The following is a 57671-nucleotide window of genomic DNA, read 5'->3' on the forward strand; positions in this document are numbered from 1 at the left end:
GTGTTGAGCATTTAATTTTTCTAATTGGGTGGCTAAAGTTGTTTTGGCTTCTTCAGAAGCTTGTAGGATTTTATCTTGTAAGCTTTGTACTTCAGCTTTATGGCTAGCAGTAAGCGATTCAGCTTCTTCGTTGAGATGGGCAAGATTGGCCTGTGCCTTGGTTAATTCATCTTGAATTTGGCGCTGTTTTTCTTCACTGGCTTCAGCACGTGCGGTTTGGGCTTGAAGTTCATTTGTGGCTTTTGTAAGTTTTCTCTTCTCCTCGGCTAACTGATCCTCAAGGTCTCTGATTTTAGTAGTAAATTCTAGCGTAGCAGCTTTAACGGCAGCGCCGATATTGCTGTTTTGAGTAAGTGCCTCAATTAAATCGCTTAGATCGCCGCGAGATTGTTTCGTCACCTCGCCTAAAATGCTGGATAACCCCAAATTGACTTTGCGCTCTTCGGTTTCGGTGACTTTTGGCGTTACTTCATCCAAACGATCATTAAAATAGCGTTCTGCAACGGAATCTTTTGGTGATTTCTCTTTAAGTTGTTTAAAGAGAAGTTGTTTATAGGGCAGCGATAATGAATTATTTTGTAAAAGCGCTCGCAAGGCTTCTGGATTTGTTTCAGCTTGTTCAAATAACCAATCTTTATTCACTAATAGGGCAATAATTCTCGCTTCTTGCTCTTTTTTGCTTGCTTTGGTGTAATCGTTACTAATCGCATCCAATATTTCTGAAACAATTCGATATTGGCTTTCAGTCACTTTTTCAGTTGCTAAGAAATTTTGTAAAGGATTTAACGGATTGGGATTGCTCAGTAAGGTAATTAAAACGTCTGAGCTCTTTTCTTTACAGCGTAACTTGATAGCGTTAAGTATTAGGGTTAATTCTTCGTATCGTCCTTGTTCTAAAGTATGGTTTAGAATGTTTTTTCCGTTGGCATCGGTTTGTAAAAAGAAGGCTTGCCATCCTTCTTCTGTGAGGGCCACTGCATCGCCTAAAGTTAAAAGCCTTTCCAGTCCAATATAATTGCCAGCCTGAGTGGTAATTAATAAAGGAAATGCCTGGGTGTTTTCTGGAGCTTGAAGTAAAAAAGTTTTAGCTAATTCTTGTTTGCTTGTTAAGGCTTCCCAATCAATGGCATCGAGTGTTGCTTCATCGCGTAAGAATAAATGATAGGGAGAGCTGTCATCAGGCGGATAGGCGATTGATACTATTTTTTCTACCGTAATTTCATGTTCAGGATTACGTTCATTATGGCGCAAAAGTATGGCTTGATAAAAATCAGGGTGCGATAAGAGTGCCGCTTGATGAAGCGATTCGGTAATAATCGACTCATATCCTTCAGGTAATCGGTCAAGAATTAAGCTCAGTTGTTCTTTATTGTGATTGCGAATGGCAATGTGAAGCGTGTTACTGGACCACTGAATATGGTGTTGATCAGGTAGTTGGTCCTCTCCTGGCCCGTATTCGAGGGCCATTAAGTAAAAAACTCCAGGATCAGTTTGGCCTGCTCTCTCTAAGGCTTCGATCATTTTTTGAGCCACATCGGTTTGGCCTTGCTGAAACGCAAAATGAAGAAGCCCTTGATCATGTACTTGCTGGATAAAAGATGGGTTGTCTGTATTTACTTTCGCTAATAAACCCATTGTTAGGAGCGTTTGATTCTTAGCCATGCATGTTTTTAGGAGATGTGAATAGGGAGCCTCTTCATCGAAACATAGTTGGGTTAAATCAGCAGGGGTTAGTGCTTTATCTAGGATTGCTAAGGCTTTTTCTTGTTGAGAAGCGGTTTTAGGGTAGGTGCTTAAAATTTCTAATTCACTTATTCCTGAAGAAGTTTTTTGTAAGAGATCATTCGCTGTTAGGTCTTGCTTATCTCTATATTTAGCAAGAATTGAATTCAACAACGCTTCTTCATCTAGTGAGGCAAGAAAATCCTTATCGTTTAATTGCTGAAATTGTTCAATACAAGCTTTTGCTTTAGTAAATTGTCTTTGCAAATCTTCTTTGCTTAAACCTTGCCCACTAGAAACGGCATCATGAACAGTGCCTAGGATATCATCAATGTTTTGAATAATGGCTTCTTCTGCTTCCGATGGTTGTTCTTTTTTAGAGCACTGTGCGCGTAATGCTTCAAGGTGGCGATATAGGTGTAGAGGTTCTCCCTCTCTGGGATTTCCTGGGATATACATCACGCCAGTATTTTGAGTATAGACTCGACCCGTTGTTAAATCCTTGGCTGTGATTTTATCGACCGCAAAGAATTGATTGAATTTTGCATGGTTAACAATTTTTAATCCTTTCGGAGTCTCGTTATCGACATCTAAAATCTCAGGTACGACATAATCTGAAACGACACGACCGCGTACCAAAGAAAAATAGGCTTGGGTGTTACAAACCCCAAAGGTCATAGCCGTTAAAGCCCAGTTATCCATGGTCGAATCATGCGTTAAAAGCTCTGTATTTAAGCTCGGATCACGAACACCCGCCGGTAAACAAGATTTATTTCGATTTTCACCCATCACTGTTGGGCTGATATAAGGAAGCGTGCCATTTCTCGCACCGTGGAGAATTTCAAGGGATGGATTGACTCCATAGGAATAGCGATTCGTTTCTGGATCATAAGATACAAATCGTCCTTGGAGGTCGAAACAACGGTTGTCTTTTATCGAATAAGGTAAGTCCTCTCCAAATAATGTTTTAAAAAGCGTTTCTATTTTTTTCTCTCCGGCAACTTCCCCCGGCAGGACTCTGGGATCTATAGATCGTTTAAATCCACCTGTGGCCCAGTCAATGTATTGAACGGAGAAATGACCATTTGCATCGCGCTTATATAAAAAGTTTTCTGGCTTAATATCGTTATGTGCAAACCCTAGTTCGTGAAATCGTTCCGCTTCTTGTACTAAGGCTTCAGATAAGGCGAGTTGGGTCTTCAGCGTTGTTAGATTATCATACTGAGGTCTTTTAAGCGGATTATGATAAGCCAAATCGGTTTTACTGTAGCGATTTAGTGAATGGCTAGCCGTATCAGCATACGTATCCCCTTTCGCCCTGGACGTTAAGATTTGGTATTGTTTTACTGTTTTTGTTCTTTTTTCTTTATCTTTTAGCCAATATTGCGTTTCTTGTGATAAAGAATCATGGCTTTCCTGCGTTGCTGAAGAAAACGCTTGTAAAATATCACTTTCGATACGATAGAGCGGATCTTCTCGTGAAGTGATAGGACGGCTTAGTAAGTTTTCACGTAATTGATCTTCAAAGATTGGTTTATTATCATGTGTAGGAGCGTAACCTTCTTTAATGACGCGGTTTAAGCCAGTTAATAATCCTTCGACTTCTTTGACCGTACCATATTGGCCTACACCGAGAAGCCTTGAATGAGTAAATAGACGTTTACGATTTTTAGGGCTGCCAAGCGCTTCAGAAAGTCCTGCAAAAGGTGCAATAATTCCGCGACTTCCCCCATAAGAAAAAATAAACTCGCTTTCACCCGGGGGTTTGATTAATGAATAAGGCAGTTTGATACGGCCTAAATCAATCTGGAGTTGCTTTGTATCACCTGTGAGAGTGGTCAGTTTAACCATTTGACGACCGGTGGAAGAATGAAGAAGCTTAAACTGATAATCTGCTAATGAATTGGGTTTAACTTGTTCTGCTAATTGACGAATGACTGAAAAATAAGCTTCTTCTTCTGCTTTAGATAAAACAGGCTGTCCTTTTTTGGTTCGCTCATATAATAAGAGAAATTCATCAACCATGGAGTCGATGTCTTCATCCATTTGCCGTATTTCTTCTTGGGTTAATTTTAACCTATCCGACATAGCATGATATTCATCTTGAAACAAAGCCTTGAGCATAGATTTTGTGGTTCTCTCGGATTTAAATGCCTGATTAAAGGTCTCTATTTTGCGTGCACGTTCGGCATTGGACATAACCATGGTTTTGGCTTTGCGAACAACAGGTCTTATATCAGATGAAACCGTTTCCTCGCTTAGCTCAGCTAGAGCAGTGAAATGCTGGTTCACGGTTTGTTCTAGGTTGGGAATTTTCAAAGCTTCGATTGCTGATTGCTCTAATTTTGCGAAAGCTTCCTTTAATTCCTCTGGAATAGGTGGTTTATGGGAATAAAATAAGTGTAATTCTAAGAGTTTTCTTAATACGAGCTCTTCGCTTAACCTAAGTTGTAAGTCACTGATCGAAAGAGTAGATGTGGATTGCTTAACATTAGCCAATGCTTCAGAGAAAGAATGCTTTAGAGTTTCATCCTCAAGTGCTTGAATTTGTGATTCAATTTCGTCGAGGGTTTTTCCTTTGAAAGCATGAGTGACAATCGAACTTTGAATGCCTTCCAAAGCAAACGCAGAATCTGAGATAGAATCAGGTGTTCTACCAAACCCTCCACCAGCAGTAATGGCATCTAAAATCGTTTGACTTGCCGCACCAATATAAATGAATTCCGCTTTTATTTGACCATGTTCATCGATGGTGATCACAGGTTTACTCATTTGAGAGTTAAACGCTTCTTCAATTAATGCTAGTGCGTCGCTTGTATAATCTTTTTCACCTTGAACTAATGGGTCTCTCGTATTACCTAAAGGTAGATTTTTATCTTTTCTTTGTTTAAAGACTTCACGAAAGGCCATTTCTAATTTCTTTTTCGGAAATGTTCGAGTTTTTACACCCTGTGCAATTTTAAATTGCGTATCTTCTCTTAAACTTCTTAATTCTTCTAACCTCTGAAACTCAAGCTCTGATTCCTTACTTTGGGTAAATAATTCAGTATCTTGAATGGTTCGTGCCCAAAATAAATCGCGTTGCATATTTGCTTTACGCTTAGCGAGGTATTCGCGGCGGTCGCCTTGACCAAAACGAAGCTTATGAAATAAAGCACGACTTTCTTTGGCAGATTCTATTTGCTTATCATCATCCCAAGCAGGATTTTGTGTCTTTAATCGTTCGCGAACGTTATACAGTAACTGAGCAATCGATTGGCCATCAGAACTTTGATAGTCACTTAAATAATCAATGACGTCGGATTCACCAACGTCTGGTAGCATGTGATGTAGTTTTCGAGTAAAGGCAAGATAGGTTGAATAATCTCGTTGTGCGGACTCTTGAACTTTAAGTGATTCACGTCTAATTAGCTCAAATAGACCCATATGAACTAATTGTTGGCTTTGCGCTTTTAATTCTAAATCACTTGAGGTGTTATAGGTTAACAGAGCTTGGTTCACCATATCTTGGATATTTCCAGTCGACAGGCTGGCAAGCTGTTGTTCTTGTTCATTTTGGTCGAGTTTGAAAAAAATGACGCTGTATAATTTAGTTTGTAAGGTTTTAATTTCAGGCGGCGCGTCGGATAAGGTGTTTGCTAGGTGGGGGATGTTACGAAAATTTTCTGCAAATGCTTTAATAAATGAGTCATCTAATTCAATGTCTTCATGAAGTTTTAAGCCTGATGCTTCGGCTTCATTTTGGATTAAGGCAATTCGTGAATGGATCGATTCAATTTGGCTACTTAGTTGTTGTTTTAATAACTTCAACGGTTTTTCTGCGATTGGATTATGTTCAATGACGTCGGGAAGTTTGCTTAGCAAGGTTCGTTGTGATTGCTCTTCGGCTTTTAATTCTTTGATGGCCAAAGTCAGCAAAATCTGACGTAATCGCTTGGCAGATTCTGTCGCGAAATTAATTTGTTCAATGCCGGTTAGAAAATGTTTACAAGCTGTCATCTAGCACCCACAATGGGAGTTTTTAATAATTAAGTTACTTAAAGTTTAGTAGAAAATTCTTAAAGTTATATTAATTAAGCAACCTGACAGATCTCATTTCAGCGATTTAAACGATTTGAATAGATAACCTCTTCATTAGAGTAAAACGTGAGGACTTAATTTACAGGGCCAGTTGACTAAAAATGATTAAAAAATTTTTATTTTCTTTTTGTGATGGGTTGTTTCCTATTGCCTTATTTTTAAGCGCCAGTTTGCTTTTTGTCATTCAGCCTATTGCGGCAAAAGTTTTATTGCCGGTATATGGTGGTTCACCTGCGGTATGGACCGTATGCATGTTGTTTTTTCAAGGATTATTATTAATTTCTTATGCTTATGCATGGGGATTAAGTCGTTTGAAAGGATTGCATTCCTGGAAAATTATTCATGGGATCATTGGTGGACTTAGTCTTTTTTACTTGCCAATAAAAATAATTCCAGGATTAGAATCCAGCATCCCAGAGTTACAAATACTTCAAACATTGGTTAGAGAATTAGGATTGCCCTTGCTCATTATTGGGGCTTCAGCACCTTTATTGCAGTATGCCTATAGCCTTACCGAAGGTAAAAGAGCTGCTGATCCTTATTATTTATATGTGGCGAGCAATTTCGGAAGTTTACTTGCCTTATTAAGTTATCCTTGGCTCATTGAGCGCTATTTTAATATTCCAAAGCAATTTAACGGTTGGACGTTTTTCTATCTTGGTTACTTTGGATTATTGTTGTTATTGCTCTTTGGTATACGATACAAAAATCCACCCTCAATAATAAAAACAACCTCCTCAGCAACATGGCGTCAAAAATTCACCTGGGTTGCTCTTAGTTTTATCCCTTGTAGTTTGATGCTTGGTGTAACTTTTTTTATAACGACGGATTTAGCTGCAACACCATTACTGTGGATTATCCCTTTAGCGTTGTATTTGCTTTCTTTTATTATCACGTTTGCTCGTCGCCCAATCATTTCGCACAGTTGGGTAAGTCGTAATGTCTTATTTGTCCTTATTTTTCCTATTCTCGGGTTCATTGGTGGATCAGCGCTCTTACCGGTTATATTGCTGATGGCGTTTCATCTAGCAGGTTTTTTCATGCTTGCTCTATTGTGCCATGGCGAATTATTTCACCGTCGTCCCCAAGCATCACTCCTCACCACCTTTTATTTTTGTTTAGCACTTGGTGGGGTATTAGCCGGATTATTTAATGCGTTACTGGCACCCATTCTTTTTTCTTATCCTTATGAGTATCCTTTAGTGATGTTGCTGGGTGTGTTCTGGCTCCCTATTAAACACGAAAAACCAGAATGGATAACGCCTACATTGGTGTTCATATTGGTCAGTATTCATGTGTTGTTACCAATGGAGGGATGGCTGGCTTGGCTCAAACGATACGACGTTTTCGAGCTGATAGCTTTAAGTATTCTTGTAATTTGGCCTAGAAGTACACGGGCATTGTTTATCAGTTTACTTATTCTTTTCTTTTTTATTTTTATGCCTTGGTTTAAATCCCATGAGATATTGGTTCAAAAACGTAATTTCTACGGTATCAAACAAGTATCTGCTCATCAAGGGATCCATTCTTTAATTAGCCAAAATACGGTTCATGGTTTTCAGGTAATGGGTAAAGATGAATTAAATGGCTCTGTTGCTTATTACGGTGCTGTTTTGCCCGTTATGAGGGCAATTCAAAGTCAACAACCAACTATCCGCGCTATGGTATTAGGATTAGGAAGTGGAATTATGGCATGTCAGTTGCGAAAGGAAGATGAGTTAGTTATGGTTGAAATTGATCAACAAGTCATTGAAATTGCTAAAAATCCAGCATTATTTACTTATTTAACCCAATGTAAGCCCAAGGCAAAAATAATTCAAGCCGATGGACGACTTGCAGCAGAACAAGCTCGTGATGGATATTTTGATGTGATTGCCATTGATGTCTTTAATTCAGATGCTATTCCAATCCATTTATTGACTCAGGAAGCCCTCGACACGTATGTGAAGAAAATTAAACCCGGAGGAGTTATTTTATTTAATATTAGTAACCGGCATTTGAATTTATTGCCCGTTTTGACCGCTGCTGGACGCACTAAAGATTTAATTGTACTGCATAAATTTCAACCCGCTCTAAATCGATTAGGCCAACTGTCTTCAGAGTGGGTGATGTTGACAATGAACGAAGCGATCGCGTTTCAATTAATGAACAAGGAAGGGTGGCGTTTTGTAACGGATGATAACATGGTGCATTGGACGGATGATTACAGTAATATTATTCCTTTATTGAAATATTGATTGCTGCCTTTAAAACCGCTTATGTTAATCAATCCTTAATCTTTTTGTATTATAATTAACACATTAATTTAAATTCATATAGCTAGTGAATGATTGATAACGACCCAACACTTCTCTCAACCTTAAATGAGCTCGCAAAATACCTTGAAAATACTCCTAAGGCAAAGAGGCCTAATACGATTTATAAAATGAACCTTGCCAAGCTGCAAAGAGATTTTCGTGAAACAAATATCAATGAGACCCAGGAATTGCAAGATAAGGTTATTCGAGTTTTAATCGCTGCAAACATTCAACGCCAATATTGGGGGCGTTTTGTAAATGCTCCAATAACTGGGTATGAATTTTTAAATGAACTTCTCGAACTGACTAATGATAAAGAAAAAAAGCAGCGACTTAATCACTTCCTTTACGAAATCGAACAGATTGAAAAAACTAGAACTCGACGCTTTATAGCCTCTCTCATAATCGTTCTTGCAGGAGTTGTCGAGTTTTCGCCCTTTTTAGTTGCAGAAACGCCTGCAATTTTAAATGCGGTATTCTCCATCGGTGTAATCATTCCTATTGTAGGCATTGTCTATACGTTTGCGATAGCTGCATATAGTTTTTATCAAACTCTGAAAGATAAGCGCCTATCCTTCGCAGATAAATTTATTGATAATTTCTTTTTGCTAAGCAGCTCTGCGATTAATGTGGCAGCTTACGCAGTTCTTATAGCGGCTGCCGCAACATTTAATCCCATAGCGGGACTTCTGTTTGTTGTTGCTTCATTTATGAATGTCACTCACCAACTCACAAAACTGAATTACGTGAATGGGAAACTTAAAGAATTAGGTCCAATAAAAGAAAGTGATACGCTCGTTCAAAAACAAACAAAAATTCGCTTGCAATCTGAATATTCGCGGATACGAAGAGATTTAATAATCAATTTTACCGCCGCGACTATGATGGTCGGGATTATCGCTCTGTGGAGCTTCACCCCTCCTGGCTTAATCATTAGTATAATCGCTGTAGCCGCTATTACCGCGGTTATGGCGCTGAAATCATTGGTATGCCGAATCAATGCAAAATTGACTAAAAAAGCATTGGCCCATGAATTCGAAGTCATCGAAGGGGCAGAACTGGAAAAAGGACTTTCCAGCCAAAATGACGTAGAACTTGTAGAATCGCTAGATAGTACAAACAAAATGACACAAGAGCTTGGGCAGGGTGATGACAAGGAAAGTGACTATATCGAACAAGCAAGACAAACTTATCCGCCCGTGTTAACCCCAGCCTCAGCGAATAATTTGGCCCAAACAAAGAAAAAAAACGCAACAGAAATCCCAGAAATAAGCAGTAAAAACCCATAAGATTATGGGTATCCTGATCTCTCAGCCCTTAACTTAAAGCGTTGTAGCCAAATTTCCTTTGCTTTCTAACCAAGCTTTACGATCACTTGCCCTTTTTTTGGCCAGCATCATATCCATTAAGGCCATGGTGGCAGTTTCATCATCGAGCTCTAATTGAACCAGACGACGAGTATTGGGATCCATGGTCGTTTCTCTTAATTGCATGGGATTCATTTCACCAAGCCCTTTAAACCGTTGAACATTAATTTTCGCTTTACTGGTTTCCGACAAACGCGACACAATATTTTCTTTTTCTTCATCATCTAACGCGTATTCAACCACTTTCCCCGCATCAATACGATAAAGAGGTGGCATAGCCACATAAACATGACCGGCTTTAACCAAAGGTTTAAAATGGCGAAGAAATAGCGCGCAAATTAATGTCGCAATGTGTGCTCCATCCGAATCGGCATCCGCTAGAATGCAGATTTTTCCATAGCGTAGCCCGGTTAAGTCGTCGCTGCCGGGATCAACGCCAATCGCAACGGAAATATCATGAATTTCTTGAGAAGCGAGTACTTGTGCTGAATCAACTTCCCAAGCATTTAATATTTTGCCTCGTAAAGGCAAAATGGCTTGATAATCCTTATTTCGTGCTTGTTTTGCAGAGCCACCGGCTGAGTCTCCTTCTACCAAAAACAATTCAGCCTGACTTAAATCCTGCTGTAAGCAGTCAGCAAGCTTGCCGGGTAGAGCAGGGCCTTGATGGACACGTTTCCGGGTCACTTGTTTGGATTGACGAAGTCTTTTTTGCGCACGTTCAATCGTCATGCTGGCGATTAATTCGCCCTGAGTTCGGTGCTGGTTAAGCCATAAAGAAAACGCATCTTTTACCACGTTACTTACAAACGCTGCAGTTTGTCTTGAGCTTAGCCGTTCTTTGGTTTGACCTGCAAATTGTGGTTCTTTCATTTTGACCGAAAGCACATATTGGCAGGGCTCCCAGAGATCTTCAGCGGTGATTTTTACGCCGCGGGGAATTAAGTTTCGTAACTCACAAAAAGAAGAAAGGGCGTCGTATAAGCCAGACCGTAATCCGTTGACGTGGGTTCCGCCTTGAATTGTTGGGATTAAATTAACGTAACTTTCACTGATGGTTAGGTTTGAACCGGTAGCCCAAACCACAGCCCAATCGACGGCCGCATCATCACTTTTAAATTCACCGCTAAACGCTTCTTGCGGCATAAATTCACTCGATTCAAGGCATTGATATAAATAATCCGTTAAGCCGGACTCATAGCACCAGTGTTGATGTTCATTGGTGAGTTTATTGACGAAAGTCATGGATAAACCAGGACATAACACAGCTTTGGCTCGTAAGGCATGAATTAATTGCTTAATCGATAAGCGATTTGTATCAAAGTATTTTGCGTTGGGCCAGAATCGAATAATTGTGCCAGTGTCTCGTTTTTTGGTGACGCCTATTTCGTTTAATTCAATTTGTTTATCACCATTGTTAAAAGCCATCTGGTAGATGATGCCATTTCGTTTAATCGTGACTTCGAGGCGCTCGGATAATGCATTAACCACAGAAACACCAACGCCATGCAATCCACCCGAAAAATTATAATTTTTGTCTGAAAATTTACCCCCAGCATGAAGTCGAGTCATAATGACTTCAACCCCACTTAATCCGAGTTGGGGATGTAAGTCGATTGGCATGCCGCGGCCATTATCCTCTACCTCAATAGAGTGATCTTCATGGAGTGTAACGATAATGGTTGAAGCAAAGCCAGCAAGTACTTCATCGACGCTATTATCAATGACTTCTTGGGCTAGATGATTTGGTCTTGCTGTATCGGTATACATGCCTGGGCGTCGCTGCACAGGCTCAAGACCACTCAATACCTCTATCGCTTCTGCAGTGTAATTATCAGACATAATGCCAGCACCTGATGGTTAAATGAGTAGTTTAGCATACATCGCGCACGAAGTTGTAGATTGGTCTTAGCCAAACCTTAAAGGATATGCCTACTCCACTTTAATGGGTGGAAACTTGCTTGCGTAATTCAGGGGTCTTTTAGCCAGCTCAAGGGTTGCACTGAGTGCCGTTTTCAAAAAAGAATTGGCCAAAGAAGTATTATTTGTTGAAGTAGGGACCCCTCGTTCGCAATCTTCACCAATCTCAGGGTTTAACGGTAATTGCCCCAGTAAATGAGTGTTATATTCACGGGCAATCTTTTGTGCGCCACCTGCTCCAAACAATGCTTCTTCATGACTGCATTTACTGCATTGATGAAACGACATGTTTTCTACGATTCCAAGCACATTAATATTCGTTTTAAGAAACATTTTAATGGCTTTTTCTGCATCTAACGTAGCAACGTTCTGAGGTGTGGTAATGATTATCGCACCTGCTAAAGGAATTTTTTGAACGAGACTTAATTGAATATCGCCTGTTCCTGGCGGTAAATCGATGAATAAATAATCTAAGTCCTCCCAAGCGGTGATGTCTAACATTTGAATCATCGATTTGGCAAGCATCGGCCCCCGCCAGATTAAAGCAGGATCATTTTGGGTTAAATAACCAATGGACATGGCTTGGATGCCGTGGGCTTTAACCGGAATATATTTATCATTTCGAACCTCCACAGGCTCAAATTGACCAAGCATTAAAGGAACGCTTGGGCCATAAATATCTGCATCTAAAAGACCAACTCGGGCACCGGAACGGGAAAGAGCTGCTGCAAGATTAACTGCAACAGTCGATTTGCCTACCCCTCCTTTGCCTGATGCAATGGCAATCACATTTTTAACCCCGCGCAATGCCATGCCTGGAAGTTGAGTTGTATGGGCTTTAATGGCGCTTTCTATGGTTACCGATACAGTAAAATCTGGTAGTGTTTGCTTTAATGTTTGAGCTAAATCGTTAGATAGAGTTTCTCTAATCAAATCAATTGGAAACCCAGCAATTAATTTTAAGGTTAATTGTTTATCCTCTAATTCAATAATGGGCTTAAGTGGTAAGTCGCTTAGTGCAATTTTAAGCAAAGGGATGGTCGATTGGTTTAAAACTTGATTAATAGCATGTTCAAGGTTCATGTTTTGCTACAGACATTTTAAAAAAAGACATGATACTCTTTCAGAGAGGAGTTTGTCAGCAATTCCTATTCATAAACTTCAACATGAGCGATGTTCTACCTCTTGGTTTAGTACAACTCTAGATAGGAGGAACCAAGAATTTACTTATGATAGGGGTGATTATTTAATATGGACCATGCCCGATAAATTGCCTCTAAAAAGACAATGCGAGCGAGCGTGTGGGGGAGCGTGAGTCGAGATAATGACCAAAGCTCCGTACTTTTTTCAATCAACTCTTTAGGCAATCCTTCAGGCCCTCCAATTAAAAAGCATAGATGACTTGAAATGAGTTGGAGCCGTTCAAGCTTTTTTGCAAGTTGCTCACTGGTAAACTGTTCACCTTGAATGTCTAAAGCGATCAATCGAGCATTGCTCGGTATAGCCGCTTCGATTGCAAGTTTTTCCTTTTCAAGTATTCGAGATATATCGGCTGATTTCCCTCGTTTTTGCAAAGGAATTTCGATTAAAGAAAGTGTGATGCCATCTTGCAAGCGTTTTGAGAATTCTTTGACAGCATCATCGACCCAGCTAGGCATCTTACTGCCAATGGTGATGAGCGTTATTTTAAGCATTCGCAGTGTTTTGCCAAAGTCCTTCTAAATTATAAAACGCTCGGCTATCAGGTTGCATTACATGTAAAATAAAGTCGCCAAAATCAATTAAAGCCCATTCTCCTAGTTCAAGACCAGTGCTGCTGATAGGAGAAATCCCTTCAGATTTCATTTTCTCAATGGTTTGTTCAGCAATCGATTTTACATGGCGTGATGAACGGCCAGTGCATATGACCATAAAATCGGTGATTGTGGTTTGTTTATGAACATCAAGCACGGTAATATCAGAAGCTTGCATGTCTTCAAGAGCTAAGATGAGTTTATCTAGAAATACATTATTATTGGACATAGAATGATTCAGTGATCCCATGGTTAAATTATAGACCGGCGCGGAGTATAGCAGTATTTGAAGAGATAGACAAAAACTCATCATAGCGTCAGGCTAAATCGTTTACCCGAGCTTGGCAGCTGATTAGAACTTAGGGTTGCTTGGTCTTTTGGGACATCAAATATCGAATGATAAAGTTCAAAAGAATGCTGATGAATGTTGCTCCTAATAAAAGATAAAGCATGTGAGTAAATGAAATGGCATATTCTGTTTTTAATTCAGCAATGGTTAATAAGTCGAGTTTCTCTTTTGGAATGGCTGCAATGGTTGCAATTCGTCCTGATAGAAATCCGCCAATACCTAATGAGACAAAGAAAATCCCCATCATGGTACTTACCTTTTTATGACTAGAAAGTAAGGTCATGGCCGCGAGCCCAATGGGAGAAAGCAGCAACTCGGCTAGGGAAATCATTAAATAAGAGGGAATAAAATACAGAGGGGTAAGGAGTCCAAATCCCTTATCTAAGTTACAGGCAATAATGAGTAATAGATAAGCAATAGTCATACATACCATGGCTAGGACAAACTTGTTTCCAGCCTGAATGGTTCGTTTATAAATATTGGTTTTTTTTGGATTTCTGCCAAGAAACAACCCAAGGATGATCATCCCAATGCTTTGAACTGCAACATAATAAGGGGGGGGGAAAGGAAATCCAAATAAGGATGGTTGAGTAACGCGTTTTAAAAACACCATAATTGATGAAAACATTTGAAAATAAAATGACCAAAACATCATGGAGATCAAGCACAATAATCCAATAACCATGGTTTGACGCGCCTGTTGCGCTTTTTCTTGCAAGATGGTTAGAAACAAATAAACAAAGGAAAAAACAGCAATACAAGTAAACAAGATTTCAGCTAAGGCAGAATGACGTAATATGTAAAAGGATCCAAAATATAGGGCCGTTAAAAGAGCACAAGCGAATGTTATTTTTTTAAAACTATGTGTATATGACGAATAGTCTTTTACGGCATAGTGCTTGATTCCAAACGAAAAGATTAAGATAGCAAAGACCATTCCGATTGCGGCACTAAAGAATGCTGCAGGCCAACCTTTAACCGATTGGATATAACTCGGGAGTGTGGTTCCTAAGATAATCCCTGTGGTGATCCCTAAATAAAAAATGGTAAAACCACGCTCTCGTCTAGGAGAGTCATCATGATATTCATTTCCTAGTAAGGAAGAAATATTAGGTTTAAGTAAGCCAGTTCCTACGGCAATTCCAGAAAGGGAATAAAATAATCCAATTTCATTGGTCCAATATGACATGGCAAGATAACTGAAAAAAAGCACACTGGCTCCGAGAAGTATGCTTAATTTTTGCCCTAGAAGTCGATCAGCGATCCAGCCTCCAACAACAGGGGAAAGATACGTTAAGGCAGTAAAGGCACCGATTAAAGGATAAGTACGATGATCTCCCCATTCAAAGTGCATAACCAGATATAACACCAACAGCGTTTGTACTACATAAAAACCATAGCGTTCCCACATTTCGGTGGCGAAAAAGATTTTTAATGAGGGAGGATGATTGGAGAATCCGTTTGGCACAATTGTACTTCTATGTTTTAAAAACGGTCAGTTTATCATAGCTGTTATATTTTTCACAACGTAGCATCATTTTTCCTCACAAACTGGATTTACTCTCGGTGCAACGCTCATATTCGCAAAAAATGGAACGAAAATCCTTTCTCTCGTTGGGGATCTTTAATCGTGCATTTTTTATCATGACAGAGCCATTTACTCCTAAGTTGTAGAATTTACAATGGCCTCTGGTGTATAGTCCCATGCATAACAATTCATGGAGTAGGATGAATGACTCAGACCATACGAGCACAACGTGGGAGTGAACTGCAGGCAAAAAGTTGGTTAACCGAAGCGCCTCTTCGAATGCTTTGTAATAATCTTGATCCTGATGTGGCTGAACATCCTTCCTCACTGATTGTGTATGGGGGCCTAGGAAAGGCGGCACGTTCTTGGGCGTGTTTTGAAAAAATTGTGGAAACGTTAAAAAAACTTGAAACGGATCAAACCCTTTTAATTCAGTCGGGTAAGCCTGTTGGTGTATTTCAGACGCATGAAGATGCCCCCCGTGTCTTAATTGCTAACTCAAATATTGTTCCCCATTGGGCAACCTGGGAACACTTCAATGAACTCGATAAAAAAGGATTGATGATGTATGGGCAAATGACGGCCGGAAGTTGGATTTATATCGGTTCGCAAGGAATCGTACAAGGAACCTACGAGACTTTTATTGCTGCGGCTAAAACACATTATCAAGGTGATTTATCTGGACGATGGATATTAACCGCAGGCCTTGGTGGTATGGGGGGAGCCCAACCTTTAGCAGCTACGATGGCTGGAGCCAGCATGCTTGCAGTTGAGTGCGATCCTGAACGCATCGAAAAGCGCCTAAAGACTCGTTATCTTGATTGTTATACCGAGAGTCTTGACGAGGCTCTAGAATGGATTGCTAAAGCTTGTGCCGATAAAAAAACCATTTCTGTAGGATTATTAGGAAATGCTGCTGAAATCTATCCTGAATTATTAAAACGAAATGCTAACCCTGCCTTAGTAACAGACCAAACCAGTGCTCATGATCCTTTAAATGGGTACTTACCTGGTGGCTGGACATTACAGGAGGCTGAGGAAGCCAGGATTCATAACCCCAAAAAAGTAATTGAAGCTGCAAAAAACTCCATGGCTATCCAAGTTAAAGCCATGCTTGACTTTTTACGAAAGGGCATTCCTGTTTTTGATTATGGAAATAATATTCGTCAGATGGCTTATGATGTGGGCGTAAAAGATGCCTTTGCGTTTCCTGGCTTTGTTCCCGCTTATATCCGTCCTTTATTTTGCGAAGGAATTGGTCCATTTCGTTGGGTCGCTTTATCTGGTGATCCTGAAGATATTTATGCCACCGATCAAAAAGTAAAAGAACTAATGCCTGATCATTATCATTTACACCGATGGTTGGATATGGCCCGGGAAAAGATTACCTTTCAAGGTTTGCCTGCGCGAATTTGTTGGGTTGGTTTGAAAGATAGGGCTCGTTTAGGACTTGCGTTTAATGAAATGGTTAAATCGGGTGAACTCAAAGCACCTATTGTCATTGGTCGTGACCATTTAGATTCCGGATCCGTTGCGAGCCCTAACCGTGAAACGGAGTCGATGTTAGATGGTAGTGATGCTGTTTCTGATTGGCCGTTATTAAACGCACTCTTAAATTGTGCAAGCGGTGCGACTTGGGTCAGCATACATCATGGTGGTGGGGTTGGCATGGGATATTCACAACATGCAGGCCTTGTTATTGTTGCTGATGGCACCGATAAAGCCGCTCAAAGGCTCAAACGGGTGCTGACAAATGATCCAGCGACTGGCGTCATGCGCCATGCAGATGCAGGGTATGAATTAGCCAGAGAAAGCGCACAGGAAAATCATTTATGCTTGCCTATGGAAGGTATTGGGATTTAAAGATTGGGTACTAAAATGATCGAGATTTATACAGATGGTGCATGTAAAGGAAATCCTGGACCTGGAGGTTGGGGGGTATTATTACGGTATAAAGGCACTGAAAAAACACTTTTGGGTGCTGAACCTCAAACCACCAACAACAGAATGGAGCTAACCGCCGCGATTAAAGGTCTGGAAGCTCTAAAAAGAGCGTGTCAGGTTGATTTGTATACCGACTCCCAATACTTGCGTTTAGGCATGTCGACTTGGATTGTCCAATGGAAGAAGAATAACTGGCGTAATTCAAAAAAAGAACCGGTAAAAAATGCAGACTTATGGCAGAAGCTCGATGAATTAGCAGAAAAGCATACCATTCACTGGCATTGGATTAAAGGGCATTCTGGCCATCCAGAAAATGAATTAGTGGATGAATTAGCGAATAAAGCAATTGAAGAATTATTAGGGAATGTTTCCTAATGAGGTTCTTTTTTATTTCTCAATTAACTAAATTTTAATAAGAAATTACGTTATGCGTCAGATTGTGTTAGATACAGAAACCACGGGAATTGGTCCCGAACAAGGTCATCGAATCATTGAAATTGGTTGCGTGGAACTAATTGATCGTGTGCTCACTGGCAAACATTTCCATGTTTATTTAAACCCAGAACGTGAAGTCGATGAAGGCGCATTTCGTGTTCATGGTATCAGCACCGAGTTTTTACAGGATAAACCAAGATTTAGTGAAATTCTTCAGGAGTTTATCCAGTTTGTTGACGGTGCGGAATTGATTATCCATAATGCGCCCTTTGATGTTGGTTTTATAAATTCAGAATTAAAGCTAGCGAGCTGGAACAATTCTATTGAAGTCCATTGTCGCATTTTAGATACGTTGGTCATGGCTCGCGATAAGCACCCAGGTCAACGAAACAGCTTAGATGCGTTATGTAAGCGCTATGAGGTAGATAATTCTAACCGTGAGCTTCATGGCGCGCTATTAGATGCCGAAATTTTAGCTTGGGTGTATCTCGCAATGACAGGCGGCCAAGTCAGCTTATTTGCTGAGTCTGCCAAAAACGAGATAGACGTGCCCCAAAGCATCCATCAAACAGAAAAATCTCTGTCCAATCAATCACCTGTAATTAGGGCTGATGAAGTTGAGCTAACTCAACATCAAGAATTTATTGAATTTATAACCAATAAATCAGGGATTAATTTATGGGACGATGCTTAGGGTCGAATGTCCCTAGTTTTTTAAAAACGATTTCTATATGAGTGTTTATCATCACTTAGCAAAGTTAAATTATTGTACTATATTTAGACAGTAAGATGATAAAAAAATGGATTACTCATGGAAGAAAGCAACCTCATAAAGATACGGAATGTTATTTTCAGTTTGGCAGTTACGCCCTTCTTGTATGTTTCAACTGCTAACGCGTCCAGTCCATCGCAAGAACCCAGTCAAATCTTGTCTGGTATTCAGTTAGCAACAAATACATTTATTTATAATCCAAGAACATTAACCTGGAAAGCAGTTAAAAATGGAAAAGTGATTCGAACTGGGCGAGGTTCTGGTGGAAGTAAATATTGTAAAGATGTCAAAAGAGCCTGTAGAACACCATCTGGATCCTATCGTATTATTAGTAAACGAGGGGCCAACTGCCGCTCCAGCAAGTATCCTTTAGGAAAAGGTGGAGCTCCCATGCCGTATTGTATGTTTTTTAGTAAATATTATGCAATCCATGGATCACCGGATGTGCCTAATTATAACGCGAGTCACGGTTGCATACGGGTGAAACCTTCTGCGGCTAAATGGCTTTATCATAATTTCTTGAAAATTGGTTCAAAAGTAATCGTTAAATCTTATTAAATCAATTTCGAGATGGTGCAATGATATTCTAGGGTTTAATCCTAATTTTGCGTTTATTCATTTTCAATACTAAACGAAGAACCACAGCCGCAGGTGGTTTTGGCATTGGGATTTCTAATAACAAACTGTTCTCCCTGAATGCCTTGTACATAATCGATTTCCGCTTCTTTTAGATATTGATAACTCATAGAATCGACCAGAAGCTTTACGGATTTTTCTGCATCGGTACATACTTGTTCGATGATGACATCGTCTTCTTGTATGGTTTCGTCAAAAGTAAATCCATATTGGAACCCTGAGCAGCCCCCGCCTGTAATATAGACTCTTAAATTTAAGTTTGGGTTTTTCTCTTCTGCAATCAAAGAAGCTACTTTATCTGCAGCACTAACCGTGAATGCAATGTTTGGGGCTATAGCAGATTCATTAACTGTACTCATGGGATGTCCTCAAAAAAATTATATTAACTCAAAAAATTAGGTAGATCTTGTCCAGAATATACGTTCAGAGCGGAAATGACTTTTCTAATAATAAGTATACTAGATCATCGAATAATTTGTTCAATCGTAGCTCCACCGAGACATTGGTTTTTATGATAAAAAACAACATACTGTCCTGGGGTGACGGCGCGTTGGGGTTCTGCAAACATAATGTAATGGTGGTTGTCTTGTTTTGGCGAAACAACACACGCTTGTTCAGCCTGACGATAACGAGTCTTTGCAAAACAGGTCAGAGGTAACTCTGGTTCACTCTCTGTTAACCAATGGATTGGCCCGCATTTAAGCCCTTGTGAATAAAGCATGGGATGTTGGCTGCCTTGAGCGACAATCAAGGTATTGGTTGCAGTTTCCTTATCCACTACATACCAAGGTTCATCGCTGCCACTCTGTGTGCCTCCTATACCAAGACCTTGTCGTTGGCCAAGCGTATAAAACATTAATCCATCATGGCGCCCAATGACGTGACCTAAGGGTGTTTTGATCTCGCCTGGTTTAGCTAGCATATACTCATTTAAAAAGGATTTAAAACGTTTTTCGCCAATAAAACAAATGCCGGTTGAGTCTTTTTTTGAATGCGTAATGAGATTTTGTTCTTTAGCAATCGCGCGAATTTTAGGCTTTAAATAATCCCCTATAGGAAATAGAGTTTTGGCTAAGGCTTTTGGAGCGACCGCATGAAGAAAATAGGTTTGATCTTTCTCGCGATCTTTGGCCTTAAAAAGCATGCCTAAATGCGCTGTATGTTTAACCCTCGCATAATGGCCAGTGGCAATATAATCGGCTCCCAAAGTAAGTGCATGATTTAAAAATGCACTAAACTTAATTTCCTTATTACAAAGCACGTCAGGATTAGGGGTACGGCCTTGGTCGTATTCATTTAAGAAGTGGTTAAACACCCGTTGGAGATATTCTTCAGAAAAATTTACCGTATGTAGCGGTATGTCTAATTGCTCACAGACGGCTTCTGCATCAGCTAAATCGGTTGCTGCTGCACAATAACCATTGCGATCGTCTTGTTCCCAATTTTTCATGAACAAGCCTTCAACGTCGTATCCTTGTTCTTTTAACAACCAGGCTGCAACCGATGAATCCACACCGCCGGATAAACCGACAATGACTTTACCTTTCATAATCAAGTTCAATGTGTATAAAATTTGCCTATTTTAAGCTATACTTCGTATCAATACAATTTTAAAGCACTATTTAACACAAAAATAATTCCCACCCGCGCTGATAGGGATATTCCCTTTGTTAAGATGATATTGGAGATGATATAGTTCATGAAAATTTTTTTACCTAAGTTCGCAAAGGAAAAAGGACTTCACCAAATTGAAATACAATTAAATGATCGTTTACCCGCTCATGTGGTAGGCCCATGTCTGATGAGATGTGATTTAAGTGCTCAATTTTACGAAGAAGATTATTACATTTTATCGCTTAAAACCAATGCGAACATTATCTTATCATGTCAGCGATGCTTACAGGCGTTTTCTTATGAATACAAGAATCAAGTTGAACTCGCTGTGTGTGATGAAGAGCAAACGGCTGAAAAACTAATGTCGCATTATGAATGTATGGTCATTAACAACTATCATCTTGATATGATTGAAGTTTTAACCGATGATTTGCATTTGAATCTTCCTGAAAAGCATGTGGACTTTCAAGAATGTGATAGGGAGATGGTTGCTTTGATGAACGATATTTCCTAATCAGGCATCGGTAAAGAATGGGTATATTTTTTTCATTAAGCTCTCTTCGTGTTCTTTTTGAAAGATAATTTATGAATTAAATTCAAGCTTAAAGCCTAATAAAGTGGCAAAAAATAGCAAAAATTCAAGGCCCTTATGAATTCTGCTACCCAGATGGCTTTTTTTTCAGGTATAATATGTGCCAACAATACTTGGATTACCATCAAAAAGCCGGTAATATTCCGGCCCTTAGAAAACAATTTGTTTAGGAGTAATACAATGGCTGTGCAACAAAATAAAAAATCACGTTCAAAACGCGATATGCGTCGTTCGCATGATGCATTAACTAAGCCAACGCTTTCTGTTGATCCAACTACAGGTGAAACACATCGTCGACACCATATTACGGAAGACGGCTATTATCGCGGTCGTAAAGTGTTAGAAACAGAGACCGTTTACGAAGCTGAGTAATGTCCTTGAATACCATAACCATTGCGATTGACGCGATGGGCGGGGATCATGGATTATCTGTAGTGATCCCGGCTTGCATTCGTGCGATTAAAAAAAACCCGGATCTAAAGCTGATCTTAGTCGGGGATCGAGGCAAAATCACTCGTCAATTAAAAAAACACGGTGAAGCTTCCAATGATCAATTGACTATTGTTCATGCCTCCGAAGTGGTGACTATGGATGAGTTGCCTTCACATGCATTGAGGAATAAAAAAGATTCTTCAATGCGAGTGGCTATCAACCAAGTTAAAGAAAAAAAAGCACAAGCTTGTGTCAGCGCCGGTAATACTGGAGCCTTGATGGCTACGGCTCGATTTGTGTTAAAAACTTTGCCAGGTATTGATAGACCAGCGATCATTGCTGAATTGCCTACCATGAAAGGTCGAACTCGTGTTATCGACCTTGGAGCCAATGTCGACTCTTGCGCTGAGCATTTGTTTCAATTTGCCATTATGGGTTCTGCGCTCATTCAAGCCGAAGATAAGAAATCTAAACCTAAAATTGGGTTACTCAATATTGGCGTTGAAGAAATCAAAGGAAACGATCAAGTCAAGCGCACCGCACACATGCTAGCCGAATGTAAAATTATGAATTATGTTGGTTATGTCGAAGGCGATCAGTTTTATTCTGGTGAAGTGGATCTTGTGGTTTGCGATGGTTTTGTTGGTAATGCAACACTTAAAGCCAGTGAAGGACTTGCAAAGTTGATGTTATCCGTTCTTAAGGAGTCCTTTAGTCGAAACTGGCTTGCGAAGTTAGCGGGTGTTTTTGCTTATCCTGCCTTATCCCACTTGAAAAAACGTATGGATCCTGCTCGCTATAATGGTGCGAGCATGCTCGGTTTAAATGGCATTGTTGTTAAAAGTCATGGTGGCGCGAATGAAGTGGCTTTCCAGAATGCGATCGAAGAGGCGGTCTTGCAAGTTAAAAATAACGTGATTGATTTAGTAAGAAATCAAATTACAGACTTCATCAACGAAGGGTTGCTATTATGAACAATGCGATCATCCGTGGAAGCGGCAGTTATCTTCCGAAGAGAGAGCTGACTAATAAAGAACTGGAAGCAACTCTTGATACCTCAGACGAATGGATTTATTCCCGCACAGGCATTAAAAGTAGACGCGTTGCCTCCGTGGAAGAGACAACTTCTTATATGGCTTGTGAGGCTGCGAAGCAAGCCTTGGACGCGGCTTCTATTCATGCGGATGAAATTGATTTAATTATTGTGGCAACTTGCACGCCCGATCATTTTTTCCCTAGTATGGCTTGTCATGTACAAAAGGCCTTAAATTGTTCAAGAACCATCCCTGCATTTGATATTAGCGCTGCTTGTAGTGGATTTGTATACGCTATGGATATTGCTAACCAATACATTAAGTCAGGAGCTGCTAAACATGTAATGGTGGTAGGCAGTGAAAGTATGTCTAGAGCCGTAGATTGGACCGATCGCTCAACCTGTGTTTTGTTTGGGGATGGTGCAGGAGCAGTTGTCTTAAGTGCTAGTCAAGAGGATGGTATTTTAGGCAGTGTCCTACATTCTTCTTTTGACGAAGGCAAATTGTTAAGCTATGCCACCCAAGGCGAGAATGGTCAAAAATCGCAAATTGGTATGCGTGGTAACGAAGTATTTAAAGTCGCCGTCAATATTATGGGTGATATTGTCGATGAAGTACTTGAAGTCAGTCAGTTACAAAAATCCGATATCAATTGGTTGATTCCTCATCAGGCTAATATAAGAATTATTCAAGGAATTGCCAAAAAATTATCTCTTCCTATGTCGCAAGTAGTGGTCACCATTGAAAATCAGGGCAATACTTCTGCGGCTTCTATTCCGTTGGCACTTGATCACTCTATCCGTGAAGGCCGTATCCAGCGGGGAGATTTCTTATTACTAGAGTCTTTCGGTGGTGGTATGACCTGGGGTGCCATGGTTATTCGTTACTGATCCAAGATTTCGAGGATAGATTTCAATATGAAAACAATTGGTTTTGTCTTTCCGGGCCAAGGCTCGCAATCCGTAGGGATGTTAAATGATCTTGCAAAATCCTATCCACTTATACTTGAATTATTTTTACAGGTATCTGAACGGGTGGGTTATGACGTTTGGGATTTGGTTCAAAATGGGCCGGAAGAAAAACTGAATCAGACGGAACGCACGCAAGTTGCCATGTTAACTGCTGACGTGGCTATATATAAAACACTTCAGCAACAACAAGCTATTCCTGCATCCATGATGGCAGGACATAGCCTTGGGGAATATGCAGCTTTGGTCTGTGCAAATGCGATAAGCCTCCCCGATGCGGCGGAATTGGTTGCAAAGCGCGGTCAGTTAATGCAAGAAACCGTACCCCTAGGTGAAGGAGCTATGGCCGCGATAATTGGCCTAGAGGACGAAGACGTCCGTTATGTTTGCTTAAATGCGAGCAGCACTGAATATTTAGTCACACCAGCTAATTACAATGCTATAGGACAAGTCGTCATTGCCGGCCACACTTCGGCCGTTGAAAAAGCGGTCTCCTTAGCGCTTGAAAAAGGCGCAAAAATGGCGAAAATTATTCCAGTCAGCGTGCCTTGTCATTGTCAGCTTCTAACAAATGCATCCGCATTATTTTCAGAAAGTTTGGAGCGTGCAACGTTTAAGACTCCTGAAGTTCCGGTGATAAGCAATGTTGATTTAAGCGTTTACGAATCTCCCGAGCAGATAAGGACACTTTTGAAAGCCCAGCTTTACAAGCCTGTCAGATGGGTTGAAACCATTCAATTCATGAGCAAAAAGGGTGTGGAGCTCTTCATTGAATGCGGACCTGGAAAAGTATTAGGGGGCTTAATAAAACGCATTGATCGCTCTTTAAAAACGCTAAGCGTGCATGATGAATCGAGTTTATCGGATGCTCTTCATGAACTAAATCAATAGAGGAATTCGTTTGTATGACCAATTTACAAGGCAAAACTGCACTCGTTACAGGTGCTAGCCGTGGCATTGGCCAGGCTGTGGCACTAACCTTGGCTCGTAAGGGTGCTTATGTGGTAGGAACTGCCACCAGTGAAAAAGGTGCTACTGCCATTAGTGAGTATTTTTCAAAAGAAAATCTTGCAGGCCAGGGTGTTATGCTGGATGTAACCAAAAAAGAAAATGTAGAAGATTTAATGTCTCAGTTATCTGACGAAGATAAGTTGCCTGATATTTTGGTTAATAATGCAGGGATTACTTGTGATAATTTGCTGTTACGCATGGATGATGAAGAATGGTATCGCGTTATAGAGACCAATCTCAATTCTGTGTACCGCTTGAGCAAAGCATGCCTTAAATCAATGTTTAGAGCGCGTTGGGGGCGAATTATTAGCATAGGTTCTGTCGTTGGCTCTAGTGGTAATTCTGGCCAAACGAATTATACCGCAGCTAAAGCTGGGTTAGTGGGCTTTTCTAAATCTCTCGCCCAGGAAATTGGCAGCCGAGGCATTACAGTCAATGTGGTTGCTCCAGGATTTATTGATACGGATATGACCGCTTCTTTACCAGATATGGTGAAGGAAGAATTATTAAAGAGAATTCCGTTAAAGCGGTTAGGAAAAGTCGAAGACATCGCTGAAGTTGTAGCATTTTTGGCGTCAGACTATGGTAACTACATTACGGGTGAAACCATTCAAGTGAATGGTGGCATGTATATGGATTAATACAAAATTTTTTCTGAACGTTCCGTACAAGCAAGGTCTATGGGAATTGCTAGGATTTACGGTAGGGTAAGATAATTCCATTTTGTCTATAAGTGTTTGAAATGGTTGTTCAGATTATGTCGATCCCGCCTGCGCGGTAACGATACAAATAATAAATTATTGAGGCAAAGTATATTTTTGCTCTGGAACTTAAGGGATGAAATTGATCTTAGTCACATACATTGTGATATAATGTTTCTTTTTATCCGAAAAATGACCAAATGATGCAAATGCGTTAATAGACTTGCGTTATTTAGGGAATAGAATAAACTACCGGACATTATTTTAAGACCCTTTCAAGCTTTACTTACATAATTGTTTGAAAGATTATTACTTTTTATAACTGAAAGAGGAAAAAGTTATGAGCACAGTAGAAGAACGAGTTCGCAAAATTGTTGTTGAGCAATTAGGCGTTAAAGAAGATGAGTTAAAAAACGACGCTTCTTTTGTAGATGATTTAGGTGCGGACTCGCTTGATACCGTTGAGCTAGTAATGGCTTTGGAAGAAGAGTTTGAAACTGAAATTCCAGATGAAAAAGCTGAAAAAATTACTACCATTCAAGAAGCAATTGATTATATTGAAGCAAATTTAAATAAAGAAGATGCGTAATTCTCTTTTATCTTGTGAGTAGCCAGAAACACTCAATGCGAGAAGAATTCAGGACAAAATCAAACTTGAATTAACTCATCCCATACGCGTTATTTCTGTGTGATGATGACAGCGTAATTGTGATTTTGTCCTGTGGATCACTTAAAAGGCGTTTCTTGCATTTACGTAAGGCCCACCCAAGATATTTCTCTGAGTCATTGCGTTTCATAGTGATACTGAGGAGTCATCATTGAAAAATAGACGACGTATAGTGGTAACTGGCATGGGTATGGTTTCCCCTGTTGGGCTAACTGTAGAAGAATCTTGGCAAAATATCTTAGCAGGTAAAAGTGGTGTTGGTCGGGTTGAGTCCTTTGATGCCACAGATTACCCCACAAAGATTTGGGCAAAAGTTAAGAATTTTAACGTTGAAGACTATCTGGCTTCAAAAGATGCACGTAAAATGGATGTTTTTACTCAGTATGGCATGGTTGCTGCAGCAGAAGCTATTGCCGATTCAGGAATTAATATCGATGATGCGCTTTCAAAACGCGCAGGGGTTGCCGTAGGTGCAGGCATTGGTGGTATTGAAACCATTACCAATAACCAAGAAAAACTATTAAACGGCGGTCCAAGAAAGGTTTCACCCTTTTTTATACCAGCGGGCATTATCAATATGGTAGCCGGACAAATTTCAATTCAACACCAATTAAAAGGTCCTAATATCTCGGTAGTAACTGCTTGTACTACAGGAACCCATAACATTGGATTGGCTGCGCGGATGATTGCTTATGGCGATGCCGATGTCATGGTATGTGGCGGGGCAGAGATGACGACAACCCCTCTATGCTTAGCGGGTTTTTCTGCGGTGCGTTCTCTTTCAAAACGCAATGATGAGCCTGAAAAAGCCTCACGTCCCTTCGATAAAGATCGGGATGGATTCGTGATGGGCGAAGGTGCTGGAATTTTAGTATTAGAAGAATATGAGCACGCAAAAGCCCGAGGCGCTAAAATTTATGCTGAAGTTGTAGGTTTTGGTATGTCAGGTGATGCTTATCATATTACAGCTCCGGATGCAGATGCCGATGGCGCATCACGAGCGATGGAAATTACGATACAAGATGCAGATATTCAACCGTCTCAGGTTGATTATATTAATGCGCATGGCACTTCAACCTACTTAAATGATCTTAACGAAACAAAAGCGATTAAGCGAGTGTTTGGCGCTCACGCTTATGATTTGGCTGTAAGCTCAACCAAATCCATGACTGGACATTTACTTGGTGCAGCAGGGGCAGTTGAAGCAATTTTTAGTGTATTGGCAATTCGTGATCAAGTGGCTCCACCGACGACGAATCTAGATAATCCAGATGAGGGATGTGATTTAAATTATGTGCCTAACAAAGCACAACCACGAGAAATTACCTATGCGCTTAGTAATTCACTAGGTTTTGGTGGTACTAACGGCAGCTTGCTGTTTAAAAAAGTTTAATTTAAGCGGTGAGACGATTGATTGTATCTCAACCGCTCACTTAGCTTCTGGATGGATTTCCGACGGTGCGGAAATTACAAAGTTGTTCGGGGTGGTAATGCTTTATGGGGGTAATATCCCATCGTGCATCTTTTATAATCCACCTAGTGTGCTCTTGCTATGGCTTAAGAGGTACTATGATTCATCAACCAATGAAATTATTGTTTACTCTTATAGCGGCATTATCTCTCGCTTTGATAATCGGGCTTGGATTCGTATCGTATCGCGCAGCTTCACAACACTTATTATCAAAATCGCAAGAACCTAAAATTTTTCAAGTAAAAAAAAATGCGACCGCAGCGGCGTTAATTGAATCCCTAAAGCACCAAACCAACCTTCACTCTGATCAAATACTGCTCCTTTTAATTCGTATCTTTGGGCTGACTCACCAGTTAAAAGCAGGTATTTATGAAATTCAGCCTCAAGAATCAGCTTGGGATTTTATTCATCGTGTAGCTCAAGGGGATGTTTTAAAAATTTCTTTTACCATTGTGGAAGGGACAACGCAAAAACAAGTGGTTGAGAATTTAAAAACCGCACCTTATCTATCTTATAAACAATCAGATTGGGATGTGATTAAAAGTGACCATCCCAGTGATGAAGGATTGCTTCTTGCCGATACCTATATGTATGAAGCTGGCACAAACGCTGCTCGATTAATTGCGCATGCGCATACCGATTTACTTCAATATCTAAATGAACGTTGGGAGAAAAGAAAGACAGGGCTTCCCTACCAATCTCCTTACGAGATGTTGATTGTTGCTTCCATATTGGAAAAAGAAACCGCTGTTTTAGAAGAAAAATACATTATTTCTGGTGTAATCGTTAATCGAATACGAAAGCATATGCCGCTGCAAGTTGATCCCACCGTAATTTATGCCTTAGGTGAGCAATACGATGGCAAGTTGACTCATAAGGATATGCAGTTTGACTCACCCTTTAACACGTATAAATATCGGGGATTGCCACCCACACCAATCGCTATGGTAGGTCGAGATGCTATCGATGCAGCAGCCAATCCTGCTCAAACTAATTATTTGTATTTTGTTGCTAAAGGGGATGGCACCCATCATTTTTCAGCAAGCTATAAAGAACAAAAAGAAGCCATTGACCGTTATTTAAAAAGCAAAAAATAAGTGTTTTTATAAAGATTTAGAGCTAATTTAAGCGGCTCAATTCTATTATTCAGGCAAGATATTAAAGCAGTTTAAGGGAAAAAAAATGAGTTTAGAACAAGGGCGCTATATTGTCGTTGAAGGTTTAGAAGGGGCGGGCAAATCAACGGCTTTAAAAACCATTAAGTCTTATTTATCATCTCATGTAAAAGACTTGGTTCTCACTCGCGAACCAGGTGGGACGCGTGTAGGAGAGGTGGCTCGTGAGCTCATTAAAGAAATTAATCCTGAACAACCTTTAGATCCACGTACAGAACTTCTTTTATTATATGCTGCTCGGATCCAGTTAATGGAACTTGTTATTAAACCCTCTCTTTCAAAAGGAGCCTGGGTGTTAGCGGATCGATACGAGCTTTCCACCTTTGCTTATCAAGGTGGTGGTAGAAAAATGGATGAAACGTTTATCTCACAGCTTTCTTCTTTTAGCATGCAAGGGTTTAAGCCAGATTTAGTGATTTTCCTTGACGTATCGCCAAAGAGGGGCTTAAAACGAGCTCAATCACGCGGAACCACAGACCGAATTGAGCAGGAAGCTTTGTCTTTTTTTCAAGATGTGTATCATCGTTATCACGAGCATTTAAAAACAATGGATAACGTGGTTATGATTGATGCGGGAAAACCATTAAAAACTGTACAAAATTTAATTAGAAATGCGTTAGATAATTATATGACTCATCATGCGGACATCATCCGTGGTTGAATATCTCCCAGCTCATGATCAAATGTGGCAAACATTTCAGCCCATTTTGGCAAGCCGACGATTTCGACAATCTATTTTATTTGTCGGATCACGACATGTGAAGAGCTCGGTGTTTGCGATGAACCTTGTGGGCTACTTATTTTGTGAGCAGTTAAGTGCGTGTGGGCAGTGTCATCAATGTCAGCGATTGCTCGAAAACGTTCATCCTGATTTGCATTATATTGCTCAAGATGCATTGGATAAAGCAATTAAAATCGACCAGATCCGAGCGATCCAACAGGATATTTACCAAACCCCACAGCGAGCAAAATACCGAATCGTTATCATTGATTCTGCCGAAAGAATGAATATAGCAGCAGCGAATGCCTTATTAAAAGTATTGGAGGAGCCCCCTGTTCATACTCTATTTATTTTATTGGCTGAGCAAATGAGTAGTATTCCTCCAACGATTTTAAGTCGCTGCCAAAAATATTTTTTTTCTGACGGAATGCATGATGAGATTGATTATTTAAATTTAGGTAAGTTGTATCCCAACGAGGACCCACGTGCCGTTATTTTTCAAGACCGTGACCAATTGATTCAATCTCTTATTGATCTTTGTGAAAGTAAAGTTTCTCCTCCAGAGATAGCGACACGTTGGAGTCACTACAATTTTGATGATTTGTTGTGGTGGTTGTATTTAGTAAATTCACAAATGATACGTTTTCATTTTTATAAGTCGGAGGCAAATTCGAGAGCAAATAACCGTTCTCTCTATAGACTCTCACAACAAATCCCGGTGACGAGTTTCTTTGACTATAATAGAAAAATAAGCGTATTAAGAAAAAAACTAAGCCAAAACATAACCATTAATCAAACCCTAGCGCTTGAGGATTTGCTGTTAGACTATGTTAGGAACATTCAATGAATGATATGGTAGACTTGATTGAATGCAACTTTAGCGATGAGCATGCACTGTACCTTGCGTACATGCCTTTTATCAAAGGCGGCGGTTTATTTATTCGAACAAAAAAAGCTTATGAGCTAGGCGGTGAGATAACCTTATCTGTTCAACTTCCCGAAGAATCAGAGACGTATTTAGTGGAAGGCAAAATTGCTTGGTTGACGCCTAAAGAGGCTCAAGGAAACAAACCTGTCGGGATTGGAGTGCAATTAAGTGGAAAAAATGGCCTTAATTTATGTACAAAAATTGAAACTATTTTGGCCGGTAAGTTAAAATCCACTGAAGGAACTGATACCATTTAAAACTTTCGTTATCAAAACAATATGAATACTTCTAATCTGAATTTTATTGATTCTCATTGTCATTTGCACAGCATCGATTTAAGTGAGTTTGACGATAAGCTCGAAAATTTAATGCAAGAAGCCTACAATGCTGGCGTTAAAGAAATGTTATGCGTTTGCATTGAACTAGAGGATATGCCTCTCCTCTATAAACTGGCAGATCATTATTCAAATGTATACATATCAGCAGGCTTACATCCAAACGCTACCATAGCCGAAGAACCGAATGCAGATTCATTATTATTGCTTGCTTCTCATCCGGCTTGCATCGCAATTGGAGAAACAGGGTTAGATTATTTTCGAACAGAGGGTGAAGAGGCGATTGAAATACAAAGACAGAGGTTTCGTCAACATATTCGAGCCGCGCGAACTTCTGGCAAACCATTAATTATTCATACCCGTGATGCAGTGGACGATACCATACAGGTCATGATTGAGGAAAATGCTTCGGATATCGGAGGGGTGCTTCATTGTTTTACTGAATCTTGGGATATGGCAAGAAAAGCATTAGATCTTGGTTTTTATATCTCATTTTCTGGCATTGTAACGTTTAAAAACGCTACTCAATTGCAAGAAGTAGCAAAAAAGGTACCTCTAGAACGTCTCTTAATTGAAACCGATTCGCCTTATTTAGCGCCTGTTCCATTCCGAGGAAAGCAAAATCATCCTGCGTTAGTTAAGCATGTGGCTTTTGCAATCAGTGAACTTAAGGGGATTAACTTAGAAGCGTTAGCCTCGCAAACAACGGATAATTTCTATCGTTGTTTTAAATTGCGTTAGAGATTGTTTTGGGTGATCACTTGGAATTCTTCCCACTATTTTTTTTGAAGTTTTTTGAGTACAGTATAAGGTAATTTCGAACAATAAGGATCTTCTAATGAATGTTCTAGCACCTATGCTGTTCATCGCTTCTTTTATTTACGCCTATTTAGTATCCCCTTTGTATCCCACCTATTTAGCCGCTTTATTATCGTGTTTGCTGTTATTTTCCGTAGGGATTTTAAATATTATTGAATGGTTTTATTATTGTTATAAAACCAGGAAAACCGCGCGTGAAATAGGCTGGAAACCTTCTCCTTTCCAACATGAAGCCGGTTATGCTGATTTAGGGTTTGGGGTAGCAGGCGTGCTTTCTTATTTTTACGCCATTTTTGCTCCCGGGGTGGTTGTGGCGTTTTCAATTTTTTCTTTTGGTGTGGCTTGGGGACATATTCGTGAGATGATAAAAATGGGGAATTATAAGGCTGGCAATGTCGGACCTGTTTTATTTACGGATATACTGATCCCTATTATGCTACTGGCATCATTTTGGCATACCTGGCAAACTTATCTCTTTAAAATTAATTATATTATACCTTATTAGGCTCGGCTGAACGAAACCGATATTAAGGAAATTCAATGAGTAGTTTTTTTAGAAAACAAAAAAAACCGAGTAATCAAAAAAATACGTTTGAAAATTATTATGATCATGTAAATTGTCTCATTGAGGATTTAACAGAAACCATCAATGAAATTGATGGTGAGTTTTATAAAGGAAATATCAATGTAGCATTCTCGAAAGTTAATCGGGAATTTCTAAAAAGACTCAATCTTTTTGAGCCACTGTACGATCGTTATGATTATCTTGATGAGATCGGTGGTGCTATTGTAGTGCCAATATTAGGCATTTCCATCGCCTTAGCCTCCTTGAGCTTCGCTCTTTGGGAAGGCATTCAGCTTTTAGCAATAAAAACAAGAATCAAACAAGACGATGGAGAAAAACATAATGACAAAGCCATCCAATGTTTGTTATTTTCAGGCGCAAACTTTTTGATCAGCGTTTATTACTCCATTAAATCGGTAATAAGTCTAATCACTAGACCGCTCATGACGCTTATTACAGGTTGGAAAAAGGAAGATGAGCCAAGATTTATTCGTGAAGATTCCTTTGAAGCATGGGTTGGAGCTTCATTTCAATCTTAAAGTTCTAACTCATACAAATATTCCGAGGCTCAATCCATGAATTTGTATATTGGTTTAATGTCTGGGACCAGCATGGATGGAATTGATGCTGCAGTAGTTGATCTAGATACGAATCAGCTTATCGCTGGTATTACCATTTCTTATCGAAATAAAACATTAAAGCAATTAAACGATGTTTTAAAACAAAAAAATCTTCCACTTGCTTTGATCCCACAGTTAAACACGCTAATTGGACAAGATTTTGCAGAAGCAGTACAAAAACTGTTAGCGAGTGCACAAATCCCCCCGCATGCTATTCAAGCTATTGGAAGCCATGGTCAAACGATCGCGCATGATGTGACCGTAAATATCCCCTATACCTTCCAATTGGGATGTGCGCACACCATAGCCGTGAGGACAGGCATTACGGTCATTGCAGATTTTAGAACACGCGATTTAGTACTAGGTGGGATAGGTGCGCCTTTTGCGCCCATTTTTCATCAGACTTTATTCGGATTAAGATTTCAAGATCCTATTGCGATTGTAAATATTGGTGGGATAGCCAATGTAACTTTTTTACATCAACATCAAGTGAGTCAGGGGTTCGATACGGGGCCTGGTAATTGTTTGCTGGACTATTGGATTCAAAAGCATCTTAATCGCTCGTTTGATGCGAATGGAGAGTGGGCTTCGTCCGGTACCTTAGCCCAACCTTTACTGGATAGCTTGCTTAGTGATTCTTATTTTCAGAAGCTTCCCCCTAAAAGCGTTGGCAAGGAATACTTTTCTCCTGACTGGTTAACAAAAAATCTCACTGAAGCACTGAAACCTGAAGATGTGCAAGCGACGCTTCTTTCGTTAACTGCTTTAACCATCTGCAATGCCATTAAGGACAGTCCCCAAAAACCTAAGAACGTATTCGTTTGTGGTGGTGGTGCGCATAACACTAAGTTGTTACAAGAAATGGCAAGAAATCTTACCACGGTGAACGTCAGCAGCACAGAAACAATGGGGGTTGACCCTGATTTTATTGAAGCTATGATGTTTGCCTGGTTAGCTGAGAAGACTCTGACCAAAACGCCAGTTGATCTCAGACCCATTACGGGAGCGTCAAAGCCCGCGATTTTGGGCGCAATTTATTATCCATAAACACATTGCTTCGTTGCTCAATGATTTAGAAAAATGATACTCAAAGTCGAGCCCATTAGAATGTCAATTGCTGAATAAAAAAAGAGCGCCTTGACAAGAGAATTTCGCTTAGGGTCTAATGTGCTTTTTTAAACACTGGTATTGCCTTACATATGTATTCTTCAACACCTTCTGAGCATAGTCTCTTTAAAGCCTATTTTATATTCTTTCTAGCGGCTTCTTTTTATATGTATGAATTCATTTTACAAGTGGCCCCCAGTGTTATGGCTGATCCTATGATGAAAACCTTTCAGGTTAGCGCAGAAGGATTCGGTATTATCTCTGCTTTTTATTTTTATGCATACGCACCTATGCAATTACCTGCGGGTGTTTTATTTGATCGATATGGGCCGCGCAAATTGATGACGTTTGCTTTGATTCTTTGTGCGGTAGGATCATTCTTTTTTGCTTCAACCGACAGTATTTTAACTGCATCCATTGGACGGTTTTTAATTGGAATTGGTTCTGCTTTTTCATTTATTGGTGTGTTGGTTTTGCTATCTCGTTGGTTTCCACCACAGCATTTTGCAATCTTAGCAGGTATTGCGCAAGCGATGAGTTCCGTGGGAGCCATGTTTGGAGAAATGCCGCTGGCTGCTATGACAGAAGCATTAGGTTGGCGTCAAGCGAGTTTCATTTTAGCTATCATGGGATTTATTCTCGCGATTTTTCTATGGTCATTTATCAGAGATTACCCAAACCAACCTACCCAAGATAAGCCTTCCCAGCGATTTCGTGATGAGTGGCAGCGTTTAGTGGCTGTGTGTAAGCACACCTATACTTGGATAACCGGAGCGTATGCCTTTACCATCTGGACTCCCATTGCGGTGTTTGCTGCGCTGTGGGGAGTGCCGTACTTAGAAGAAAAATATCAAATTGGGGTTGTCGAAGCTTCAGGCATGTGTAGCATGATTTGGCTTGGCATAGGAATAGGTAGTCCATTGTTAGGTTGGATAAGTGATCGATTAACTAGTCGGCGTCTCGCGTTAGGTCTTAGCGCTTTTTTTGGTTTTTTGTCGACTTGTATTCTTCTGTATGTTCCCGGTGTGGAAATGAGTTGGATGTATCTTGTTCTCTTTGCTTTAGGATTGGGAGCAGGAGGGCAAACAGTTAGTTTTGCCGTGGTAAAAGATAATAATCCAAATCATTTGGTTGGAACCGCTTCAGGGTTTAATAATCTTTCGGTACTCATTGGCGGGGCTATTTTTCAGCCCCTAGTTGGCGTATTTTTACATCGATTTGGACGTTATGAGATCATTAACGGAATCACAACTTATTCCGTTAACAGTTATCAAAAAGCATTGCTGGTCATGCCATGCTGTTATTTTTTAAGTCTAATACTGGTGCTATTTTTTATTAAAGAATCTCATCCTGGTCGACGGAACTAACATTCGGTTAAATTAACAGCTAAGCCTCCGGTTGATGTTTCTTTGTATATGCTTTGCATATCCATACCCGTTTGCTTCATGGTTTTGATGACTTTATCCAATGAGATTTGATGTTGTCCATCACCAATTAAAGCCATCCTGGAAGCATTGACTGCTTTTACAGCGCCCATGGCATTGCGTTCAATGCAGGGAATTTGAACCAGTCCCAAGACGGGATCGCAAGTCATTCCTAAATGATGTTCCATGGCAATTTCAGCTGCATTTTCAATTTGATCAATACTGCCCCCTAAGACCGCAGTCAGTCCTGCAGCGGCCATAGACGAGGCAACGCCTACTTCACCTTGGCAACCCACTTCCGCACCAGAAATCGACGCCCCTTTTTTATATAAAATGCCAACGGCCGCAGCAGTTAAGAAATAGGTATAAATATCTTCCTTATCGAGCTTTCCATGGGCTTCCTGGCAATATTTAAACACAGCAGGAATAATGCCTGCTGCTCCATTAGTCGGGGCTGTTACAATTCGGCCACCCGCAGCATTTTCTTCATTCACAGCCATAGCATATAAGTTAAGACGGTTCATAATGTCCGAACGCTCATAAGCGCTGGGTACGCCATTTTGAGAATTTAATTTGTTAAATAAATCAGGTGCTCGTCGTTTAAGCTTAAGTCCACCAGGAAGCTCGCCTGGATGTTGGCAGCCATTGTCAATGCAGTCACACATGACTTTGGCAATGGCTAAAATGCCTGAATAAATTGCATCTTCACTACGCCAGCTTCGCTCATTAGCAAGCATTAATTCTGCAATGGTCAACTGATTCGATTTGCACTGGTCAAGGAGTTGTCTCGCTGTGTCAAAGGGATAGGGCAGTTGGATGTCATCTTGCTCCAACTGATCAAATGCTTCATCTGTTGTAATAAATCCACCGCCAATCGAATAATAGATTTGGCTTAATAAATAATGATTGTTTTCATCAAACGCAGTAAATTTCATGCCATTACTATGTTTTGGAAGCACTTCCTTTTGATATAAAATAAAATCTTGGGCTTCTTCAAAGTCGATGGTTTTTTTGCCTGCCAGGGAGAGTTTCTTATTGGTAAGAATTTCATTCATTCTTGGAACCATGAGTTCAGGATCAACCGTTTCAGGATCTTTACCTTCAAGTCCATTTAATATGGCTTTGTCTGTCCCATGACCTTTACCGGTTAGGGCGAGTGATCCATAGAGTTCAACTTTAATTCGTTCAGTCTGATTAAACAGTTTTCTATCAGTCAGGAGTTTAATGAACTCGTTTGCAGCATACATTGGCCCGACAGTATGTGAGCTAGATGGGCCAATACCAATAGAAAACAAATCAAAAAGGCTGATGTTCATTTAATTAAAACTCAATTCAGAGGGTTCATAAAAAAGTATAGAATATTATCATAGGTGGAGGTTAAGTAGTGAGAAATTTTTGCACGGCTCTTTACGTTTAAGTTCTTAACTTTCTGTGTCGTATGATTCAGGGCAAAATCATACTTTGACTGATTCAAGCAGTTTCTAGACAAACTGGCATAATCTTATCTTGTCATAGGATTAACTAAATTTGTCATTTCTATAAAATTTATCGATAATGCAGAAATTTATTTTTTGAGAAAAGCATGAACATTTCTGTATATGGGGCGGGGTATGTTGGTCTAGTTTCAGGTGTTTGCTTTGCCCATCTTGGTCATAATGTACTTTGTGTTGATATAGATGAACAAAAAATTAGCCGCTTGAAGCAAGGCAATTGCACAATTTTTGAAAATCAATTGCCGGAGTTATTGAAGCAGCAATTAGAGTCGGGACGACTATCTTTTTCATCAGACACTTCGAAAGCGATTGAGTACGCACAAGTGCATATCATTGCAACAGGAACGCCAAGCTTGCCCAGCGGGGAGGCAGATTTATCTCAAGTACTGGGGATTGCAGAACAAATTTCTCTCGAAACTCAAAAAGACACACTGATCGTGACCAAATCAACCGTCCCTGTAGGAACTGGAGACAAGCTCAGTATGGTTATCGCCGATATTCAACGTAAGCGAAACAGTCATTTTCAAATTCAAGTGGCTTCAAATCCCGAGTTTTTGCGTGAGGGCAGAGCTGTGTCTGATTTTTTAAATCCCGATCGCATCATTCTAGGGGGTGACAAACAGGCTCTAGAACCCCTTGAGGCCATTTATAAGCCGTTGGTTAGTAAAGGGGTTTCGTTAGTATGCATGAGTCGAAAATCGGCGGAGTTAACGAAATACTCAGCCAATGCAATGCTCGCTTGCAAGATAAGTTTTATGAATCAAATCAGTTTGATTGCAGAGGAAGTTGGTGCGGATATTGAAGATGTACGCCAAGGAATGAGTCTGGATCACCGAATTGGTCCTCATTTTATTCAAGCAGGGATTGGCTATGGTGGGTCATGCTTTCCAAAAGATATTCGAGCTTTAAAACATACTGCTTTTCAAAAGGGAATAAACGCTTCTCTATTAGACTCGATTGATGCCATTAATAACCTACAAAAAAATTGGGTATTTAATAAGCTTGCTCATCATTTTAATCATGATTTAAAGGACCGCACTATTGCGATTTGGGGGCTTTCATTTAAGCCTGGAACGGATGATATACGAGAAGCGAGTAGTTTAGTCATCATTCATGCTTTATTGAAGGCTGGAGTAAAGTTAAGATTATACGATCCGGTGGCGATGACTCAGGCTAAAAAAATTCTTCTTAAAGAAGATGCAATTACCTGGTGTTCAAGTGCTGAAGAAACTCTTCAAACCAGTAACTTAGCTGCACTGGTTATAGCGACAGAATGGGATGAATTTAAGTCGTATCCACTTCAAAATCTGGCTCAAGCATTGAAACAATCGCCTTTAATCGATGGTAGAAATTGTTTTTCGTTATCCAAGGTGATGCAATCAGGCATAGCTTATTATTATTCTGTAGGAAGACCAATGGTGGGAATCGAGCTTAATGTGTAGAAGGATTTATTAATATGAAAGTAAAAAAAGCTGTTTTTCCTGTTGCTGGTTTGGGGTCACGATTTCTTCCTGCAACCAAAGCGAATCCCAAGGAAATGTTACCGATTGTGGATAAACCCTTAATTCAGTATGCTGTAGAAGAAGCGGTACGAGCCGGCATCAATCACATGATTTTTATCACAAGCTCGAGTAAGCGCTCGATTGAAGATCATTTTGATAATAATTTTGAATTAGAATCTAGATTACAGGAACAAGGGAAAGTAGACTTATTGAGTTTGGTTCGAAATATTTCCCCTCCTGGCATTCAATTTTCATATGTCAGACAACATCAGCCACTTGGTTTGGGTCATGCTGTACTTTGTGCTGAGCATGTGGTGGGTGAAGAGCCTTTTGCTGTGTTATTAGCCGATGATTTGATTGACGACGCAAGGGATTCATGTTTAGGTTCTATGGTGGATTATTTTAATACAGACGAAAGTTCTGTATTGGCCGTGCAACCTGTACCGTGGGCAGAGGTTCATCAATATGGTGTAGTGAAGGTTAAGGATAATCAATCCAGTTTTTCTGATATCCAGGCCATGGTAGAAAAACCACTTCGAGAAGCAGCCCCCTCCAATCTAGCCTCCGTTGGTCGGTATATTTTTACTTCGACCATTTTTTCTTGCTTAAAACGAACTCATATCGATTCTCGAGGTGAAATTCAATTAACCGATGGCATTCAGCAATTGTTAAAAGAAGAGCCTGTTAAGGCCTACCGATTTGATGGCAAACGCTTTGACTGTGGCTCCAAGCTTGGCTATTTACAAGCCATGGTTGCATTTGGAAAGCGCCATCCTGAAATTGGAGATGCTTTTTGTCAGTATTTACAAAGCGAAAGAGAGGTTTAAGATTATAATCTGACAGACCATAAAGACCATCGTAGACATTAACGTTCAATGTTTTCGCCGTCAAAATGGTTGAAAACACATTTTTCATCAAGTTGAGTTTGAGTATTTTCTTTTTAATTCTATCTCTGGCAAAATCAATACAGGCCCGTTATTTCCAGTGAGGAATTATGAAAATATTGATTTCAGTGAAGCGCGTCATAGACCCTTATGTAAAAATTCGAATAAAACAAGACAACCGTGGCGTTGAAACGCAAAATGTGAAAATGTCGATGAATCCCTTCGATGAAATAGCTGTTGAAGAAGCCCTAAGATTAAGGGAGCAAGGGGTCGCATCAGAGGTGATATTGGTGTCCATTGGCAAAGATGACTCTCAAGAAACCTTACGCCATGGCTTAGCATTAGGGGCGGATCGAGCCATTCATGTGCACACTGAAAAATCATTTGAAAGCCTTAATATCGCCAAAATTCTACAAAAAGTGGTCGATGATATACAACCACAACTGGTATTAATGGGAAAGCAATCCATTGATGGAGATAATAACCAAACTCCACAAATGCTGGCTTCCTTATTAGATTGGCCACAGGCAACTTTTGCTTCATCCATCCAGGTTGAAGGAGATAAATTAAGCGTTACTCGAGAAATTGATGGCGGTCTTGAAACAATAAAAGTTACCTTGCCAGCCATAGTGAGTACCGATTTGCGTTTAAATGAGCCACGTTATGCTAGTTTGCCCAATATTATGAAAGCCAAGCGTAAATCAATTGACAAAATTGAACTAAATGAGCTTAATCTAACGTTGAAACAGCATGTTGAGGTGTTAAATGTTAAAGCCCCTCCAGCTCGAAGTGGTGGAGTTCGAGTGGAATCGGTTTCTGAATTGGTTAATAAATTAAAACACGAAGCCAAGGTGCTTGGATAGGGAGCAATTGTGAGCGTATTAATTCTCGTTGAACATGATAATAAGGAAATACACCCCTCAACAAAAAATGTATTATCTGCAGCATTAACTATGGGTAAAAAACCAACGTTACTCATTGTAGGCAGTCAGTGTAACAATGTGGCTTTGCAAGCGGCGACATTAAAGGGTGTTGAAGCAGTCTGGCAGGTCGATAATGCTGTTTATGAGCATCAATTAGCAGAAAATGTCAGCAAAGTAGTAGCTGAATTGGCTGATTCGTTTCAAATCATTATGGGCGGTTCATCGACCTTTGGTAAAAATATTCTTCCTCGTGTGGCGGCGTTATTAGATGTGGCGCAAGTCTCAGATGTAACCGCAATTATTGATGAACACACATTTGAGCATCCTATTTATGCAGGAAATGCAATTGAGAAAGTTAAAGTACTTGATGAAAAAAAAGTTCTTACGATAAGAACCACAGCCTTTGAACCCGTGGCTATGGAACAAGAAGCTTGTTGTGTTGAGCGAATCAATCATGTTGTTCCTTTAACAAAAACCCAATTTGTACGCCATGAATTAAGCGCGTCTAGTCGTCCTGATCTAGGAAGCGCCTCAATCATTGTAGCTGGAGGGCGGGGATTACAAAATGCTGAGCATTTCAAAATGATTGAACAACTAGCAGATGTATTAGGAGCTGCAGTTGGTGCCTCAAGAGCGGCTGTGGATGCTGGATTTGCGCCAAATGATTATCAGGTTGGCCAAACAGGTAAAGTGGTTGCTCCCGTTTTGTACATTGCGGTTGGTATATCCGGTGCCGTGCAACATCTTGCTGGAATGAAAGACTCAAAAGTTATTGTAGCCATTAATAAAGACGAGGATGCGCCAATTTTTCAAATAGCTGATTATGGTTTAGTTGGTGACTTGTTTGAAATTGTTCCTCAATTAATTCAAGAATTAGACTCCGCGCGTACTTAAGCGATAACAGCATGGGGTATAAATAAACGTAAATGGAGTAAGTTTATGTTAGTTGGAGTACCAAAAGAAATTAAGCCGCAAGAAAATCGTGTAGGTCTCGTTCCTGCCAGTGTGCGTGAGGTGATAAGGCATGGGGGAGATGTTTTAATTGAAAAAAATGCTGGGATAGGGATTGGCATAAGCGATGAAGACTATCAAGTGGCAGGTGCAGAGATTGTAGATTCTGCTGATGAAATTTTTTCTCGCGCCGATTTGATTGTTAAAGTCAAAGAGCCTCAACCTATAGAATGTAAACAATTGCGTGAAGGCCAAGCCATTTTTACTTATTTACATCTAGCACCTGATCCACAACAAACCCGTTTGTTAAAAGAGTCAGGTGTGACTGCTATTGCCTATGAAACCGTTACACAAAATGATGGTGGTTTGCCTCTCTTGACACCAATGTCCCAAGTGGCAGGTCGCATGTCGATTCAAGCAGGAGCGCATTGTTTAGAGATGGCTCAAGGTGGAAGCGGCGTTTTATTAGGGGGGGTGCCAGGTGTTGCACCAGCTGATGTTGTCGTAATCGGCGGTGGTGTTGTTGGCACAAACGCTGTACGCATGGCAATGGGGATGGAAGCGCATGTTACGGTGCTCGATAAATCATTACCCAGGTTACGTGAGCTCGATTTCCAGTTTGGTTCAAAATTAAATACAATTTATGCCACCTCTGAAGCAACGGAAAAATACGTTACTGAAGCGGATTTAGTGATTGGTGCTGTTTTAGTTCCTGGAGCGGCTGCACCAAAACTAGTCACGCGCAACATGCTAAAAGCGATGCGCCCGGGATCGGTTGTGGTTGACGTTGCAATCGATCAAGGAGGCTGCTTTGAGACCAGTCGGCCTACTACGCATCAAGAACCAACTTATGTAGAAGAGCAAATTGTGCACTATTGCGTTGCGAATATGCCTGGTGCTGTTCCTAAAACATCCACGTTTGCTCTGAATAACGCTACATTGCCTTTTGTATTAAGTTTGGTAACTAAGGGCATTAAACTCGCTTTACTCAGTGACGGCCATCTATTAAATGGATTAAATGTCCACAAAGGAATGATCACTTATGAAGCGGTGGCCCGCGATTTAGGTTATGAATACGTAGCCGCTACGGATGCGCTGGCTGCTTAAATGACTGAATTGAAAATTTTTTATAATGAACAGATTGGGATTTTGCGTAGGTTCTGATCTAATGAGCTTTGGAGCCCGGTTGCATGCAACCGGGAATTATAGACTGATAAAAAATTCTCATATGAAGTATTCTATATCCAAGAACTAATCATTAAAACAAGTGTTCCTGGGTTTCATAGCTTTGAGAAGTGAAGGAAGTTGAACTATCATCATCAGAAACGGGAACTTCTTCTTCGCGGAAATATTCAATAATTGCATCGGGATCATTTTCCGGTACGATTAATCCCGTTTTTGGGCTAATACGCAGAGATATAATATTTTCTGGTATTTGGGTTTTTTGCTCTGGAATGTCTTTGAGGGCTACTTTCATAAAGTCGATCCATAAAGGAAGAGCCAATTGTGAGGCGTACTCATGAAGTGGGGTCGGCGTATCAAATCCTACCCACGCGGTGACCACAAGTTCATTTTGATAACCTGCAAACCAAGCATCGACCTTATCATTTGTGGTTCCTGTTTTCCCTGCGATATCTTGGCGATTTAATACTTTTGCAGCCCTAGCTGTACCTTGCTGAATCACGCTTTTAAGCGCAGAGTCCATTAAAAAGGCAATGTCTTCGGGGATGACTTGGGGTGCAACCAAATCCGGATCAATTTTTTGTTCATTACATTGCTTGCCGCATGCGATGACAGGCTTTGCTTGCAGCAATATTTTTCCTTCATCATCCGTAATTCGGTCAATGAGATAAGGCTCAATTTTATGGCCACCATTAGCGAAAACAGCATAGGCTGCGGTCATATCCAATGGGCTAACGGCCAGGCTCCCCAGTGCTAAGGATAAAGCGTGAGGTAGATGCTCTTTATGGAAACCAAATCGAGAAATGAAATCAATGGCATAATCAATCCCGATATCATCAAGAATACGGATAGAAACCATATTGCGTGATCGAACAAGCCCTTCTTTCAAACGCATAGGGCCGTTAAATTTACGGTTATCGTTATGAGGGCGCCATAAGTTAGGCTGGCTTGGGTCATCTACTACAATCGGGGCATCATTGACCATGGTTGACAACGTATACCCTTTGTTTAATGCAGCCGCATAAACAAAGGGCTTAAAGCTAGATCCTGGTTGTCGACTGGATTGAGTAGCTCGGTTAAACTTGCTGCGCTCAAAATTAAATCCTCCCACTAACGCTTCAATCGCTCCGTTTTTAGGATTTAACGCAACCAAAGCAGCTTCTACTTTAGGAATTTGAGCAAGCTGCCAGATGTCTTTATGTTTTCGAACGTAAATAACATCACCTACTGAAACGACATTTGAAACTTCGGTAGGTTGCTTTCCTACCCAGCCTTTCTTAAGAGCAGGTCTTGCCCAGGAGAGACCATCCCAAGGGATTGTGATAGTCTGCCCATTGCGGTTGATGACTTTAGCTTCTCTAAACTGAACATCCACGACCATGGCTGGTTGAAGATCGCCAATAATAGGATACTGGAGTAGGTTTTTATGAATTTTATCTTCTGAGACTTCTTCCAAGCTTCCCATCTTCGCGACCGGTCCACGATACCCGTGACGCCTGTCGTACGCAATCAAGCTCTCTTCTACTACTTGGTTGGCGGCTAACTGTAATGGGCCTTTAATGGTGGTATAAACCTTGTATCCTTTTGTGTAAGCATCAGGGCCAAAGTGATCATACAACGATTGACGGATCATTTCAGCGACATAAGGCGCATCTACATCTAGCGTGGCACCATGATACTTAGCGGTTAAGGGTTCGTTCACAGCCTCGTGGTATTCATCCTCGGTAATGTATTTTTCTTCGAGTAAGCGCTCAAGAACATGATCCCGTCGCTTTTTGGCCGCGAGTGGATTTGCTATGGGATTTTGAGTAGAAGGTGCCTGAGGTAACCCAGCGATCATGGCTAACTGGGCGAGCGTTAGTTCATTTAAGGGTTTGCCATAATAGACTTGTGCTGCCGCGCCAACACCGTAGGCTCGGTTGCCTAAATAAATTTTATTGAGATAAAGCTCTAATATTTTCTCTTTACTAAGTTCTTGATCGATCTTGATGGCGAGAAGGATTTCATTGAACTTTCTTAAAAAGGTCTTTTTACGATCTAAGAAAAAATTTCTGGCGACTTGCATGGTGATGGTACTTCCACCTTGCGATTTAGTCCCTGTTTGAATCATTCGAATGGCAGCGCGCCCAAGACCAAGAATATCAACACCCGGATGTTCAAAAAAGCGTTGATCTTCAGTGGCCAGTACAGCATGGATCAACATGGGAGGAATATCTTCATAGCTTACTGGTATGCGTCTTTTTTCTCCATACTCCTGAATAAGCAAACCGTCTTGGGTATAGATGCGTAATGGGACCTGTAGCTGTACGCTTTTTAATGAATCGACATTTGGAAGTTGGCTTTGTAGGTAGAGATAGAGTAAGCTCAACATAACAAGAAAAATAAAAAATAAACTGACCAGCGCCCAAAGTCCTTTGCGCCAAAAATAAGCCGTTTTTTTCATCTAGAGGATCACTATAATTTAATTGTTGACATTATATATTGAATTCTAGTCTGGAAGCGAATTTTTCGCTCCTACTTCCTCGCAGGCGCCTTGTTGTTGAGAAACAGGTTTTCCTTGGGGCAGTGGTGGAAATAAGGAAAATAAACCTCCAAAAGCCACTGATCTTGGTGATGTCGTTACCCTTTCCCATAAAACCACTCTTGCTCTAAGTTGTTGTAATTCGAGTTTTTCTTGGTGGGCAATTTTTAGTCCGGTTAATTTTTCAATGATTTTGTCGTTGGATGAGCTTGCGTCCAAACCCAGTCGAGCCAATATTTCTTCATGTAGCAGCTTTCCTAATCGTGACCCTGAAGCGCCATATCTTGCGGCATGACCATAGCAGACGAATTCTTGTCCCCCTTGTATTAACGTAATGGTGCTGCTGGAAGAGTGTGTTTGTAACTGACGGATCCCTTTTACCAGATCGCAAAGTTCAGAAAATGCTTGGTCATTGACATCACTCATCGGGTTTGTGATTGCATGGAGTGACACCATGCTCCTTAATAGACAATTTAGTAAATTGACGTGTGTCGGAGCATCCTCGGTAATTTCATTGACAATACCTTTAAGGATTAGTTCAAGAGGAGTCAAATCGTCTTTAAAGAAAATTTTTGCTTGGCTATCTGCTTTTTCACGCTCTAAGGCAGTGGCTTTGACTTCGCTTCGATAACGAAGAACGACGGTTAAAAGGGCGTGTTTTAAATCATTTAAATCCAACATAACAACTCCTTGATTTCAAAGGCCAAGACTTTTGCTTAATTCACTATAGTGTAATTTGGGTTTCTTGTGCAAGAATCTAGTTGAAACCAAACAATTGGAGGAACTCATATGGAAGCGATGCGATTATTCCCTTAAATGAGAAAATGGATAGAATAAACTGGATAAAAATTTCATTTTTTAATAACTTACGTTAATATGTAGCAAGATCTAAGGATATTTTATTTCAGGGTTTTAATTATTTCTCAACCCAGCTTAGGAATAAAATACCCGCTTCGAGCCATCCATAATCAGGGATTACATGCCATAAGAGGGAGAATAGGCAAGTGTTTAAATTGTTAAGCCCTAGACAACGAACTATTCTCGGAGTAGACATCAGTTCAACCTCGGTAAAAATTATTGAACTTTCATCAAATGGTAATCAGTATAGTGTTGAAGGTTATGGCGCTATCAAACTTCCTGAAAACGCTATGGAAGGCCCAATTGTTAAAGATGTTGATGCAGTATCCAATGCGATTCGTTCATTATTGGCTCAAACGCGATTAAGCTCAAGAAAGGTCGCGGTAGCTGTTCCGGACTCTTTAGCGATTAGTCGTACGATACAGGTGCATGAAGGATTAAGCGAAGATGAGATTGAAGAGCTCGTCATCATCGAAGCAGATAAATATATTCCTTATCCCATTGATGAAATCAATATCGATTTTAATGTGATTGGTCCATCAGCTAAGAACACGGCTATGCAAGATGTTCTCATTGTTGCATCCCGCACTGAAAATGTGAGCAAACGGGTTGAGACCGTTTCGCATGCAGGTTTGGAAGCTGTCATCGTAGATGTGGAATCTTATGCAATCGAACGCGTTGCCCATCTGTTTGCGCCAGATTTACCCACTGAAGGCGAAAATAAAGTCATTGCGATCATCGATGTCGGAGCGGTATATACACATTTTTTCGTTCTTTCAGGCATGAAGATTATTTTTTCAAGGGAAGAGGAATTTGGTGGCGTTCGGCTTATTCAAGCTATTATGGAAAAGTATGGTTTAGGAGCGGAAGAGGCAGAGAAGTCTCTTCGGGAAGGGACGTTGCCTTCGGATTATGTAGATGAGGTATTACAGCCATTTATAGAATTAATTCTTCTGCAGATTAAGCGTGGTTTGCAGGTCTTTTTTTCATCAACACACTACACGGTGGTGGATTATATTCTTTTGGCGGGTGGAGTCGCGAAGGTACCGGATTTGGCACGATTGTTACAAGAACATATTAACATCCCTACACAAATCGCAAATCCCTTTAAATACATGAATGTGGCAAAAAAGATAAATCAAGACCAGTTGTATAAAGATTCTCCAACGCTGTTGGTGGCTTGTGGTTTAGCGCTTAGAGCCTCAGAAAAAAAGTAATGTCCTCTTCCCTTAAACGATGAGGAGATAGGAAGCTCAATGACCGAAATTAATTTATTGCCTTGGCGTGAGGCTAGGCGGGAAAAAGAAAAAAAAGAATTTACTTTATACTTGGGCGTTGCTTTAGCCGCAGCGGCAATTGTTGTTTTTATGTGGAATATGTATGCAAAAAATTTAATTGAAGACCAAACGAATCGTAATCAAATCTTACAAACTGAAATTACTCGTTTAAAGGCTCAAATTAAAGAGATTGAAGAGCTTAAAAAATTGCGCGAAGCGTTGATTGCGAGAATGAATATTGTTCAAAATCTACAGGCTACTAGAACACTCACGGTACGTATGTTTGATGAACTCGTAAACGTTTTACCTAATGGAGTGTATTTAACACAGATTGAACGTGAGGGGGATAAAATCACCTTGTTTGGATATGCTGAGTCCAACAGCAATATTTCAGAGCTCATGAGAAATATTGAAGCCAATCAATGGATTCAATCTCCTGAGCTTACGGAAATAAAAAAAGCTAAGGATTCACCGGAAAACGTAGATAATACATTTAAATTGAGTTTTATCCTTGGTCCTAAAACAAATGGCGTGATGAATGAAAAACCTGAATCTAAATGAATTAACTTTAGAAAATATCGGACAATGGCCTAAACACATTAAGATTGCTGCCATTGTTGTAGTTGCGCTTGTGATTATAGGACTGGGATATTGGCTTATTATTAAATCCAATTTGGAACAATATGAATCATTGCAACAACAAGAGCGGGAGTTAAGAGCAGAGTTTGAACGAACACAACATAAAGCGGCAAATCTGCAAGCGTATCGAAATCAAATGGAAATCATGGAAGAGCGTTTTGGAGTGATGCTTAAGCAATTGCCATCAAAAAACGAAATGCCTGGTCTCCTAGAAGATATTTCTCGAATGGGGGTGGCGAGTGGACTAACATTTGAATTATTTGCTCCAATGCCAGAGATTCAACATGATTTTTATATCGAGCTTCCTATAAAGATTTCTGTGGTGGGGAATTATCATCAACTTGCTGTGTTTTTAAGTCGTGTGGCTCAATTAGGACGAATTGTGACGATTCATGATTTTGTCATTGAACCAGCAGCCACAGAAAAACAAAAACAAACAGGCGATCAACTGATTATGAAAATGACGGCAAAAATTTATCGGTATAGAACAGTATGATAAGCAAAAATAATCCTTACCCTATACAAGTTGTTCACTACCGAAAGCGGATCGGTTGGCTTTTTTTAATGTGTATTAGTGTTGGTTTGGTGGGATGTGGTACCGATGATACTGAACTAAGAAACTATATGCAGGAAGTTAAATCAAGGCCCTCAAAACCTATAGAACCTATCCCAGAATTTGAAACGCCCGAGAAATTCACTTACCCTGAGCAGCAAAATAGGCGAAGCCCATTTAAACAGATTAAAGTAGTAGAGAAAGAAGATGTCCAGGCCCCGAATATTAATCGCCCGAAGCAACCATTGGAAGCATTTCCACTGGATGCTCTAAAATTTGTAGGGATAGTCAAGGTAAATTCAACCATTTGGGGGCTGATAAGTCAGCCTGATGGATTAATTACTCGCGTGAAAGCGGGCGATTATATGGGTAAAAATTTTGGTCGGATCACTCAAATTACCAATGATACAATCAAACTGGAAGAAACCATCCAGGTTGGTGGGAAATGGGAAAAAAGGCCAATAACGTTAAAACTTAACAAACCTGAATAGGGTATGCCCCTAGTTATTCTCAACCGACAATCTTTCACTCAATGCCTTTGGGGAAAGGATGGGTCAAAAGGGAGATTACTTTGAGAAAGTTTATTATTGTGCTCTTATTGCTTTCAGCAGCGTTTACCAATCTGCATGCAAGGGATAACGCATTACAATCGGTAAAAGTAAAGTCTATGCCGGATAACCGAGTTCGGATTGATTTTTGTTTTGCACATCCGTTAGAACAGCTTCCAGCCAGTTTTATTACCCAAAAGCCCCCACGGCTTGTTTTGGATTTTATTAATTCGCAGTTAGCTTTGTTTGATCCAGAGGACAAATTTAAAAAAATTGAACTGGCATCTTTGATTAAATATCGGATTGTTTCTGTTAAAGATAGAGTGAGAGCTATTCTAGATTTATCCGATACGGTAGCTTATTCGGGCTATAGTTCCGGAAATGTCTATAGCTTAATGATAAAAGGGAAATCAGAACAGCTCGTTCCTCAGCGCAAAGAAATTTTTGTTACAAATCGCCCTGTGAATGCACGATATGGAATTAAAAATATTGATTTTCGTGGTACCGCCAAGAATGGCGGTCGAGTGATTATTAATGTAACCGATGCGGGTATTCCAATTGAAGTCACTCAATCCGGTAAAAAGATTGAAGCAATATTTAATAGCACCCGGTTACCTCAAAATTTGCGTAAACGATTTGATGTGGTTGATTTTCATAGCCCCGCGCGAATCGTCAGTGCGACGCAACAAGGTAAAGATGCCAAAGTTGCGATTTTAGCCGCGGGGGATTTTGGGCACTTTGCTTATCAGGTTAATAAGCAGTTTATTATTGATGTGTTTCCTTTGACACCAGAAGAAATACAAGCTGAAAAACTGAAGAAAAAAGTATTTACTGGAAAACGAATTTCTTTAAATTTCCAAGATATTCCAGTTCGCTCGGTTTTAAATTTGTTAGCCGAGTTTACAGGTATTGATATTGTGGTAAGTGATAATGTGAAAGGCAATATCACCTTACGATTAAATGACGTACCCTGGGATCAAGCTTTAGATATTATTTTAACCACCCAAAATTTAGATAAACGTCGGACTGGAAATGTAATTTTAGTGGATACCGCAGCGAAGTTTACTGAGCGAGAGCAGCAGGAGCTCGCTGAGATACAAGCCGCTAAAAAGCTCGCGCCTATTCGTTCAGAATTGCTGCAAATTAATTATGCTAAAGCAGCAGATATCGCATCGATGCTCAAAGATAAAGAGAATTCTTTACTCACAGATCGTGGTACGGTGAGCGTTGACCAACGTACGAATACCATTTGGCTACAAGATACCGGAGCTCAAATTGATGAAATTCGAGAATTGGTAAAAAAACTCGATGTTCCTGTGAAACAAGTGCTGATCGAAGCGCGCATTGTGAACGTTACTAAAGATTGTGCAGAAGATATTGGAGTCCGTTTTGGTGTTTCGAGACCAACTCATTTAAGTGGTACCCTTGAGGGGGCAAACGAACTCGCGGGCGGAACTCCTCCAGCGGATGTTCCGATTGCCGATCGGTTAAACGTAGATTTAGGGGCATTACCCATTGATGCATCTCCTGCATCTATTGGAATTGCATTGGCAAAACTTGGTAATGGTGTCTTACTTGATCTAGAATTATCCGCGTTAGAAAGCGAAGGTCGAGCCGAAATTATTGCGAGTCCTCGATTAATGACCACCAATCAGCAATCGGCGGTCATCGAATCAGGTGAAGATATTCCTTATCAAGAGGCAACATCAAGTGGCGCTACAGCGGTAGCCTTTAAGAAGGCTGTTCTAAGTTTGAAAGTGACTCCGCAAATTACACCAGATGGAAAACTTCTGATGGATTTGCAGATTAATCAGGATTCTGATTCTGGTAGGAGGGTTCAAGGGGTACCCATTATTTTAACCAAATCGATTGAAACGAACGTATTGGTAAATAATGGTCAAACCATTGTATTGGGGGGAATTTATCAACAAGATAAAAATAATTCGGTGACACGTGTGCCATTTTTAGGGCAATTACCGCTAGTTGGTAATTTATTTTCACGCAGTTCGGCGCGATTAAGTAATGAAGAGTTGCTCATTTTCATTACTCCTAGGATAATAACCAACAATTTATCCATCACTGCGATTAAAGGACCTCCGAGAGTGTATCAAAGAGGAGCAGCGGTTGAGTTAGATAAATTTGGTAAGCCAGTAGGGCCACGACCCCAGGTCATGAGCGTTACGCCACCAAGAAAACCCTGGAAGGGATAAACCCATTGCATGTGGATACTGGCTAAACAAGAATATCCACTAAACATTAAGACACTTAAAATTCAGACTGATTACAATTTAATTTATAAAAAGAGGTATGTAATAAAAAATGAGCATCGTTAAAGTACGTAACATATTTCTGATAGGACCTATGGGGGCTGGTAAAAGTACAATAGGCCGTACTTTGGCAAAAGAGCTCAAGCTTGAGTTCTATGATACGGATGAAGTGATTGAGGAGCGCTCTGGTGCGGATATCTCATGGATTTTTGATGTTGAGGGAGAAGAGGGATTTCGAAAACGTGAGCAAAAAGTGATTGAGGAGTTAACTCAAAAAAACAACATTGTGTTAGCTACGGGGGGAGGGGTTGTGATGTCTCCTGAAAATCGTAATGCTTTGGCAGCACGAGGAACTGTGATTTACCTAAAGGCTTCTCTTCAGCAGCAATTTGAGCGCACTAAGCGCGATACAAAAAGACCGCTATTACAAACGGATGATTTAGAGCAACGTCTTGAAACACTTAAAGAAGAACGCGAACCGTTTTATGAAGAGCTTGCTGATGTTAGCTTTGAAACAGATAAATTAACTGTTAAAGCAGTGGCTAACAATATAATAAAATACATTTATGGCGAAGTCTGAGATTTTAAAACGGCTTGAGGTCCGTTTACCGAAACGAGCCTATCCAATTTATATCGGTTCGAACTTATTATCGGATGAGGCATTGCTAACTCAGCATTTGAATGCTAATCAAGCCCTGATTGTTACGAATGAAACAATCGCACCAATGTATCTTCCGCATCTGAAAAAAGCGTTTAGAAAGATTCAGTATAATATTGTTATTTTACCGGATGGTGAGCAACATAAGAATCAGCAGAGTTTAGATAAGATTTATAATGAATTATTTCAAAATCGCCATCATCGTGATACGACGCTTATTGCTCTAGGTGGGGGTGTCATTGGAGATATGACAGGGTTTGCGGCGTCTACTTATCAACGAGGCGTCCGATTTTTGCAAATCCCAACGACGCTTTTAGCTCAAGTTGATGCTTCGGTAGGTGGAAAAACGGCCATTAATCATCCGCAAGGTAAAAATATGATCGGTAGTTTTTATCAACCTCACGCCGTTATCATTGATTTAGATGTTTTATCAACGCTACCCATACGAGAATTTCGTGCAGGTATGGCAGAAGTGATTAAGCATGCAATATTAGCAGGGGGAGAGTTTTTAGCGGATGTGGAATCTTTTTTAAAACAAAGTACTGAGACGAATAAGCCAACGTTAGCGAGTCTTGTAGCAAGTTGTTGCGCAATTAAGGCACAATTGGTTGAAGAAGATGAGAAGGAAGCCGGGCGGCGGGCATTATTAAATCTTGGTCATACGTTTGCTCACGCTCTAGAAGCCTACACGAATTACCAAACTTTAAGGCATGGTGAGGCCGTTGGGATTGGACTCTATTGTGCCGCATTATTATCGAATAAAATGAATTTGTTAAGCGACGCGTGTCTTGAACGCATCGATGAATTATTAACGTTAGCCTCTTTACCGAGAAGAATCCCAAAAGAGATTGATTTAAATGCATTACGTGATTTAATGTCTAATGATAAAAAAGTTAAAAACAACGTGTTGCGTTTTATTTTAATCAAGTCGCTTGGTGATTGTTATATAGAATCTGCTGTACCCCATTCTGTGCTTATGGACACACTCAAGAATGCTGTTTAAGGAGAAAAATACAATGAATGATGGAGCTTTAGAAATTAACCTCGATGCTAATAAACTATATAAGCCTGCAAGTTGGCTCGCGAAAATCGAGTTCATCAATCAGATTGTCCTTGGCACAAATGTTTTAATTTCTGTTCTAGGTGAAGAAGGCAGCGGTAAAACGTCTTTTTCTGCTCTTTTGCAAGCACACTTAGACCCACAAATTCAAACCCATTATTTCGCTGTAAATCCTTTATTTGATGAGGCAACATTTGTTCGCCAAATTAGTCAGAAGCTAAATCTTGAAGAAAAGAATAGCTTTGCTGAGTTTATAGAAGAAAGCCAAGCTAACCAATCACATACCTTACTCATTATTGATGACGCACACCATTTGCCAGAATCTTTTATAGATACGATTTTAAATCCTCTGCAACAACAAGGTGCTCATGGTTATTTCCATGTTTGTTTTATTGCAAACCAATCTTTTTTAAAGGTGTTGAATCAATTCGAACAGCAAAACTACAAAGAAATGATTCATACCATTGAATTAGGGCATTTAAATGAAAAAGAAACCAAAGAATATCTACTTCATCGCTTTTTAACCCACCCTGAATTTATTTCCGAAGAACGAGCAAAACAGTTTTATCAATTTACCGATGGCAGTATTTTAGGAATCAACACTCAAATGGCAAGTTTTTTCAATTTAGGCCAGGCAGTTACCCCAGGAAGTCGAGCACAGTATCGAAGTACACATTATCAACGTTTATCGTTAATTGCTGGGGCAGTCGTGGTAGCACTTGGTTTAGCGTTTACCCTAAAACCTTCTGAGTCTGGCTTAAAGCCATCTTCAGAAGTGGTAATGGAGCTCGAAAAGCCTATTGAGGCCACACGTCTCGCAACACAAGTAGTGGATGAGCCATTTTATATGAGTAGTATTCCCTCTTATGACCTAGCAGCCGTTCGTCAATTCTTACAGCCTACGGAATTAAGGCGAGCAGAGCTTGTCGTTTACAATGAAGAAGATGATTTAAGCAACAACTCACTTGTGGTTATGGATAAAGTGGTTGTGGTTCCCAAAGTTATTCATAAAAGTCAGCCATCCGAGGACGTGTCTGTAGAAGTGGCAGAAAAAATCACTATGAATCCGCAGTCCGATAAGCAACTAGCTCAAGCGGAAGTAAAACCTTCTAAGCCTAAAGTAGCTAAAAAATCAACGAAAGGAGCTTATACCATCCAACTTATTGCCAGCCATAGTAGAGCTGAATTAGAGCGTTTTGCAAGCGCCCATCATATTGAAGGCAAAGCCAAGATTCATCAATCCAAAAAACAAGGGAAAAATTGGTATGTGTTAACCATGGGAGATTTTAAAGATCACGATGGAGCCAAACTCGCCATTAGCCAGCTTCCGCTTGATTTAGCAAAATTTAAACCCTGGGTGCGGAAAATGGATCGCTTACAATCGCTAGGTTAAGTCAGAATTCGCCGGGCATCATCTATCTAATCAATGACTAGAAAATTTCCTAGCATAACTCGGTTTATAGACTATCGGATAAATCTAAGGATAGATTATGAAAAGACAGAAGGGACTATTTATTCTTTCTCTGCTCCTAATGGGAGTAGGTCCGCTAACCTTAGCTCAGGATGTGGCGTCTAAAATTTCTTGCGCGAAAGCAGCTCCCATGATTCAAATGAAAACTGGTTCAGTATGCGGTCTGAAACAGCAAAGCAGTGGTGAAGAGGCCTATGCTTATTTGGGAATTCCTTATGCTAAACCTCCGACTGGGGCGCTTCGCTGGCAACCGCCTGCGAAAGTGGAAGACTGGAAGCCTAAAATTTATCCGGCCGTAAAAATAGCGAGTGAATGCCCACAACCTTCACCAACTTCAAGTACAGGGTATTCTGGCAGCGAAGACTGCCTGTATCTTAATGTTTGGAAACCAACCAAAACACATTCTAAACGACTTCCTGTGATGGTTTTTATTCCTGGCGGTGGATTTTTAACAGGCCAAGGGGGATATCCTGCATATAACGGAACCTACATGGCGGGTATAGGTCAGGTGATTGTGGTGACGATGAATTATCGATTGGGTGCATTAGGATTTCTTCGATATCAGAAAAATAAAAGTCAAATTGATGGAAATTTTGCCTTGCTCGATCAACTCGAGGCATTAAAATGGGTAAATCAGAACATCGAGCGCTTTGGTGGGGATCCCAACCAAGTAACCATTTTTGGCGAAAGTGCAGGAGCCATGTCAGTCGGTACTCATTTGTTTGCAATGCCAGCAAGCAACCCTTATTTCCGTGCTGCTATTATGGAAAGTAATGTATTAAGTATTACCTATGATTCTCCCCAAAAAACTGAAGCGAAACAAGAAAAATTCATCTCAAAACTTTGTGAATTAAGCCAATTAAGCGAAGATAAATGTCCCAAAACGGCACAATGGCTTCGTAGCTTATCTCTCAATGTTGTCATGAGCGCTGAAAACGAATTGGCGCCAAATGGAGGCGTATCTGGTTTACTACTGCTGGGTATGACTAAGGGGTTTCTATGGCAGCCAATTAGCGGTGTCTATCCTGTCGTTGGACCAATGAATAAAGGATTTCAACCTGGTACAGAACCTAAGCCTTTTGTGATTGGAACCAATCGAAACGAAGGCGCTTTTTTCGTGCCGCATGCTAATCAATTCAGCACAAACGATTACGAAAAATTATTAGTTCGTAATTTTGGATCGGCAAAAGCAAAAGAGATTCTGAGTTTTAAAGTCAACGGGAATCGGCCTTATAATCCATCTGATTACCCAAATAAAAAAGACTCGCTAATGACTTCAGCAGCACAAGCCATGGCAAAAGTGATTACGGATTATGCATTTACAGGCGCTAGTATATTTGCTGTCTCTGAAGCGTGGAAGCAAATGAAAGCGAACAATCTGCCGGTTTTTGGTTATCGTTTTACTCAGCACTCAACCTTTAATTACGCTATTTATGAGCGCTGTGGACCATTGTCTGATAATATTTGTCACACAGAAGAAATTCCTTATGTGTTTCATAATTTTATTGAGCGTCAGGGAACAACGCAATCTCTTCTTCCAGAAAGTAAAGTAACCGATGCTGAAAGACAGCTGTCACAAAAAATGGTAAGAGCTTGGGTTGGTTTTGCAAAAAATCCTACCAATTGGAAAAAGGGCTTTGGATATCCACCACTCGAATCTGCAAGTTTAGGGCCATACGTCAACTGGCGGGATCCTGTTCAACCCATTGAACAATTAGCTGAGCTCGTAAATTATTCGTTTTGGTTGTCTTTGATTCCTGCTTCAAGCCTTGCTTGAAGCTTTTTCGAATGGTGGAGCGTTTAATGTGCGAGCGTTAACCTGCTTAGCCCAGGTTTTATAACCGATAATAGCCATTACAAGATAAATCATCATCAAAAGCGTGTGAAATGGCAGTTGTTTATGCCAATATAAGGCCGCATATATTGCATCGGTAAGCAGCCACACTATCCAAGTTGCAAGTACTTTATGACACATTAATAATTGAGCTGCTAAACTCAACGAAGTTGTTAAAGCATCTAATCCAGGAATGGTTGAGCGGGTAAAGTGGATAAGTAAAATAAATATTAATGCGAAACTTAGCCCGGTACCTGTAAATAAATAAACCCATTGTTTGGATGTTAAGCGGGTGATAGCCCCTGCATCCGCTTTAAGTTTTATTTCTCCTAAGGTCCAACAATACCAGCCATAGGCAGAAGTAGCAAAATAAAAACATTCAAGGGCCATATCTGCATAAATTCCATGCGAAAAATAAAGCCAGGCATTCAAGACAGTGGCTATGAGACTAATAGACCAGGCTATTTTCTTTTGTGTAATAAAAAAGTAGGTGGCGAGCAGTGAAAAAATTGCGCCCAGCAAATCATAGAGCATGGTGACTACTACCGGCGTCTTGTTAAGCATTAAAAGCATAGTATACACAGATTTGGCACCCGTGTATAAACCACCAGTACACGGTAAATGCATCTAAATTTGACCGATCATTTTTTCAGCATTAGATCCAAAATGGCCTGGCGAAATTTTCATAGAAAAAATCTTATCTCATCATAAGTACCAGGAAACGCTATTCGAATTTAAAGTAATTGGTCAAATTTAGATGCATTATCCGTGAGCTTAGTTTGTTGACATTTAATTTTGTGAAACGAAAATGTAATATCAACAGACTCTAGCGATATAATGAAGTAAATTTTTTCTTGGAGCCAGCTTATGAATGAATTACAGAAGATACAACGATTGAAACACGAGCTGGTTTGTTTATCCAGACGACAGGATAAACTTTCGGTTTATGAAAATAATAGCCCTGTCGAGAGGCGAAAACTAGAGGAAAAGTACCAAAATATAAAAGATGAGTTAAATACTTTACTGGCAGAAATAATAAAAAGAAAAGAGGATGGGGTTAGAAATCAGCAAGGTGACGATGTAGGGTCTAGACCTGGTTTTTTTCAACAACAGAATTTAACAAACCCTCAGAAAGACGCTGAGGAAGATGTACTTAAAAATCACTATTAAATAGGTCTGGTCTTGCTTGGACAAGATGCGAGCAGGTTGAGATAATTTTCACGCGTTCTTTGTGGACAAAAGGCCGGAGCCGTCAGCGGCTTGGCCTACATGTCGAGACTTACCAAGACAGTATTGGCCGTATAACTACTTCTTTCCTCCCCAGGCAACTCCTAAAGCAAGGGAACTTACCCCAAACCAAACGCTAACCACAAACTCTGCGCAAAACCTAAAGAAAAAGCCACTAATGTATTGAGAAATGCGCTTACGAGGTTTTTAATGGTTGTTTTCATGGCTAAATAAGCAAGATTGCTTTTACATTGTTTTTCAAATTTCTTCCCAGCCTTCAGCGCCAGATAAAACCCGCAGATGCTCAATGCAAATATATCCACCAACATGTACTTCATTGTTCGTTCAACGGAGCTCTTTGAGCTTTCCAAAAAATTCAATAAAAACAAAAGCCATGCAGTCAATTTCTCATATGAAATTGACTATATTTCCCTATTACGAAGATTATTTAAAATGATCGGTCAAGTTTAGATGCGTTTACCATGACCAGTAGTAAATGGCGCTGGGAAATTTTCACTTTTTCTGCTAGTCTTTGATTCATAGAGCATTCTTACGGAGAGGAATCATGTATAAAAAGGTATTGTTTGCCACAGATTTTGATGAAGTGGGTGTTAACGCTGCGCGAAAAGCTAAGAAAATTGCCGAGGAAAATGGCGCGGATTTAATTCTTGTGCATGTGGTTGAACCAATACCTGCTTATGCTTACCCGGGTTTCGCAGGTTTCGCTGAAGTAGAAGTTTCAATACGCGAACAAGCTGAAAAAGAGCTCAATGCATTAGGGGATCAGCTTAATGTT

Annotated in this window: 52 protein-coding genes (1 of these 52 running past the window's edge); 39 read left to right on the forward strand and 13 right to left on the reverse strand. The window is 40.2% G+C overall.

Annotated elements, in window-relative coordinates:
* Positions 1 to 5721, reverse strand: a 5721-nt coding sequence (locus E1O41_RS10185) for a hypothetical protein (protein ID WP_131777229.1), incomplete at its 3' end; no start/stop codon positions are given.
* A 182-nt stretch (positions 5722 to 5903) separates the two neighbouring features.
* Here E1O41_RS10185 and E1O41_RS10190 point away from each other — a divergent pair.
* Together E1O41_RS10190 and E1O41_RS10195 are read left to right on the forward strand one after the other, a co-directional pair.
* Positions 5904 to 8039: a fused MFS/spermidine synthase gene (locus E1O41_RS10190; protein WP_131777230.1), complete on the forward strand. Its 2136-nt coding sequence runs from the start codon at positions 5904 to 5906 to the stop codon at positions 8037 to 8039.
* Positions 8040 to 8128: 89 nt separating this feature from the next.
* Positions 8129 to 9388 (forward strand): hypothetical protein, encoded by a 1260-nt coding sequence (locus tag E1O41_RS10195; RefSeq protein ID WP_131777231.1) that lies wholly within the window; start codon positions 8129 to 8131, stop codon positions 9386 to 9388.
* Positions 9389 to 9421: 33 nt separating this feature from the next.
* Here the strand turns inward: E1O41_RS10195 and parE are convergent, their stop codons facing one another.
* The 5 genes from parE to E1O41_RS10220 all read right to left on the reverse strand — a co-directional run bounded on the left by parE (position 9422) and on the right by E1O41_RS10220 (position 14996).
* Positions 9422 to 11308, reverse strand: coding sequence for a DNA topoisomerase IV subunit B (gene parE / locus E1O41_RS10200; protein ID WP_131777232.1), 1887 nt, complete (start codon positions 11306 to 11308; stop codon positions 9422 to 9424).
* Positions 11309 to 11398: 90 nt separating this feature from the next.
* Positions 11399 to 12469 carry an iron-sulfur cluster carrier protein ApbC gene (apbC, locus tag E1O41_RS10205; RefSeq protein ID WP_131777233.1) on the reverse strand — a complete coding sequence of 357 codons (1071 nt, stop codon included), beginning with the start codon at positions 12467 to 12469 and terminating at the stop codon, positions 11399 to 11401.
* Between the two features lie 140 nt (positions 12470 to 12609).
* Positions 12610 to 13080, reverse strand: a complete 471-nt coding sequence (gene rlmH / locus E1O41_RS10210) for a 23S rRNA (pseudouridine(1915)-N(3))-methyltransferase RlmH (RefSeq protein ID WP_131777234.1) — start codon at positions 13078 to 13080, stop codon at positions 12610 to 12612.
* The gene (gene rsfS, locus E1O41_RS10215) at positions 13073 to 13408 is read right to left on the reverse strand and encodes a ribosome silencing factor (protein ID WP_131777235.1); all 336 of its coding nucleotides are present in this window, start codon (positions 13406 to 13408) and stop codon (positions 13073 to 13075) included. Before rsfS ends, rlmH begins: the two co-directional genes overlap by 8 nt.
* Positions 13409 to 13538: 130 nt before the next feature.
* A complete protein-coding gene (locus E1O41_RS10220) occupies positions 13539 to 14996 on the reverse strand; it encodes a peptide MFS transporter (RefSeq protein ID WP_268237680.1) in 1458 nt (485 codons plus the stop codon).
* Between the two features lie 264 nt (positions 14997 to 15260).
* Here E1O41_RS10220 and hutU point away from each other — a divergent pair, with 264 nt between their 5' ends.
* From hutU to E1O41_RS10240, 4 genes are all read left to right on the forward strand, one after another.
* On the forward strand, positions 15261 to 16919 hold the full coding sequence (gene hutU / locus E1O41_RS10225; protein WP_131777236.1) for a urocanate hydratase: 1659 nt from the start codon (positions 15261 to 15263) through the stop codon (positions 16917 to 16919).
* Positions 16920 to 16934: 15 nt separating this feature from the next.
* Positions 16935 to 17375, forward strand: coding sequence for a ribonuclease HI (rnhA, locus tag E1O41_RS10230; protein WP_131777237.1), 441 nt, complete (start codon positions 16935 to 16937; stop codon positions 17373 to 17375).
* Between the two features lie 52 nt (positions 17376 to 17427).
* The gene (dnaQ, locus tag E1O41_RS10235) at positions 17428 to 18129 is read left to right on the forward strand and encodes a DNA polymerase III subunit epsilon (protein WP_131777238.1); all 702 of its coding nucleotides are present in this window, start codon (positions 17428 to 17430) and stop codon (positions 18127 to 18129) included.
* A 117-nt stretch (positions 18130 to 18246) separates the two neighbouring features.
* Positions 18247 to 18765 (forward strand): L,D-transpeptidase, encoded by a 519-nt coding sequence (locus E1O41_RS10240; protein ID WP_131777239.1) that lies wholly within the window; start codon positions 18247 to 18249, stop codon positions 18763 to 18765.
* A gap of 53 nt (positions 18766 to 18818) precedes the next feature.
* On the opposite strand, the gene erpA is transcribed toward E1O41_RS10240, so the two are convergent.
* Positions 18819 to 19202 (reverse strand): iron-sulfur cluster insertion protein ErpA, encoded by a 384-nt coding sequence (gene erpA, locus E1O41_RS10245; protein WP_131777240.1) that lies wholly within the window; start codon positions 19200 to 19202, stop codon positions 18819 to 18821.
* 104 nt (positions 19203 to 19306) lie between these two features.
* Complete coding sequence (mnmA, locus tag E1O41_RS10250) at positions 19307 to 20392, reverse strand: tRNA 2-thiouridine(34) synthase MnmA (RefSeq protein ID WP_131777241.1); 1086 nt, start codon at positions 20390 to 20392, stop codon at positions 19307 to 19309.
* Positions 20393 to 20542: 150 nt separating this feature from the next.
* Here mnmA and E1O41_RS10255 point away from each other — a divergent pair, with 150 nt between their 5' ends.
* The 17 genes from E1O41_RS10255 (at position 20543) to E1O41_RS10335 (ending at position 34970) form a co-directional block, all read left to right on the forward strand.
* The gene (locus E1O41_RS10255; RefSeq protein ID WP_131777242.1) at positions 20543 to 20971 is read left to right on the forward strand and encodes a YceD family protein; all 429 of its coding nucleotides are present in this window, start codon (positions 20543 to 20545) and stop codon (positions 20969 to 20971) included.
* 258 nt (positions 20972 to 21229) lie between these two features.
* Positions 21230 to 21421, forward strand: a complete 192-nt coding sequence (gene rpmF / locus E1O41_RS10260) for a 50S ribosomal protein L32 (RefSeq protein WP_131777243.1) — start codon at positions 21230 to 21232, stop codon at positions 21419 to 21421.
* 5 nt (positions 21422 to 21426) lie between these two features.
* On the forward strand, positions 21427 to 22455 hold the full coding sequence (plsX, locus tag E1O41_RS10265; protein WP_131777244.1) for a phosphate acyltransferase PlsX: 1029 nt from the start codon (positions 21427 to 21429) through the stop codon (positions 22453 to 22455).
* Positions 22452 to 23405 (forward strand): beta-ketoacyl-ACP synthase III, encoded by a 954-nt coding sequence (locus E1O41_RS10270; protein ID WP_131777245.1) that lies wholly within the window; start codon positions 22452 to 22454, stop codon positions 23403 to 23405. The genes plsX and E1O41_RS10270 overlap by 4 nt, the downstream gene beginning before the upstream one ends.
* A gap of 27 nt (positions 23406 to 23432) precedes the next feature.
* Positions 23433 to 24374: an ACP S-malonyltransferase gene (gene fabD / locus E1O41_RS10275; RefSeq protein ID WP_131777246.1), complete on the forward strand. Its 942-nt coding sequence runs from the start codon at positions 23433 to 23435 to the stop codon at positions 24372 to 24374.
* 14 nt (positions 24375 to 24388) lie between these two features.
* Positions 24389 to 25135 carry a 3-oxoacyl-ACP reductase FabG gene (gene fabG, locus E1O41_RS10280; RefSeq protein ID WP_131777247.1) on the forward strand — a complete coding sequence of 249 codons (747 nt, stop codon included), beginning with the start codon at positions 24389 to 24391 and terminating at the stop codon, positions 25133 to 25135.
* A gap of 400 nt (positions 25136 to 25535) precedes the next feature.
* Complete coding sequence (gene acpP, locus E1O41_RS10285) at positions 25536 to 25784, forward strand: acyl carrier protein (RefSeq protein WP_131777248.1); 249 nt, start codon at positions 25536 to 25538, stop codon at positions 25782 to 25784.
* A gap of 229 nt (positions 25785 to 26013) precedes the next feature.
* Complete coding sequence (gene fabF, locus E1O41_RS10290; RefSeq protein ID WP_207384522.1) at positions 26014 to 27255, forward strand: beta-ketoacyl-ACP synthase II; 1242 nt, start codon at positions 26014 to 26016, stop codon at positions 27253 to 27255.
* A gap of 176 nt (positions 27256 to 27431) precedes the next feature.
* The gene (gene mltG / locus E1O41_RS10295) at positions 27432 to 28430 is read left to right on the forward strand and encodes an endolytic transglycosylase MltG (protein ID WP_165481177.1); all 999 of its coding nucleotides are present in this window, start codon (positions 27432 to 27434) and stop codon (positions 28428 to 28430) included.
* Positions 28431 to 28515: 85 nt separating this feature from the next.
* Positions 28516 to 29169: a dTMP kinase gene (gene tmk / locus E1O41_RS10300; RefSeq protein ID WP_131777250.1), complete on the forward strand. Its 654-nt coding sequence runs from the start codon at positions 28516 to 28518 to the stop codon at positions 29167 to 29169.
* Complete coding sequence (locus tag E1O41_RS10305) at positions 29147 to 30076, forward strand: DNA polymerase III subunit delta' C-terminal domain-containing protein (protein WP_131777251.1); 930 nt, start codon at positions 29147 to 29149, stop codon at positions 30074 to 30076. The genes tmk and E1O41_RS10305 overlap by 23 nt, the downstream gene beginning before the upstream one ends.
* Positions 30073 to 30414 carry a PilZ domain-containing protein gene (locus tag E1O41_RS10310; RefSeq protein ID WP_131777252.1) on the forward strand — a complete coding sequence of 114 codons (342 nt, stop codon included), beginning with the start codon at positions 30073 to 30075 and terminating at the stop codon, positions 30412 to 30414. The genes E1O41_RS10305 and E1O41_RS10310 overlap by 4 nt, the downstream gene beginning before the upstream one ends.
* Before the next feature lie 21 nt (positions 30415 to 30435).
* Positions 30436 to 31233 (forward strand): TatD family hydrolase, encoded by a 798-nt coding sequence (locus E1O41_RS10315; protein ID WP_131777253.1) that lies wholly within the window; start codon positions 30436 to 30438, stop codon positions 31231 to 31233.
* Positions 31234 to 31330: 97 nt separating this feature from the next.
* Entirely contained in the window at positions 31331 to 31816 is a 486-nt protein-coding gene (locus E1O41_RS10320; protein WP_131777254.1) for a DUF6790 family protein, read from the forward strand.
* A gap of 35 nt (positions 31817 to 31851) precedes the next feature.
* A complete protein-coding gene (locus E1O41_RS10325; RefSeq protein ID WP_131777255.1) occupies positions 31852 to 32415 on the forward strand; it encodes a hypothetical protein in 564 nt (187 codons plus the stop codon).
* 36 nt (positions 32416 to 32451) lie between these two features.
* A complete protein-coding gene (locus E1O41_RS10330) occupies positions 32452 to 33543 on the forward strand; it encodes an anhydro-N-acetylmuramic acid kinase (RefSeq protein WP_131777256.1) in 1092 nt (363 codons plus the stop codon).
* A gap of 152 nt (positions 33544 to 33695) precedes the next feature.
* Positions 33696 to 34970: an MFS transporter gene (locus E1O41_RS10335; RefSeq protein ID WP_131777257.1), complete on the forward strand. Its 1275-nt coding sequence runs from the start codon at positions 33696 to 33698 to the stop codon at positions 34968 to 34970.
* On the opposite strand, the gene E1O41_RS10340 is transcribed toward E1O41_RS10335, so the two are convergent.
* Positions 34967 to 36343, reverse strand: a complete 1377-nt coding sequence (locus tag E1O41_RS10340; protein ID WP_131777258.1) for an L-serine ammonia-lyase — start codon at positions 36341 to 36343, stop codon at positions 34967 to 34969. The two genes, E1O41_RS10335 and E1O41_RS10340, sit on opposite strands and share 4 nt — an antisense overlap.
* Positions 36344 to 36609: 266 nt before the next feature.
* Between E1O41_RS10340 and E1O41_RS10345 the strand changes: the two genes are divergently transcribed.
* The 5 genes from E1O41_RS10345 to ald all read left to right on the forward strand — a co-directional run bounded on the left by E1O41_RS10345 (position 36610) and on the right by ald (position 41887).
* Complete coding sequence (locus E1O41_RS10345) at positions 36610 to 37962, forward strand: UDP-glucose dehydrogenase family protein (RefSeq protein WP_131777259.1); 1353 nt, start codon at positions 36610 to 36612, stop codon at positions 37960 to 37962.
* 14 nt (positions 37963 to 37976) lie between these two features.
* A complete protein-coding gene (gene galU / locus E1O41_RS10350; protein WP_131777260.1) occupies positions 37977 to 38849 on the forward strand; it encodes a UTP--glucose-1-phosphate uridylyltransferase GalU in 873 nt (290 codons plus the stop codon).
* A 167-nt stretch (positions 38850 to 39016) separates the two neighbouring features.
* Positions 39017 to 39769 carry an electron transfer flavoprotein subunit beta/FixA family protein gene (locus tag E1O41_RS10355; RefSeq protein ID WP_131777261.1) on the forward strand — a complete coding sequence of 251 codons (753 nt, stop codon included), beginning with the start codon at positions 39017 to 39019 and terminating at the stop codon, positions 39767 to 39769.
* Positions 39770 to 39778: 9 nt separating this feature from the next.
* A complete protein-coding gene (locus E1O41_RS10360) occupies positions 39779 to 40723 on the forward strand; it encodes an electron transfer flavoprotein subunit alpha/FixB family protein (protein WP_131777262.1) in 945 nt (314 codons plus the stop codon).
* A gap of 45 nt (positions 40724 to 40768) precedes the next feature.
* Complete coding sequence (gene ald, locus E1O41_RS10365) at positions 40769 to 41887, forward strand: alanine dehydrogenase (RefSeq protein ID WP_131777263.1); 1119 nt, start codon at positions 40769 to 40771, stop codon at positions 41885 to 41887.
* Positions 41888 to 42038: 151 nt separating this feature from the next.
* Here the strand turns inward: ald and E1O41_RS10370 are convergent, their stop codons facing one another.
* Positions 42039 to 44405: a penicillin-binding protein 1A gene (locus E1O41_RS10370; RefSeq protein ID WP_131777264.1), complete on the reverse strand. Its 2367-nt coding sequence runs from the start codon at positions 44403 to 44405 to the stop codon at positions 42039 to 42041.
* Positions 44406 to 44450: 45 nt separating this feature from the next.
* A complete protein-coding gene (locus E1O41_RS10375) occupies positions 44451 to 45164 on the reverse strand; it encodes a hypothetical protein (protein WP_131777265.1) in 714 nt (237 codons plus the stop codon).
* A 323-nt stretch (positions 45165 to 45487) separates the two neighbouring features.
* Here E1O41_RS10375 and pilM point away from each other — a divergent pair, with 323 nt between their 5' ends.
* The 9 genes from pilM (at position 45488) to E1O41_RS10420 (ending at position 55591) form a co-directional block, all read left to right on the forward strand.
* The gene (gene pilM, locus E1O41_RS10380; protein WP_131777266.1) at positions 45488 to 46558 is read left to right on the forward strand and encodes a type IV pilus assembly protein PilM; all 1071 of its coding nucleotides are present in this window, start codon (positions 45488 to 45490) and stop codon (positions 46556 to 46558) included.
* A gap of 39 nt (positions 46559 to 46597) precedes the next feature.
* Entirely contained in the window at positions 46598 to 47179 is a 582-nt protein-coding gene (locus E1O41_RS10385; RefSeq protein ID WP_131777267.1) for a PilN domain-containing protein, read from the forward strand.
* Entirely contained in the window at positions 47157 to 47753 is a 597-nt protein-coding gene (locus tag E1O41_RS10390; RefSeq protein WP_131777268.1) for a type IV pilus inner membrane component PilO, read from the forward strand. The genes E1O41_RS10385 and E1O41_RS10390 overlap by 23 nt, the downstream gene beginning before the upstream one ends.
* On the forward strand, positions 47750 to 48301 hold the full coding sequence (locus E1O41_RS10395) for a pilus assembly protein PilP (protein ID WP_229669384.1): 552 nt from the start codon (positions 47750 to 47752) through the stop codon (positions 48299 to 48301). Before E1O41_RS10390 ends, E1O41_RS10395 begins: the two co-directional genes overlap by 4 nt.
* Positions 48302 to 48381: 80 nt before the next feature.
* Positions 48382 to 50568: a type IV pilus secretin PilQ gene (locus E1O41_RS10400; protein ID WP_131777269.1), complete on the forward strand. Its 2187-nt coding sequence runs from the start codon at positions 48382 to 48384 to the stop codon at positions 50566 to 50568.
* Positions 50569 to 50677: 109 nt separating this feature from the next.
* Positions 50678 to 51205, forward strand: coding sequence for a shikimate kinase AroK (aroK, locus tag E1O41_RS10405; RefSeq protein ID WP_131777270.1), 528 nt, complete (start codon positions 50678 to 50680; stop codon positions 51203 to 51205).
* On the forward strand, positions 51192 to 52286 hold the full coding sequence (aroB, locus tag E1O41_RS10410; protein ID WP_131777271.1) for a 3-dehydroquinate synthase: 1095 nt from the start codon (positions 51192 to 51194) through the stop codon (positions 52284 to 52286). The genes aroK and aroB overlap by 14 nt, the downstream gene beginning before the upstream one ends.
* 13 nt (positions 52287 to 52299) lie before the next feature.
* The gene (locus E1O41_RS10415) at positions 52300 to 53736 is read left to right on the forward strand and encodes an SPOR domain-containing protein (protein WP_165481178.1); all 1437 of its coding nucleotides are present in this window, start codon (positions 52300 to 52302) and stop codon (positions 53734 to 53736) included.
* A gap of 97 nt (positions 53737 to 53833) precedes the next feature.
* Positions 53834 to 55591 carry a carboxylesterase family protein gene (locus E1O41_RS10420; protein WP_131777273.1) on the forward strand — a complete coding sequence of 586 codons (1758 nt, stop codon included), beginning with the start codon at positions 53834 to 53836 and terminating at the stop codon, positions 55589 to 55591.
* Here the strand turns inward: E1O41_RS10420 and pnuC are convergent.
* A complete protein-coding gene (gene pnuC / locus E1O41_RS10425) occupies positions 55577 to 56221 on the reverse strand; it encodes a nicotinamide riboside transporter PnuC (RefSeq protein ID WP_229669385.1) in 645 nt (214 codons plus the stop codon). The two genes, E1O41_RS10420 and pnuC, sit on opposite strands and share 15 nt — an antisense overlap.
* Before the next feature lie 294 nt (positions 56222 to 56515).
* Here pnuC and E1O41_RS10430 point away from each other — a divergent pair, with 294 nt between their 5' ends.
* Positions 56516 to 56818, forward strand: a complete 303-nt coding sequence (locus E1O41_RS10430) for a hypothetical protein (protein ID WP_131777275.1) — start codon at positions 56516 to 56518, stop codon at positions 56816 to 56818.
* Between the two features lie 176 nt (positions 56819 to 56994).
* On the opposite strand, the gene E1O41_RS10435 is transcribed toward E1O41_RS10430, so the two are convergent.
* Positions 56995 to 57213, reverse strand: a complete 219-nt coding sequence (locus E1O41_RS10435) for a hypothetical protein (RefSeq protein WP_131777276.1) — start codon at positions 57211 to 57213, stop codon at positions 56995 to 56997.
* 227 nt (positions 57214 to 57440) lie between these two features.
* On the opposite strand from E1O41_RS10435, the gene E1O41_RS10440 reads away from it, so the two are divergent.
* Positions 57441 to 57671, forward strand: the 5' portion of a protein-coding gene (locus E1O41_RS10440; RefSeq protein ID WP_131777277.1) for a universal stress protein. It continues 207 nt past the right edge of the window; 231 of the gene's 438 nt are visible here — the first part of the coding sequence; its start codon is at positions 57441 to 57443; its stop codon lies beyond the right edge, outside the window.

Origin of the sequence: Legionella impletisoli, assembly GCF_900639875.1 — a bacterium.
Classification (GTDB): domain Bacteria; phylum Pseudomonadota; class Gammaproteobacteria; order Legionellales; family Legionellaceae; genus Legionella_A; species Legionella_A impletisoli.

Coding starts and splice junctions, on each gene's coding strand:
- E1O41_RS10190 (WP_131777230.1), top strand. CDS start 5,904: ATGATTAAAAAATTTTTATTTTCTTTTTGTGATGGGTTGTTTCCTATT.
- E1O41_RS10195 (WP_131777231.1), top strand. CDS start 8,129: ATGATTGATAACGACCCAACACTTCTCTCAACCTTAAATGAGCTCGCA.
- parE (WP_131777232.1), bottom strand. CDS start 11,308: ATGTCTGATAATTACACTGCAGAAGCGATAGAGGTATTGAGTGGTCTT.
- apbC (WP_131777233.1), bottom strand. CDS start 12,469: ATGAACCTTGAACATGCTATTAATCAAGTTTTAAACCAATCGACCATC.
- rlmH (WP_131777234.1), bottom strand. CDS start 13,080: ATGCTTAAAATAACGCTCATCACCATTGGCAGTAAGATGCCTAGCTGG.
- rsfS (WP_131777235.1), bottom strand. CDS start 13,408: ATGTCCAATAATAATGTATTTCTAGATAAACTCATCTTAGCTCTTGAA.
- hutU (WP_131777236.1), top strand. CDS start 15,261: ATGACTCAGACCATACGAGCACAACGTGGGAGTGAACTGCAGGCAAAA.
- rnhA (WP_131777237.1), top strand. CDS start 16,935: ATGATCGAGATTTATACAGATGGTGCATGTAAAGGAAATCCTGGACCT.
- dnaQ (WP_131777238.1), top strand. CDS start 17,428: ATGCGTCAGATTGTGTTAGATACAGAAACCACGGGAATTGGTCCCGAA.
- E1O41_RS10240 (WP_131777239.1), top strand. CDS start 18,247: ATGGAAGAAAGCAACCTCATAAAGATACGGAATGTTATTTTCAGTTTG.
- erpA (WP_131777240.1), bottom strand. CDS start 19,202: ATGAGTACAGTTAATGAATCTGCTATAGCCCCAAACATTGCATTCACG.
- mnmA (WP_131777241.1), bottom strand. CDS start 20,392: ATGAAAGGTAAAGTCATTGTCGGTTTATCCGGCGGTGTGGATTCATCG.
- E1O41_RS10255 (WP_131777242.1), top strand. CDS start 20,543: ATGAAAATTTTTTTACCTAAGTTCGCAAAGGAAAAAGGACTTCACCAA.
- rpmF (WP_131777243.1), top strand. CDS start 21,230: ATGGCTGTGCAACAAAATAAAAAATCACGTTCAAAACGCGATATGCGT.
- E1O41_RS10270 (WP_131777245.1), top strand. CDS start 22,452: ATGAACAATGCGATCATCCGTGGAAGCGGCAGTTATCTTCCGAAGAGA.
- fabD (WP_131777246.1), top strand. CDS start 23,433: ATGAAAACAATTGGTTTTGTCTTTCCGGGCCAAGGCTCGCAATCCGTA.
- fabG (WP_131777247.1), top strand. CDS start 24,389: ATGACCAATTTACAAGGCAAAACTGCACTCGTTACAGGTGCTAGCCGT.
- acpP (WP_131777248.1), top strand. CDS start 25,536: ATGAGCACAGTAGAAGAACGAGTTCGCAAAATTGTTGTTGAGCAATTA.
- mltG (WP_165481177.1), top strand. CDS start 27,432: ATGATTCATCAACCAATGAAATTATTGTTTACTCTTATAGCGGCATTA.
- tmk (WP_131777250.1), top strand. CDS start 28,516: ATGAGTTTAGAACAAGGGCGCTATATTGTCGTTGAAGGTTTAGAAGGG.
- E1O41_RS10305 (WP_131777251.1), top strand. CDS start 29,147: ATGCGGACATCATCCGTGGTTGAATATCTCCCAGCTCATGATCAAATG.
- E1O41_RS10310 (WP_131777252.1), top strand. CDS start 30,073: ATGAATGATATGGTAGACTTGATTGAATGCAACTTTAGCGATGAGCAT.
- E1O41_RS10315 (WP_131777253.1), top strand. CDS start 30,436: ATGAATACTTCTAATCTGAATTTTATTGATTCTCATTGTCATTTGCAC.
- E1O41_RS10320 (WP_131777254.1), top strand. CDS start 31,331: ATGAATGTTCTAGCACCTATGCTGTTCATCGCTTCTTTTATTTACGCC.
- E1O41_RS10325 (WP_131777255.1), top strand. CDS start 31,852: ATGAGTAGTTTTTTTAGAAAACAAAAAAAACCGAGTAATCAAAAAAAT.
- E1O41_RS10330 (WP_131777256.1), top strand. CDS start 32,452: ATGAATTTGTATATTGGTTTAATGTCTGGGACCAGCATGGATGGAATT.
- E1O41_RS10335 (WP_131777257.1), top strand. CDS start 33,696: ATGTATTCTTCAACACCTTCTGAGCATAGTCTCTTTAAAGCCTATTTT.
- E1O41_RS10340 (WP_131777258.1), bottom strand. CDS start 36,343: ATGAACATCAGCCTTTTTGATTTGTTTTCTATTGGTATTGGCCCATCT.
- E1O41_RS10345 (WP_131777259.1), top strand. CDS start 36,610: ATGAACATTTCTGTATATGGGGCGGGGTATGTTGGTCTAGTTTCAGGT.
- galU (WP_131777260.1), top strand. CDS start 37,977: ATGAAAGTAAAAAAAGCTGTTTTTCCTGTTGCTGGTTTGGGGTCACGA.
- E1O41_RS10355 (WP_131777261.1), top strand. CDS start 39,017: ATGAAAATATTGATTTCAGTGAAGCGCGTCATAGACCCTTATGTAAAA.
- ald (WP_131777263.1), top strand. CDS start 40,769: ATGTTAGTTGGAGTACCAAAAGAAATTAAGCCGCAAGAAAATCGTGTA.
- E1O41_RS10370 (WP_131777264.1), bottom strand. CDS start 44,405: ATGAAAAAAACGGCTTATTTTTGGCGCAAAGGACTTTGGGCGCTGGTC.
- E1O41_RS10375 (WP_131777265.1), bottom strand. CDS start 45,164: ATGTTGGATTTAAATGATTTAAAACACGCCCTTTTAACCGTCGTTCTT.
- E1O41_RS10385 (WP_131777267.1), top strand. CDS start 46,598: ATGACCGAAATTAATTTATTGCCTTGGCGTGAGGCTAGGCGGGAAAAA.
- E1O41_RS10390 (WP_131777268.1), top strand. CDS start 47,157: ATGAAAAACCTGAATCTAAATGAATTAACTTTAGAAAATATCGGACAA.
- E1O41_RS10395 (WP_229669384.1), top strand. CDS start 47,750: ATGATAAGCAAAAATAATCCTTACCCTATACAAGTTGTTCACTACCGA.
- aroK (WP_131777270.1), top strand. CDS start 50,678: ATGAGCATCGTTAAAGTACGTAACATATTTCTGATAGGACCTATGGGG.
- aroB (WP_131777271.1), top strand. CDS start 51,192: ATGGCGAAGTCTGAGATTTTAAAACGGCTTGAGGTCCGTTTACCGAAA.
- E1O41_RS10415 (WP_165481178.1), top strand. CDS start 52,300: ATGAATGATGGAGCTTTAGAAATTAACCTCGATGCTAATAAACTATAT.
- E1O41_RS10420 (WP_131777273.1), top strand. CDS start 53,834: ATGAAAAGACAGAAGGGACTATTTATTCTTTCTCTGCTCCTAATGGGA.
- pnuC (WP_229669385.1), bottom strand. CDS start 56,221: ATGCTTTTAATGCTTAACAAGACGCCGGTAGTAGTCACCATGCTCTAT.
- E1O41_RS10430 (WP_131777275.1), top strand. CDS start 56,516: ATGAATGAATTACAGAAGATACAACGATTGAAACACGAGCTGGTTTGT.
- E1O41_RS10435 (WP_131777276.1), bottom strand. CDS start 57,213: ATGAAGTACATGTTGGTGGATATATTTGCATTGAGCATCTGCGGGTTT.